Source organism: Paenibacillus sp. GQ49, assembly GCF_059759055.1.
The window spans coordinates 1-57671 of record NZ_JCAXEL010000029.1; the positions used below are offsets into that span (position 1 = coordinate 1).

At 47.1% G+C, this 57671-nt stretch carries 57 protein-coding genes and 1 riboswitch (1 of these 58 running past the window's edge); of the genes, 54 read left to right on the forward strand and 3 right to left on the reverse strand.

Annotation, left to right across the window (positions count from 1 at the left end):
- Window positions 1-172 precede the first annotated feature (172 nt).
- Entirely contained in the window at window positions 173-613 is a 441-nt protein-coding gene (locus AC6CIF_RS29670; protein WP_237178557.1) for a hypothetical protein, read from the forward strand.
- Window positions 614-1252: 639 nt separating this feature from the next.
- Here AC6CIF_RS29670 and AC6CIF_RS29675 read toward each other — a convergent pair.
- Entirely contained in the window at window positions 1253-1777 is a 525-nt protein-coding gene (locus AC6CIF_RS29675) for a hypothetical protein (protein WP_076216777.1), read from the reverse strand.
- A gap of 501 nt (window positions 1778-2278) precedes the next feature.
- On the opposite strand from AC6CIF_RS29675, the gene AC6CIF_RS29680 reads away from it, so the two are divergent.
- From AC6CIF_RS29680 to rsmI, 12 genes are all read left to right on the forward strand, one after another.
- Window positions 2279-2464: a sigma factor G inhibitor Gin gene (locus AC6CIF_RS29680; RefSeq protein ID WP_017691396.1), complete on the forward strand. Its 186-nt coding sequence runs from the start codon at window positions 2279-2281 to the stop codon at window positions 2462-2464.
- Between the two features lie 258 nt (window positions 2465-2722).
- Complete coding sequence (locus AC6CIF_RS29685) at window positions 2723-4549, forward strand: aminotransferase class I/II-fold pyridoxal phosphate-dependent enzyme (RefSeq protein ID WP_498202548.1); 1827 nt, start codon at window positions 2723-2725, stop codon at window positions 4547-4549.
- Between the two features lie 586 nt (window positions 4550-5135).
- Window positions 5136-5486: a CidA/LrgA family protein gene (locus AC6CIF_RS29690; RefSeq protein ID WP_338707446.1), complete on the forward strand. Its 351-nt coding sequence runs from the start codon at window positions 5136-5138 to the stop codon at window positions 5484-5486.
- Window positions 5456-6148, forward strand: coding sequence for an LrgB family protein (locus AC6CIF_RS29695; protein WP_498202549.1), 693 nt, complete (start codon window positions 5456-5458; stop codon window positions 6146-6148). Before AC6CIF_RS29690 ends, AC6CIF_RS29695 begins: the two co-directional genes overlap by 31 nt.
- A gap of 217 nt (window positions 6149-6365) precedes the next feature.
- The gene (tmk, locus tag AC6CIF_RS29700; RefSeq protein ID WP_221825861.1) at window positions 6366-7013 is read left to right on the forward strand and encodes a dTMP kinase; all 648 of its coding nucleotides are present in this window, start codon (window positions 6366-6368) and stop codon (window positions 7011-7013) included.
- A gap of 61 nt (window positions 7014-7074) precedes the next feature.
- Entirely contained in the window at window positions 7075-7404 is a 330-nt protein-coding gene (gene darA / locus AC6CIF_RS29705; protein ID WP_017691391.1) for a cyclic di-AMP receptor DarA, read from the forward strand.
- 343 nt (window positions 7405-7747) lie between these two features.
- On the forward strand, window positions 7748-8191 hold the full coding sequence (locus AC6CIF_RS29710; protein ID WP_076216772.1) for a YaaR family protein: 444 nt from the start codon (window positions 7748-7750) through the stop codon (window positions 8189-8191).
- A gap of 9 nt (window positions 8192-8200) precedes the next feature.
- On the forward strand, window positions 8201-9172 hold the full coding sequence (holB, locus tag AC6CIF_RS29715) for a DNA polymerase III subunit delta' (protein ID WP_253428866.1): 972 nt from the start codon (window positions 8201-8203) through the stop codon (window positions 9170-9172).
- A 117-nt stretch (window positions 9173-9289) separates the two neighbouring features.
- Window positions 9290-10090, forward strand: a complete 801-nt coding sequence (locus tag AC6CIF_RS29720) for a PSP1 domain-containing protein (RefSeq protein WP_053778939.1) — start codon at window positions 9290-9292, stop codon at window positions 10088-10090.
- A gap of 28 nt (window positions 10091-10118) precedes the next feature.
- Window positions 10119-10487 carry a DNA replication initiation control protein YabA gene (yabA, locus tag AC6CIF_RS29725; RefSeq protein ID WP_017691386.1) on the forward strand — a complete coding sequence of 123 codons (369 nt, stop codon included), beginning with the start codon at window positions 10119-10121 and terminating at the stop codon, window positions 10485-10487.
- Window positions 10488-10582: 95 nt separating this feature from the next.
- A complete protein-coding gene (locus AC6CIF_RS29730; RefSeq protein ID WP_076216770.1) occupies window positions 10583-11362 on the forward strand; it encodes a tRNA1(Val) (adenine(37)-N6)-methyltransferase in 780 nt (259 codons plus the stop codon).
- Window positions 11363-12250 carry a 16S rRNA (cytidine(1402)-2'-O)-methyltransferase gene (gene rsmI / locus AC6CIF_RS29735; protein WP_076216769.1) on the forward strand — a complete coding sequence of 296 codons (888 nt, stop codon included), beginning with the start codon at window positions 11363-11365 and terminating at the stop codon, window positions 12248-12250. It begins immediately after the preceding gene.
- A 278-nt stretch (window positions 12251-12528) separates the two neighbouring features.
- Here rsmI and AC6CIF_RS29740 read toward each other — a convergent pair whose 3' ends face one another.
- Window positions 12529-12783 (reverse strand): AbrB/MazE/SpoVT family DNA-binding domain-containing protein, encoded by a 255-nt coding sequence (locus AC6CIF_RS29740; protein ID WP_017691383.1) that lies wholly within the window; start codon window positions 12781-12783, stop codon window positions 12529-12531.
- 317 nt (window positions 12784-13100) lie between these two features.
- Between AC6CIF_RS29740 and AC6CIF_RS29745 the strand changes: the two genes are divergently transcribed.
- From AC6CIF_RS29745 to AC6CIF_RS29810, 14 genes are all read left to right on the forward strand, one after another.
- Complete coding sequence (locus tag AC6CIF_RS29745; protein ID WP_498202550.1) at window positions 13101-14378, forward strand: HD domain-containing protein; 1278 nt, start codon at window positions 13101-13103, stop codon at window positions 14376-14378.
- 332 nt (window positions 14379-14710) lie between these two features.
- The gene (locus tag AC6CIF_RS29750) at window positions 14711-15481 is read left to right on the forward strand and encodes a TatD family hydrolase (RefSeq protein ID WP_179087975.1); all 771 of its coding nucleotides are present in this window, start codon (window positions 14711-14713) and stop codon (window positions 15479-15481) included.
- A 241-nt stretch (window positions 15482-15722) separates the two neighbouring features.
- Window positions 15723-15976, forward strand: a riboswitch (cyclic di-AMP (ydaO/yuaA leader).
- A 273-nt stretch (window positions 15977-16249) separates the two neighbouring features.
- The gene (locus AC6CIF_RS29755; protein WP_498202551.1) at window positions 16250-17434 is read left to right on the forward strand and encodes a resuscitation-promoting factor; all 1185 of its coding nucleotides are present in this window, start codon (window positions 16250-16252) and stop codon (window positions 17432-17434) included.
- Between the two features lie 155 nt (window positions 17435-17589).
- Window positions 17590-18135, forward strand: a complete 546-nt coding sequence (rnmV, locus tag AC6CIF_RS29760) for a ribonuclease M5 (protein ID WP_017691379.1) — start codon at window positions 17590-17592, stop codon at window positions 18133-18135.
- Window positions 18136-18139: 4 nt separating this feature from the next.
- A complete protein-coding gene (gene rsmA / locus AC6CIF_RS29765; protein WP_100528122.1) occupies window positions 18140-19042 on the forward strand; it encodes a 16S rRNA (adenine(1518)-N(6)/adenine(1519)-N(6))-dimethyltransferase RsmA in 903 nt (300 codons plus the stop codon).
- A gap of 59 nt (window positions 19043-19101) precedes the next feature.
- On the forward strand, window positions 19102-19998 hold the full coding sequence (gene yabG, locus AC6CIF_RS29770) for a sporulation peptidase YabG (RefSeq protein ID WP_017691377.1): 897 nt from the start codon (window positions 19102-19104) through the stop codon (window positions 19996-19998).
- 153 nt (window positions 19999-20151) lie between these two features.
- On the forward strand, window positions 20152-20427 hold the full coding sequence (gene veg, locus AC6CIF_RS29775) for a biofilm formation stimulator Veg (RefSeq protein ID WP_017691376.1): 276 nt from the start codon (window positions 20152-20154) through the stop codon (window positions 20425-20427).
- A 250-nt stretch (window positions 20428-20677) separates the two neighbouring features.
- Window positions 20678-20854: a small, acid-soluble spore protein, alpha/beta type gene (locus tag AC6CIF_RS29780; RefSeq protein WP_017691375.1), complete on the forward strand. Its 177-nt coding sequence runs from the start codon at window positions 20678-20680 to the stop codon at window positions 20852-20854.
- A gap of 149 nt (window positions 20855-21003) precedes the next feature.
- Complete coding sequence (gene ispE, locus AC6CIF_RS29785; RefSeq protein ID WP_026081373.1) at window positions 21004-21858, forward strand: 4-(cytidine 5'-diphospho)-2-C-methyl-D-erythritol kinase; 855 nt, start codon at window positions 21004-21006, stop codon at window positions 21856-21858.
- A gap of 97 nt (window positions 21859-21955) precedes the next feature.
- The gene (purR, locus tag AC6CIF_RS29790) at window positions 21956-22783 is read left to right on the forward strand and encodes a pur operon repressor (protein WP_017691373.1); all 828 of its coding nucleotides are present in this window, start codon (window positions 21956-21958) and stop codon (window positions 22781-22783) included.
- A gap of 188 nt (window positions 22784-22971) precedes the next feature.
- On the forward strand, window positions 22972-23256 hold the full coding sequence (gene spoVG / locus AC6CIF_RS29795; protein ID WP_017691372.1) for a septation regulator SpoVG: 285 nt from the start codon (window positions 22972-22974) through the stop codon (window positions 23254-23256).
- An 83-nt stretch (window positions 23257-23339) separates the two neighbouring features.
- On the forward strand, window positions 23340-23534 hold the full coding sequence (locus tag AC6CIF_RS29800; protein WP_124118801.1) for a hypothetical protein: 195 nt from the start codon (window positions 23340-23342) through the stop codon (window positions 23532-23534).
- 77 nt (window positions 23535-23611) lie between these two features.
- The gene (gene glmU / locus AC6CIF_RS29805) at window positions 23612-25003 is read left to right on the forward strand and encodes a bifunctional UDP-N-acetylglucosamine diphosphorylase/glucosamine-1-phosphate N-acetyltransferase GlmU (protein WP_244988576.1); all 1392 of its coding nucleotides are present in this window, start codon (window positions 23612-23614) and stop codon (window positions 25001-25003) included.
- A 101-nt stretch (window positions 25004-25104) separates the two neighbouring features.
- Window positions 25105-26058, forward strand: coding sequence for a ribose-phosphate diphosphokinase (locus AC6CIF_RS29810; protein WP_017691370.1), 954 nt, complete (start codon window positions 25105-25107; stop codon window positions 26056-26058).
- Between the two features lie 290 nt (window positions 26059-26348).
- Here the strand turns inward: AC6CIF_RS29810 and AC6CIF_RS29815 are convergent, their stop codons facing one another.
- Window positions 26349-26549: a hypothetical protein gene (locus AC6CIF_RS29815; protein ID WP_024633712.1), complete on the reverse strand. Its 201-nt coding sequence runs from the start codon at window positions 26547-26549 to the stop codon at window positions 26349-26351.
- A gap of 139 nt (window positions 26550-26688) precedes the next feature.
- Between AC6CIF_RS29815 and pth the strand changes: the two genes are divergently transcribed.
- The 27 genes from pth to AC6CIF_RS29950 all read left to right on the forward strand — a co-directional run.
- Window positions 26689-27249 (forward strand): aminoacyl-tRNA hydrolase, encoded by a 561-nt coding sequence (pth, locus tag AC6CIF_RS29820; RefSeq protein ID WP_036606126.1) that lies wholly within the window; start codon window positions 26689-26691, stop codon window positions 27247-27249.
- A 97-nt stretch (window positions 27250-27346) separates the two neighbouring features.
- Window positions 27347-27577, forward strand: a complete 231-nt coding sequence (gene fin, locus AC6CIF_RS29825) for an anti-sigma-F factor Fin (RefSeq protein ID WP_017691368.1) — start codon at window positions 27347-27349, stop codon at window positions 27575-27577.
- Between the two features lie 272 nt (window positions 27578-27849).
- A complete protein-coding gene (gene mfd / locus AC6CIF_RS29830) occupies window positions 27850-31377 on the forward strand; it encodes a transcription-repair coupling factor (RefSeq protein WP_498202552.1) in 3528 nt (1175 codons plus the stop codon).
- Complete coding sequence (locus tag AC6CIF_RS29835) at window positions 31361-32521, forward strand: peptidylprolyl isomerase (protein ID WP_498202553.1); 1161 nt, start codon at window positions 31361-31363, stop codon at window positions 32519-32521. The genes mfd and AC6CIF_RS29835 overlap by 17 nt, the downstream gene beginning before the upstream one ends.
- A gap of 309 nt (window positions 32522-32830) precedes the next feature.
- Window positions 32831-33373, forward strand: coding sequence for a stage V sporulation protein T (gene spoVT, locus AC6CIF_RS29840; RefSeq protein ID WP_036606123.1), 543 nt, complete (start codon window positions 32831-32833; stop codon window positions 33371-33373).
- Between the two features lie 165 nt (window positions 33374-33538).
- On the forward strand, window positions 33539-35287 hold the full coding sequence (locus AC6CIF_RS29845) for a putative polysaccharide biosynthesis protein (RefSeq protein ID WP_498202554.1): 1749 nt from the start codon (window positions 33539-33541) through the stop codon (window positions 35285-35287).
- A 150-nt stretch (window positions 35288-35437) separates the two neighbouring features.
- On the forward strand, window positions 35438-36931 hold the full coding sequence (gene yabN / locus AC6CIF_RS29850) for a bifunctional methyltransferase/pyrophosphohydrolase YabN (RefSeq protein ID WP_498202555.1): 1494 nt from the start codon (window positions 35438-35440) through the stop codon (window positions 36929-36931).
- A 309-nt stretch (window positions 36932-37240) separates the two neighbouring features.
- On the forward strand, window positions 37241-37513 hold the full coding sequence (locus tag AC6CIF_RS29855; RefSeq protein WP_017691362.1) for an HU family DNA-binding protein: 273 nt from the start codon (window positions 37241-37243) through the stop codon (window positions 37511-37513).
- The gene (locus AC6CIF_RS29860; RefSeq protein ID WP_017691361.1) at window positions 37513-37791 is read left to right on the forward strand and encodes an RNA-binding S4 domain-containing protein; all 279 of its coding nucleotides are present in this window, start codon (window positions 37513-37515) and stop codon (window positions 37789-37791) included. Before AC6CIF_RS29855 ends, AC6CIF_RS29860 begins: the two co-directional genes overlap by 1 nt.
- A gap of 174 nt (window positions 37792-37965) precedes the next feature.
- The gene (gene yabP / locus AC6CIF_RS29865) at window positions 37966-38250 is read left to right on the forward strand and encodes a sporulation protein YabP (protein ID WP_036606119.1); all 285 of its coding nucleotides are present in this window, start codon (window positions 37966-37968) and stop codon (window positions 38248-38250) included.
- Window positions 38247-38816 carry a spore cortex biosynthesis protein YabQ gene (gene yabQ / locus AC6CIF_RS29870; protein ID WP_498202556.1) on the forward strand — a complete coding sequence of 190 codons (570 nt, stop codon included), beginning with the start codon at window positions 38247-38249 and terminating at the stop codon, window positions 38814-38816. Before yabP ends, yabQ begins: the two co-directional genes overlap by 4 nt.
- A gap of 11 nt (window positions 38817-38827) precedes the next feature.
- The gene (locus AC6CIF_RS29875) at window positions 38828-39163 is read left to right on the forward strand and encodes an FtsB family cell division protein (RefSeq protein ID WP_498202557.1); all 336 of its coding nucleotides are present in this window, start codon (window positions 38828-38830) and stop codon (window positions 39161-39163) included.
- A 198-nt stretch (window positions 39164-39361) separates the two neighbouring features.
- Window positions 39362-39892, forward strand: coding sequence for a S1 domain-containing RNA-binding protein (locus AC6CIF_RS29880; protein WP_017691357.1), 531 nt, complete (start codon window positions 39362-39364; stop codon window positions 39890-39892).
- Between the two features lie 473 nt (window positions 39893-40365).
- Entirely contained in the window at window positions 40366-42873 is a 2508-nt protein-coding gene (gene spoIIE / locus AC6CIF_RS29885) for a stage II sporulation protein E (RefSeq protein WP_498202558.1), read from the forward strand.
- A gap of 85 nt (window positions 42874-42958) precedes the next feature.
- The gene (locus AC6CIF_RS29890) at window positions 42959-43711 is read left to right on the forward strand and encodes a VWA domain-containing protein (protein WP_076216755.1); all 753 of its coding nucleotides are present in this window, start codon (window positions 42959-42961) and stop codon (window positions 43709-43711) included.
- Window positions 43695-44642: a serine/threonine protein kinase gene (locus AC6CIF_RS29895; protein WP_036668459.1), complete on the forward strand. Its 948-nt coding sequence runs from the start codon at window positions 43695-43697 to the stop codon at window positions 44640-44642. Before AC6CIF_RS29890 ends, AC6CIF_RS29895 begins: the two co-directional genes overlap by 17 nt.
- A 44-nt stretch (window positions 44643-44686) precedes the next feature.
- Window positions 44687-46126: a tRNA lysidine(34) synthetase TilS gene (gene tilS / locus AC6CIF_RS29900; protein ID WP_498202559.1), complete on the forward strand. Its 1440-nt coding sequence runs from the start codon at window positions 44687-44689 to the stop codon at window positions 46124-46126.
- Window positions 46127-46178: 52 nt separating this feature from the next.
- Window positions 46179-46718, forward strand: coding sequence for a hypoxanthine phosphoribosyltransferase (gene hpt / locus AC6CIF_RS29905; RefSeq protein WP_017691352.1), 540 nt, complete (start codon window positions 46179-46181; stop codon window positions 46716-46718).
- Window positions 46719-46818: 100 nt separating this feature from the next.
- Entirely contained in the window at window positions 46819-48864 is a 2046-nt protein-coding gene (ftsH, locus tag AC6CIF_RS29910; protein ID WP_036606115.1) for an ATP-dependent zinc metalloprotease FtsH, read from the forward strand.
- A 299-nt stretch (window positions 48865-49163) separates the two neighbouring features.
- A complete protein-coding gene (nadA, locus tag AC6CIF_RS29915) occupies window positions 49164-50102 on the forward strand; it encodes a quinolinate synthase NadA (protein ID WP_036606114.1) in 939 nt (312 codons plus the stop codon).
- A gap of 35 nt (window positions 50103-50137) precedes the next feature.
- The gene (gene nadB, locus AC6CIF_RS29920) at window positions 50138-51778 is read left to right on the forward strand and encodes an L-aspartate oxidase (RefSeq protein ID WP_498202560.1); all 1641 of its coding nucleotides are present in this window, start codon (window positions 50138-50140) and stop codon (window positions 51776-51778) included.
- Window positions 51775-52641 (forward strand): carboxylating nicotinate-nucleotide diphosphorylase, encoded by an 867-nt coding sequence (gene nadC / locus AC6CIF_RS29925; RefSeq protein WP_498202561.1) that lies wholly within the window; start codon window positions 51775-51777, stop codon window positions 52639-52641. Before nadB ends, nadC begins: the two co-directional genes overlap by 4 nt.
- Window positions 52642-52647: 6 nt before the next feature.
- A complete protein-coding gene (locus tag AC6CIF_RS29930) occupies window positions 52648-53418 on the forward strand; it encodes a type III pantothenate kinase (protein WP_026081372.1) in 771 nt (256 codons plus the stop codon).
- Between the two features lie 73 nt (window positions 53419-53491).
- The gene (gene hslO, locus AC6CIF_RS29935) at window positions 53492-54412 is read left to right on the forward strand and encodes an Hsp33 family molecular chaperone HslO (RefSeq protein ID WP_076216751.1); all 921 of its coding nucleotides are present in this window, start codon (window positions 53492-53494) and stop codon (window positions 54410-54412) included.
- 23 nt (window positions 54413-54435) lie between these two features.
- On the forward strand, window positions 54436-55386 hold the full coding sequence (locus AC6CIF_RS29940) for a peptidyl-prolyl cis-trans isomerase (protein WP_498202562.1): 951 nt from the start codon (window positions 54436-54438) through the stop codon (window positions 55384-55386).
- 345 nt (window positions 55387-55731) lie between these two features.
- Complete coding sequence (gene cysK, locus AC6CIF_RS29945; protein ID WP_169483011.1) at window positions 55732-56670, forward strand: cysteine synthase A; 939 nt, start codon at window positions 55732-55734, stop codon at window positions 56668-56670.
- A 139-nt stretch (window positions 56671-56809) separates the two neighbouring features.
- Window positions 56810-57671, forward strand: partial view of an anthranilate synthase component I family protein gene (locus AC6CIF_RS29950; protein ID WP_498202563.1) — the 5' portion only. 782 nt of this gene lie beyond the right edge of the window; only the first 862 of its 1644 coding nucleotides appear in the window; its start codon is at window positions 56810-56812; its stop codon lies beyond the right edge, outside the window.

Genomic DNA, 57671 nt, shown 5'->3' on the forward strand with positions numbered 1-57671 from the left:
TGTTTATAAGGATTAGATACGGTGAACGGAAGCTCTGACATGATCGATACTGGAAGGTAACATTTTTGTTACGGATAACAGCGGCAAAACCAGTATAATAGGACTATGTTAAATATGCTAAAAGTACCTGACCACAGAGCTGGAATGTGCAGCTGTGAAAAGGAGGGTGTGTGTGTTAAGTTGGCGGAGACTTGGACTACAATCATTTCTGTTGCTTTGTTTGACCGTTGTTCTGGCAGGATGCGGTGAAGCTACAGGATCTGTATGGACTTCATATGAAGGTGCGGTGAACGAGAAGAGTTTTCCGGTGCCTAAAGTAGCGAATAAATCTGACCAGTCTGAAAATAATTCGGATATGGATTATGTTCGATATACGCTGTCTGGTATTAGTGAGAGTACTAGCTTGCCTGAGGTATATCTAGACGAGATTAAAAGCTGGGGTTGGACAGAGAGGCAAGCCAAGGGTACATCCAATGAATCCAGTACCTTGCGTGTATTTGCAAAGGAAGGACATACTGTGCATTTAGCAGTACATGATGGTTCCTTTACACTAATGGTTCCTAGAAATGATGCTACTCAAACGACAGTTAAATCATTGGCTGAAGACGATTGAGCTGCTGTGTGTAAGGTTGTATATGATTAATTAACGCTGTGATGTTCCTTATAATATAGTAAAGCTCCCGTGTACTTGATCGGGGGCTTTTTGTTATTTGGCGAAGTGGGCTTTAGTAATGATGGGAGAACCCATCACGTATGGTGGATCAGAGGTCATAAAGGTACAGAAGGAATGGAGTAGTTTCTTTCGTACATGTGTAGGTGGTATGTGTGCTTGAAGCATAGGGGAGTGTAGAGCGCTAAAAGTAGAGGGGGAGAAAGGTATTGAGGTAATGAATAGCTGATGGAAAGCAGCTTGAGGGCATATAGAGCTGAGACTGAGTGAGAGATCGCTCAAGGTGTAAGTTCTACAAGATATCTGGGGTTATGAGGATATGGAGCAGCGGGAGGAAAAGAGGAGAAGAACGGAGTCACGAGTGGGGATAACTCATTTAACTATGCCCATGCTGTGGATAATGGATGAGAAGGGAACAAGAAATAAAGGTTATCCACAGTGGATAACCTTTATTTGAGCATATGAGGATGAGTCAACTGAACGATACACGATTATGTTTTTGCATCAGATTATTCGAAGGGCTCAGCGGTTATGTATTACAAGTAAGTAAGGCACATTGAGTATTGCATAAATGAGGGAGTGTTATTGCAGATAATATGAGACATCTTGTTCATTCAATTTGATGAGTCCATCTTTGCGCTCACGGGAGAGAACCATTACAACATACAAGCGAGGACCCAGCAACCACAAATGCCAGAAGATCAGCGAGAGGGTGAAAGACAATGGCGACCATATCAAACATACTGTAATGATACATAGTCCAATCCAGCTCATGTTAAGGTGTACCCGGACAAACATACGGAAGCTAAAATGCTGATCAGGGATATAACCTAACCAGGGCATACGCAGATTCCAGCGCCAGCGTTTGGCGTAAGAGGTACGGACCAGAAGTAATATGGTTCTGGCGATGACATAATGAATCCAGATGGTGATTGGACCTGCCAGTACAAAAAAGAAGAGGCCAGTCCAGGAGAATGCGAGTAGATTGAATAAGAGCATGATGACCGGCAGACACAGATAGCTGTAAATGACACTGCGGGCGATAGCCTTTTTTTTCAGAAGCCGGTATTGATAAAATGTTGCTTTATTCTCCGGTTCGGCGATCATACGATTATATATCCTCCTTGGATTCACGTTGTGTGGGGTAGGTATTTGTTTGCTTACACGAGTAAAAGGGAATGAATCATGCATGTATGTATGTATATATGAACCTTGTATCTCACGCCATGACAATTGTACAAGATATTGAGATTCGATGGAGCTTATCTCAGTATACTCTCGAATACATGGACTGTCAGGCTTTGATATCGTTATCATGTATTATATATCGGCTGGGATTCCAAGTTTTTTTAAGGAAATTGAATATAAGTTTGAGTCAGGTCAAGGGATACGTGATGTAGAGGTAAATGGCGTTGGCTTGTAGGATTACTGTATATACATAAGCAGGTGATGTTCTTGTAGGGAGAATGATTGTATTTTTCGGTACAGACACCCAAGAGGGGGTGGGCGAATATATATATTTTATAGAAAGAAAGCACTATGAAAATGTTTAAAATAATAGAAACTGTGCAATACTGATAGTAAACGTAAAACAAGGTGGGATGGTTCATGGAAGAACATGCCGAACACACATGTATTATCTGCGAGCAAAGAAAAAGAGAAGGCATTTTTATTGTATCTGAATTCATATGTGACACTTGTGAAGCAGAAATGGTTCATACCGACGCGCAGGATGCCAAGTACAATTATTTTATTCATCAAATGAAGCAAATTTGGGTACAAAAAAACGCATAATGAATGTTGCTAATAGAAGTAGAAGCGAAACATCACATTGTAACGATGCTGATGTGTATAGAGGCCCAATTGGGCCTTTTTCTGTTTTTAAGAGGAGAGAATGTCTTGTTTGCCATCTTGGGAAGGCGTATGCTGATATAATGGTATAGATCATTTGCAGTAATGCGTGTGGAGATAGGGAAAAAGGGTGTTCCTTGGATTAGGAAGCATTAAGAAGCGCATAGGACGCACATTATATATGTACAGGATGGTTATTTCATGGATCATAAAAATAAATCAAGTAGAGCCCCTTTATATGAAGCGTTGCTTGCGTATCGTGATTCGAAGCAGCGTTCTTTTCATGTGCCTGGGCATAAGAATGGACAAGCTTATCGACATTTGGTAGAACAAGCAGAAGCAGGGCAACCTCCAGTTAAAGATATCGTCAATGAGGAATACCCGCATAACAGAGAGATCCAGAATGATGGAGGAAAGAGTTTTAACCAGAAGGTAGAGCGTTTCAGTTCGGTGGATGAACATGGGGCTGATCTGGAGAGCGGGAAACATTTTGGTGACGAAGGGGTTCGTTCGGAAATAGAACTGACACCAGTGCGTTCATTTCTGGAGATGATGGAGATGGATGTTACGGAGATTACGGGCACCGACGATTTGCATCATCCAGAAGGTGTGATCCAGGAAGCGCAGGAGCTTGCGGCAGATTGTTTTGGTGCGGAGGAGAGTTTCTTCCTTGTGGGAGGCAGTACTGCAGGTAATCTGTCTTTATTGCTCACCGTGTGTGACGAGCCAAACAGTATTGTGCTGGTGCAACGGAATGTGCACAAATCCGTTATTCACGGGTTGATGCTGGCAGGCGCAAGAGCTGTATTTCTGGAGCCGTGGGTTGATCCTGCGTCTGGACTTGCGGTCATGCCGTCGGTGGAGACGGTTCAGGCTGCTGTCCAGTCCTACCCTGAGGCAAAGGGCGTATTAGTCACGTTGCCCAATTATTACGGCATGGGCGCAGATCTGACGCCCATAGCCGAGGTATGCCACGCCGCTGGCATGCCATTGCTCGTGGATGAAGCGCATGGCGCGCATTATGGGCAGCATCCGGAGCTGCCTGTCTCTGCACTGTCATGCGGAGCAGACGGTGTCGTGCAGTCGACACATAAGATGCTGACCGCCTTCACCATGGGTGCCATGCTGCACATTCAGGGACCGCGATTAAACCGGTCCCTGTTAAGGCAGCGTCTGGCCATGGTGCAAAGCTCAAGCCCATCATACCCGGTGATGGCTTCGCTTGATCTGGCGCGCCGGCTGCTGCAGGTGCAGGGCGCGAACACATTCACGGCGGGGCTCGCCGCCGTGAATGCCTTTAAGCGCGGCCTCGCGGAGCTGCCGCGCTTTCAGTTGCTGCAGCCTGCGCAGCCGCTGCAGCCAGAACCGCCAGCCGGAACAGCGAAGCCGGCTGGCATGTCCGTGTCCGCTGCGCAGCAGACACGGGAGGGCCTGACCGCGGCGGCGATGCCAGCTGCCGCGGGGTATACCGCTCAGGACCCATTCAAGGCCGTCATCTATGACGGCACAGGGGTGCTGAGCGGTTATGGGCTACAGCAGCAGCTGGAAGCACGCGGCTGTGTGCCTGAGATGAGCGACGAAAGGTACGTCGTCTTGCTCTTCAGCCTGGGCTCAACGGTGCAAGATGCCCAGCACCTGTTGCAGGCTTTACACCATATCAGCTCTGCCAATGGGCATGAGCAGGTCCAATCTAATGCAGAGTCATCTCATCAGCTTGCGAAAGGTTCGGCGAATTATATTTCCACGTGGAACAATTTACAAGAAAAAACTCGCTACTCGGAACCGATCTCCTTTACACTGCAACCGATTGTGGAGACGGATACGATCATTGTCCCGATAGAAGAAAGTGCGAGTTGTCGATCAGCCGAGATGGTTATTCCGTATCCTCCAGGGATTCCGCTTGTATATCCGGGTGAACGTATTAGTCTATCGATGTTGGCACGTATACAACTCCTGCGGGATGAGGGTGCAAAGTTTCATGGGGTATCAGATGCATCTTTACAGTCATTGAAGGTCATGAAGGATTGAAGGACGGATGAAAAACTGAATTGCATTCACCAATAGGTAGGCAATATGACCAATACGGATAAGCGATACCGGACCCTACACATGTGAGGGTCTCTTGGTCATTAATCTAGTTGCTAGGGTGTGTCTTCAAACTCAGGCATGCAATACGTTGAAGGATATAAGGGTCCAACAGCTTGAAGTCAGGGATTGCTGATCCTGACGAATTGTCCAGACGACTTTCCAAGGAACCGATGACGTCTTATTTAGCTTTCGAGTCCTCCTTTTATTTTGTAAGGAACCTGAGACACGTTATTAACCAAATTCACCTAACAAACACGCTGTAAACGGATGGTTATTCCAATATAGCGTGTTTCAGATTCCTTAGATTGCTGCGGGCGCTTCAAATCGCTGAATAAGACGTCACAGGGTCGTTAGCGCTCCCGCTCCGTGCCCTGCTCCAGACACGTTCAGTTTGAAGACACGCTCTAGTTCAACTTATACAGATAGACATAAGAAAGAAGGGAACACTCTGGGTATTCCGCTAAAAAAATATACAGGAATAGTCCTGCAAGTTTTGTTGATGTACGGTTTTTATTGGATTGGAAACTTGATTCAAGCTGTACTACATCTGCCGTTAACAGGAAGTATTGTGGGCATGCTGGTATTGTTTGTCGCCATTCAACTGGGATGGATCAAAATGAGCTGGGGAGAAGAAGGGTCGACGTGGCTTCAATCTCATCTGCAATTGTTGTTCATCCCGCCAACTGTGGGCATTATTAATCATTTTGATTTTTTTAGAGCGAACACCTTGTTATTGGTTCTGGGTTTGATCGTTAGCACATTAATCACATGTCTGATATCTGCCAAATTAAGTGAGTGGCTCATGACATGGAGATCGTCTCATTCAGGCAAAAAGGAGGCGATCACTTGTCAGCATTCATCCTCGGAATTGGAATGATCGCGCTAACCATCGCTGTATATATTCCAGCCACTCGTTTATATAAAAGGCTGAAATGGCCGATCCTTATGCCTGTACTCACAACGACTGCCATCCTGATTCTGATATTGGTGATTTCCGGTATAAAGCTGGATACATACATGCTGGGTGGCAAATGGATACAGGAGCTCTTGGGCCCAGCAGTTGTATCGCTCGCTTTTCCCTTGTCCAGACATCTGAATGTGCTGAAGCAAAATATCATTCCAATTGTGGGTGGAACAATCGGAGGCAGTATTACAGGTATCGCTACAGGCGCTTTAATCGCCATTCTGCTCGGCTATCCGCAAGAGATGGTCATCGCTTTATTGCCAAAATCAGTGACAACTCCTGTGGCTATTCAACTCGCTAATCAGGTTGGTGGGAATGCCTCATTCACATCGCTGTTTGTGATGATTGCAGGATTCTCAGGGATATTATTGGGGCCGATGCTCTTGAAATGGGCCAAAGTCCGCAGTAAACATGCCTATGGGATTGGACTGGGTTCAGCATCTCATGCCCTCGGCATGGCAAGGTCTTTCGAATATGGAGAGAATGCGGTAGCCCTCAGTTCAGTTTCCATGATTGTCAGTGCCATTGCCGGATCAATTATGCTTCCATTATGGGTATGGATCATCTACGGTTGAACGCTTTACTTTGTTGTTCATGTTGGAGTAACTGCTGACCTATAGTATGATAGAAAGAAACAAGCTTGTATGATCTTGGTGTTATTAATACGTACCGATATAGCTGTAGCTATACACCTCTGGGCGGGGGATATCATATCTTGTAGCAAGAGGGTCTAAGCATATTCAATTACAGCAGCAATAGATGCAATTATCGACATAGAAAGCAGGGAAGCATATGCAGGGCAGAGGTAAATTCATTACGCTGGAAGGGGGAGAGGGTTCCGGTAAAACAACGATGATCGGTAGAATAGGTTCTTATTTTGAAGAACGGGGTATACCTTACGTAGTTACGCGAGAGCCTGGTGGAATTGAGATTGCGGAGAAAATACGTTCAATTATACTGGACCCTCTTCATACGGCAATGGATGCTCGAACCGAAGCGCTATTGTATGCAGCTGCACGCAGCCAGCATCTGGCGGAGAAAGTAGAGCCTGCGCTGAGAGCTGGAAAAGCAGTCATCTGTGACCGATTTGTCGATAGCAGTCTGGTCTATCAAGGCTACGCCCGTGGACTCGGGATAGAGAATGTATGGGCTATTAATCGCTTTGCGATTGGTGATCTCATGCCGGATGTGACCTTATATTTGGACATTGAGCCTGAAGTGGGGCTTGGTCGGATCGATGCTCACGATGGCCGGGAAGTGAACCGTCTGGATCTGGAAAATCTGGAGTTTCATCGTAAAGTCCGAGAGGGTTACTTCCTATTAAAAGAGCAGTTCCCGGAACGGATCAGGGTTATCGATGCTTCCATGAAGCAGGAGGATGTCTTGGCAGCAATGATTTTGTCGCTGGAAACAGGGATTTTGAAGGATTTTGACGAGTAATTGTCTAATATATAGACAGGGCATTTGATAAAGGTGCTTATTCTAAAGGAGGTTATGCAGGATGAAACTGATTGTTGCGATTATACAGGATAAAGACAGCAACCGATTATCCAGCGCATTGGTCAAAGCAAACTTTCGGGCAACGAAGCTTGCCAGTACGGGCGGATTTTTGAAGGCAGGCAACACGACGTTTATGATCGGTGTCGATGATGGTCAAGTCGAATCCGTAATGAACGTCATTCGCAGCAGCTGTAAGGTTCGTGAACAGCTCGTGACTCCGGTCACACCGATGAGTGGAACAACCGACTCTTACCTGCCGCTACCTGTTGAAGTTCAAGTAGGCGGAGCTACTGTATTTGTTCTCCCAGTAGATCGCTTCGAACATTTCTAATTAAACCTATTGCATGGATCCCATGAGGGTCCTTCATGATCGATAGCATGTTGGAAACGATGGATGCAAGAAGAGTTAACAGAGTTCGTGCGTGCCAATTATGGAACGCCTTTCTTGATGAGAAGAATCAGCATACTCTTTCCGGATGAGTATTTTCCAGCTGGGGAATGGTTCATTTCGGAAAGAGGTTGACTACAAAGAACAAGTCCTTGATGGTGATGTGTATCTACCATTATATATAGAGTGTGATCAGCATATATAAAAGCCTCATTCACACGCACAGGCGCAACGCGCACTGTGCTGATGGGCGATTGGCTAACTATGATAGAAAGCGGGCGTATCCATGAAAATCAATCCTGGATTCAGACCGATTCAGAGCGGGATCAGTACTACTGATTCAGGTTCCAAACCGGTTCAATCCAAAAATTTCTCTGATATGATGAATCACCAGGGGGAACGGGCCTCACAAGCTGAACTGAATCGCCGGTTTAGTGAAATCCAGCTTCAGGGCGATCGCTTGGCACGTTCCATGACGATTCGTGAACTGAAGGCGTATAAGCAACTTGTTAAAAGGTTCCTGGAAGAGACCGTTCGTCGCGGTGTATCCATGAAAGAGACAAGGGGTTGGGATCGTCGTGGCAGAGGCAAGCGGTATAAGCTGATTGATGAAATTGACTCCGCTCTGTTATCCATGGCTGATGAACTATTGGATACAGAAGAAGGAAAAATCTCTCTATTACAACAAGTAGGCGAAATTCGGGGGATGCTTATTAATTTAAGCTTCTGAGGAGGAAGTATGTCCTTTCAACAGATTATGGGTCAACAAGCGGCCAAGCAAATGTTACAAAGCAGTTTGAGGCGTCAGGCGATAAGCCATGCGTATTTGTTTAGCGGTCCAGCTGGTAGCGGGCAACGGAAGACGGCAATTACCTTTGCCAAGGCAATATTCTGTACAGAGCTTGAAGATGACGCATGCGGGCAGTGTCTTGAATGCCGTAAGGTAGATCATGGTAACCATCCGGATCTAACCATGCTTGCGCCAGATGGAAACAACATTAAAATAGATCAAATCCGGGATCTGCAGCGTATTTTTTCATACCGATCCGAGGCAGGACATCCCAAAGTATATATTATAGAACAAGCTGAGAAAATGACGGTGCAGGCAGCAAACAGTTTGCTCAAATTTCTGGAAGAACCGCAGGTACCAGCAGTTGGCATCCTGATTACAGATAATGGACAGGCCATGTTGCCCACGATCCGCTCACGCTCCCAATTGGTACCGTTCAGTGCACTGAATCCGGAAGAGATGCTGCAATCTCTGATCGAGGAAGGGCACCCTGCCAATCTGGCTCGCTCTGCCGTCCATTTAGCGTCAGGATTGGAAGCATGTAGAGAAATTCTCCAGCAGAATTGGTTTGCAGAAATTAGAAACGTAATGTTACAATTAGGGAAGGAGTCCCTGGGTAGAGGAAGTACATCATTGATCTCTGCACAGCAGAAGCTTTTTAAAACCGGACTCTCTGAACATCTGGACATGTTGCTTAGTTTGTTCCATCTATGGTTTAGGGACATGCTGTATGTTCAGTACGATAGGCATGAACATATCGTTTTTATAGATCAGTTAGACATGTTATCTCAGTTGGCACATACCCGCAGCACAGAGCAGTGGGTCTCCTATATGGATATGGCCGCAGCATGCAGAAAAAAATTGCGTTTCAACGTCAATGGCCAGCTTTGTCTGGAGCAATTTTTGATCGGTTTGGCATAAGACTGGGAGAGGGCAGAGTTAGCTCCAATCATATGCAAACGGTTATAACTTCGGCCGGTTCCCTAAGAAGACGGGGCTTCAGACGAAGTGGGGTTGGCTTACAAGGGGGTTAATTTTTTGTACAGTGTAGTGGGTGTCCGTTTCAAAAAAGCGGGCAAAATTTATTACTTCGATCCCCTGGACCTTCCCATTGAGAAAGAAAACTGCGTTATCGTGGAGACAGCGCGGGGGGTAGAGTACGGTAAGGTTGTTGTTGGTAAGAAGGAAGTGGGCGAGTCCGATGTGGTGTTGCCGCTGAAGAAAGTCATCCGCGTTGCGGGCGAGACAGATGCCCGTGTGGTTGATGAGAACAAGCGTGCAGCCAAAGAAGCATTCGGTACTTGTTTAAATAAAATCAAAGACCATGGCCTCAAAATGAAGCTGGTCGATGTGGAATTTACGTTTGATCGCAATAAAATTATATTTTATTTTACAGCTGAAGGAAGAGTTGATTTCCGGGAGCTGGTCAAGGATCTGGCAAGCATATTCCGGACACGAATCGAGCTGAGACAGATTGGTGTACGTGATGAAGCGAAGATGCTTGGCGGAATCGGACCTTGCGGCCGTGTGTTGTGTTGTTCTTCCTGGCTGGGAGACTTTGAGCCGGTATCAATCAAGATGGCTAAAGATCAGAGCCTGTCACTGAATCCGACGAAAATTTCAGGGTTGTGCGGAAGACTCATGTGCTGTCTGAAATTTGAGCATGATAACTATGAAAGTGTGAGAGAAGAACTGCCAGCTGTAGGCAAATTGGTCGTCACCTCATTGGGTGAAGGAAAAGTTGTCGGAATTAATGCCGGTAGCCGCACAGTCCATGTTCAACTGTTCGACATCAGTAAAGTCAAAGAACTTCCGCTGGATGACGTCGTTATCAAGTAAACCATAAAGGTTGCTTCGGGGTGGAAACTTGGAAAAGAAAAATCTGTTTACGCACATTCATGAAATGGAAACCCAACTGGGTCAGTTGCACGGTGATTTAGGAGAGTTAAAAATGATTGTGAAGGAGCTGCTTGAGGATAATCAGCGGCTTACCATCGAGAATGAGCAGTTACGCAAACTGCTCAAACGTGAGGCTCCGGCAGATCTGCCGATCTCCTCAGCACTCGCTCCTGTAGCAAGACCAGCAGGTCCGGCTACAGGCGAGGATGTTGTGGGTGAAGGGTATGATAATCTGGCTCGGTTGTATCACGAAGGCTTCCACATCTGCAACGTCTATTATGGACATTTGCGGACGGAAGGCGATTGTCTGTTCTGCCTGTCTTTTTTGAATAAATGAAGTGACCGTAGGGATCCCCTACGGTTTTTTTTCAAGGTTATAAACCTAAACTAAACAAACATGAGATATAGAGTACCGGAGGATGAGCGTAACATATGAAAGCAAATGAAGTTGTGTTACATGAGTCAGAGCGGATTGATGATCTGCTCTCTCATGATCTGAGAATCATTCAAAGTGATGAAGTGTTTAGTTTTTCGATGGATGCCGTATTATTAGCCCGGTTTGCTTCCGTACCTAAACGGGGTCGTGTACTTGATTTGTGTACGGGTAACGGGGTGGTTCCCATACTGCTTACAACGCGTACGCAGGCCAGTCTGGAAGGGATCGAGATTCAGCCACGTTTGGCTGATATGGCGCGTCGAAGTGTGCAGTTGAATGAACTGGACGAGTCGATTATGATTCGTGAAGGTGATTTGCGAGAATTGGTGAAAGAAACAGGACATGCTGTATACGATGCAATAACGGTTAATCCTCCATACATGCCTTTGAATGGTAGTGATCTTAAAATGAACACACATCAGGCTATGGCACGTCATGAGATCGGATGTACGCTGGAAGAAGTGATCCAGGCTTGCAGTCGACTTGTACGTAATGGTGGCAAAGTATCGATGGTTCATCGTCCACAGCGGCTTGCAGAGATTATCTCGCTCATGCGCGAATATAAGCTGGAACCAAAACGGATTCGGATGGTACATCCCCGTGCTCATCTGGAAGCCAACATGGTTTTAATTGAAGGAATGAAAGATGGTAAACCAGAAGTTAGGATGCTTCCTCCACTCATTGTCTACAATGAAGAGGGGACATACTGCGAAGAGATTATGGATATTTACTATGGTCAGCAACATGCTGAGCGTACAACGAAAGGAGGACTTTAGATGACTTTGCATATTCAGAAAAGCTATGTGGAGCAGCCTGAAGGATCAGGCAAGCTATATCTGGTTGGAACACCCATTGGTAATCTGGAGGATATGACATTCCGGGCGATCAAGACATTGCAGAGTTGTGACATCATTGCGGCAGAAGATACACGTCAGACCCGAAAGCTGCTTACCCATTTTGAAATTACACCTTCGATGCTGTTTAGTTATCATGAACATAATAAGGGAGCAAGTGGCCCTGAATTGATACGCTATATAATAGAAGGAAAAAATTTGGCACTCGTCAGTGATGCCGGTTTGCCAGCTATTTCGGACCCTGGTTCTGACCTTGTACAGCTTGCACTGGAAGCCGGAATAACGGTCATTCCCATCCCGGGGCCCAACGCTGCGTTGTCTGCTCTGATCGTGTCCGGATTACCGACGGAGCGTTTTACATTCGGCGGTTTTTTGCCGCGGGAGAAAAAGGACATGCGAAAAGTGCTGGAGGCTTTTGACGAATCCAATGGGACTTTGTTATTTTATGAATCGCCTCACCGTATTCGGAAAACATTAGTCCACCTCGAAGAGATTCTGGGTGATCGTTCGATTGTCCTGGCTCGTGAACTAACCAAGCGTCATGAGGAATTCGCAAGGGGCACCGTGAAGGAATGTATAGACTGGCTTGAAGAACATCCGCCTCTTGGCGAGTACTGTTTGCTGGTAGAAGGCATTAAGGAAGAGGAGCGTAAGGCTGAGCGCGAAGCATGGTGGCAACTCATGTCACTCGCGGATCATGTCAGCCATTATGAGGGTGAAGGACATAACCGCAAAGATGCAATGAAAAAAACGGCTACTGATCGCGGCCTGACGAAGCGTGATGTATATAATGCATTAATCGAGCAGTAATCTAATCAAATACCTTCTGTTGTGGGGAACATAACCTGAAAAGAAGCTTATATCCAACCTTAGTGGAATATTAAAAAGAGCAGAGTGTCTAAAAAAAATCCGAACAAATTTCATCGTTCTTTCCCAGTTCGCATGTGACAGAATCATTTTGGGTAATGGAACCCATAACATGGAAAAAAAATACCTTCCGCGGTGGGGTTCACACCGGGAAGGTCATTAAGGAATATTAAAAAGGTTAGAAATAACAATTTAGATAAGTCCAGTATACCTGGTTTTTCTTATTTTGCTACAGGTGCAGGGATTTCGGAAATACATTCGTTACAAACAATTTTACCTTTGAAGTAAGTAACGTTCTCTGCATTACCACAGAAGATACAAGCAGGCTCGTATTTTTTCAACATGATGCGCTCGCCGTCAACGTAGATTTCCAGAGCATCTTTTTCACCAATACCGAGCGTACGGCGCAATTCAATTGGAATAACTACCCGTCCCAGTTCGTCCACTTTTCTTACAATACCTGTTGATTTCATCATTATAATCAGTGCTCCTCTCAGCTAACTATCTTTGTCATTATTCGACATTATTTTATGTTTTATGATACTCATCATACCAACGATTCCCAAATCAGTCAACCTTAAAATTAGCTTAAAATTAAGGCTGTTTTTCACAAGGTTACTGGTGGTAAGGGATTGGAAGCCATTTTTCGCATTTAAACCTCAATGTCAGCTTTGTCAATTTGGAAAACGACAAAACTACTTCATTCGACAAAATTCGTCATATGGTGTCGAATCTCAGGTGAATCGCAGAGCTCAAAGCGTTAATATAAAAGAAATTAAAGGAGTGAGTCGACATGGAACAACGTTTAACGGAAGAGAAAGTATTCAAAGATCCGGTACATAATTATATCCACGTGCAAGATCCAGTTATATGGCAGTTAATTAACACCCCGGAATTTCAGCGTTTACGCCGGATTCGTCAGCTGGGTACTTCTTACCTTACCTTTCACGGAGCAGAGCATAGTCGGTTCTCACATTCACTAGGTGTTTATGAGATCACCCGCAAGATCATCTCTCAATTTGAAAGAAGTCATTATTCGGATTGGCCGAAGGAAGAAAAGATTGTAGCTCTGTGTGCAGCTTTACTTCATGATCTCGGGCATGGGCCATTCTCTCACTCCATTGAGGAAGCTTTTGACATGAATCACGAAGATTGGACTTGTCGCATTATTAAAGGTGATACCGAAGTAGGGGCGATCTTAAGACGGTATGCTCCTGATTTTCCTGAGAAAGTCGCGTCTGTCATTCAAAAAACGTATGAAAAGCCGATTGTGGTGAACTTGGTGACCAGTCCGCTTGATGCAGATCGAATGGATTATTTGCTCAGGGATGCCTATTTTACAGGTGTAAATTACGGCACGATTGACCTTGATCGTATCCTTCGGATGCTGCGTCCTTATCATGGGCGAATTGTAGTCAAGGAGTCAGGCATGCATGCTGTGGAGGATTACCTAATGTCTCGGTATCAGATGTATTGGCAGATTTACTTCCATCCGGTAACTCGTAGTTCTGAAATTATATTGCGGCAAATATTCAAGCGAGCGAAAACACTCCTACAGCATGGTTTTCAATTTCGCTTCATGATTGATCCACTCCCTCAACTATTTGAAGGAGAATTATCCGTAGATGAATATTTGCAGTTGGATGAAGCATTAATTCAGACGGCATTTACGCAGTGGCGCAAGGAGGACGATACTGTTCTGAGTGAGTTATGCGAACGTTTTATGGATCGCAAGTTATATAAGTATGTAGAGCTTGAACAGGTCGACTTGACAATGATGGAAGAGATTCGGGAAGCTTTTGTACAGGCAGGTCTCGATCCCGAATATGATCTTGAAATTGATTTTCCTTCGGATAATCCGTATGATGTGTTTCGTCCGGATGAATCCACAGATAAGCAGATTCTTCTTCTGGATCGACAGGACAATTTACGTGAGTTGTCAGAAGTATCTGACATTGTCCGTTCCATCAGTGGGCTTCACCGAGGGAAACATCATTTGTATTACCCGCAAAACAAGGTGGATGCGATTATTCACGAATTACCGTCACATATACGCCCCTATTTCTTGTAATCGTGTGGGTATAATCCAATGAAGAATTTCGATATCAAAACACTTTCTAAAAGAGCTATTTTTCATGATACAGTAATCTGCTTTAATGGGGAGTATATGTAGATCGACATAATTTTGTAAATGCAAGCAGGCAGAATGAGCACAATCAACAATATATAGATCAGAATATCCGTATATCTTCTATATATTGTAGTTGTGAAGAAACAAACGTAATGATGTAATACACAGATTACCCAAAATGTTTTATGTATGAGTCATTGAATTATTGAATTTTACAAATTGAATTTTCAGAAGAAGATAGTCGTTATTTCGACATGAAGGGAGATACAGACATGATGCTGTTCGACACACATACACATCTGGATGCACCACAATTCGACGAGGACCGCGAGGACATGATTCAGCGTGCTGTGGATGCAGGAGTTGGTCGCATGATCAACATTGGCTTTAACCGGGAGACGATTCCAACCACAATGAAACTCGCCGAAACATATGACTTTATATATGCAGCTGTAGGGTGGCATCCCGTAGATGCGATCACAATGCAGGAGGGCGATTTGGAGTGGATTGCATCTTTATGCAAGCATGAAAAAGTGGTTGCGATCGGTGAGATTGGGTTGGATTATCACTGGGATACTTCACCGAAAGAAATACAGCATCGCGTATTACGACAACAAATTGCTTTGGCGCGTGAAGTGAACATGCCAATTGTCATCCATAATCGGGATGCACATGAGGATATCATAAGAATTTTGCGTGAAGAGAAGGCGGGGGAAGTTGGTGGTGTGATGCACTCGTTCTCGGGCAGCTGGGAAACAGCAAAAAGTTGTCTCGATATGGGCTTCCATCTCTCCTTCGGAGGACCGATCACATTCAAAAATGCAAAGCAGCCCAAAGAGGTGCTGGAGAAGGTTCCTATGGACCGGTTTTTCATTGAAACAGATGCTCCATATTTGACACCTCACCCTTATCGTGGGAAGCGAAATGAGACAGCGCATGTACGTCTGGTTGCAGAGGCAGCTGCGGAAATTAAAGGCATTTCGGTGGAGGAAATTGCTGCAATAACAACCAAAAATGCCATGGAACGATTTGGGATTCGTTAAAAAAACGAGCAAATGAGGTGAAAAAGGCAGGTAAGCGGAGGTAATTTGCCCTTTGATCCAAATAAATCAAGAATATTACAATATTTTAACCAAATATTCAGAAAAACGTACTTGATCAACGCTTTACAACATGCATCAAAACAGGATATCATCTTTTCAGTGAATTGTTGTGCGGAAAATTGGACAGATGTTCGGGGGATGAACAAAGGGACACTTTCCGATGAAACAACATTACTTTCATGAATCAGTCTCGCTGAGTCTCCGTTATCGGAGAGCGGGGGAACCAATAGGGCTTAAACATCGGTGTATTTGGCCGATGCGCAACGTTCGCTGACCCAAAAGCAGCGAAGAGAACTGCGAAGCCGTATTTGATTTCTTCTTTGGGTCTCGGGGTGAATTCAAGGGCGTCCGCCATGAGCGGGTGACCCAAGATAGGGCGGCTCTCTTTCGCCCGAACCCGACAGCTAACCTCGCAAGCGGAAAAAGAGAGGCAACCTCGTGCATGAATTTCCGATATTCAAAATCATTCGGAAGCCACGAAAGAGTTCCTCTTACACTCTTTCTTTGGCTTTTTTGTTTTTGAATAAAAGAAATATTGTCATCATACGGTAGGTATTCAGGAGGATGACATCATGTTGCGAAGATTGATTCATGGTGCAGAACCGGATTATGTTGGTCCAATCTGTGTTCTGTAGAAAATTTGGTATAGTCACGTCAAAGACATCATGCATTACTTTAGACGACGAGGCTATGAAGGAGGACGGAGAAGTGGGCACATTCCAACCAGAAGAGACCCATGAGTCACGATCATCCAGTAAGTCTTTCGCGTTGCGGTGGAAGCATGAGAACATGCGTCAAATGGCATTGATCGCGATTTTCTCAATTGCGCTTACAATCATGATCTTGTTAGTCGTTTACGGTCAGGCCGGGAAACAAATTTCACTGGTTATTGACGGCAAAGCTCAGGTGGTAGAGACTCGTACAGGAATGCTTCAGGAAATGCTGGAGGAGCAGTCGATCACAGTCAGCCCTCACGATAAGGTATCCATGTCCATGAACGGGGCGATTACAGATGGAGACCGAATCGTTATTGAGCGGGCCGTTCCAGTTAACATTACGGCAGACGGAGACACCAAGACTCTGTATACAACCGATTCATCGGTAGAAGATGCAATTCAAAAATCAGGTATTCAAGTTGAAAGTAATGATAAAGTGTATCCGGCGCTTGGAACTGCGATCAAAGCGGATATGAAGATCCGTGTAGTGCGCGTAACAAAGCGTACAGTGAATGTAGAGCAACCGATTGCTTACAAAGTCATTAAAACGGCTGACCCTAGCTTGTACAAAGGGGATAACCGTGTCGTTGTAAACGGCAAAGAAGGCAAACTTGTGCAGCATATCGAAAAGGTATTTCAGGATGGAGAACTGGTCTCCAAAAAAATGGTCGGCAAATCTGTCGCGAATAATCGTGTAGATAAAGTGATCGCTGTCGGCACCAAAGCAAAACCGGTCGTGAAGGAACCTGAGATTCAGACCGTATCGGCTCAAACGTCAACAACCAAAAAGGCTACAACAACGAACTCGAAGAAAACATCTGCCTCGGGCAGCAAAGTAATTACCGTATCCGGGACTTCTTTTAAATACTCCAAAGTACTTAAAAATGTATCCATGACTGCCTACTCTTCCGAAGAGCCTGGCATTGGTACTAAAACGGCTTCTGGTACTCGTGTAACAGAAGGACGCACCATTGCGGTTGATCCCAAAGTCATTCCAATTGGCTGGTGGGTATATATCGAAGGTCTGGGATTCCGTCGTGCGGAAGATACAGGCGGTGCTATTAAAGGCAACAAAATTGATGTATATTATGACAGTGTGAAGCATGCCCTGAATTTTGGACGTAAGAAAGGCAAGACGGTCTACGTGATCGGTCCAGTGAAGCCGGAAGCGAACTAAAATCGTTTTACTTTGAAATGGGAATGCTATAAAATAGTTGCATGAATGATTCATGCGGAATATGCGGCGGAGGAGTCTGAATTCAGTCTCCCCCGCCGTTTGGCAGAGAAGAGGATATTCCTCTTCTTTTTGCGTTAGAAAGGAAGAAATGGAACATGATAAAAGAAGTCATTGTGGTGGAAGGCCGTGACGATACGGTAGCTATCCGTCGGGCCGTTGAAGCCGATACCATAGAAACAGGTGGATCAGCCATCAACCAACGCATTCTGAAGCGGATTGCGCTTGCTCAGGAGAGACGGGGAGTCATTGTACTGACCGATCCGGATCATGCTGGCGAACGCATTCGTAAAATTATTGCGAACAAGGTGCCAGGCTGCAAACATGCCTTCATTCCGGAAGCCGATGCAACGCGCAAAGGGGACATTGGGGTGGAGAATGCCTCACCAGAGGCGATCCGTCATGCTCTGGCGCGTGTACATACTTCATACGAAGGTGCTCCGAGCCTGATTGATTGGGAGGACCTGATCGCGGCAGGACTTATTGTGCATCCGCAGGCTGCTGCACGTCGCATGGAGATGGGCAATCTGCTGGGCATCGGTTATTGTAACGGGAAGCAGTTCCACAAACGTCTCAGTGTATTTCAGATTACAAGGGAAGAGTTCTCTACAGCATTAGCGCAAATTGAACGTGAAGGATTGTGAGCATATGAAGAACATGGAAGAGACGATTGAAATTGCAACGCCAAAGCGTACGAAAGAGATTATTCAAAGACACGGATTCTCATTCAAGAAAAGTCTGGGTCAGAACTTTCTGATCGATCAAAATATACTGAACAAAATCGTTAATGCGGCCGATCTGGACGAGTCCAAGGGCGCACTGGAGATCGGGCCTGGTATTGGAGCCCTCACGGAGCGACTGGCTCGGGTAGCCGGTCCCGTCACAGCCGTAGAGATTGACCAGCGCTTGATCCCAATCCTGGGAGAAGTGATGCAGCCTTATTCAAATGTACGTGTTCATCATGGCGATGTGTTAAAGCTTGATCTGGCTGAGTTGTTTAATACGGATTTTGCATCCGTGGACAAAGTCAGTGTTGTGGCTAACCTGCCTTATTATGTAACGACTCCAATCATGATGAAACTTCTGGAAGAGAAACTGCCGGTAGACAGCATTGTTGTCATGATCCAAAAAGAAGTGGCTGAACGCATGGCTGCTGCACCGGGATCAAAAGACTACGGTAGTCTGAGCATCGCAGTTCAGTACTACAGTATGCCGGAACTTGTGTGTATTGTGCCTCCTACGGTCTTCATTCCGCAACCTAATGTGGAATCAGCTGTCATTAAGCTGAAGGTGCGTGAGCAGCCACCAGTGGAGATTCCGGATGAAGCACACTACTTCGAAGTGGTACAGGCTTCTTTTGCCCAGCGGAGAAAAACAATCTCAAACAACTTGAAGGCACGTTTCTTCACAAAGGAGAACCGGGAACAGGCAGACATTCTGCTGGAGCAGGCAGGTATTCAACCGTCCCGGCGTGGAGAGACATTGAGTCTGCAAGAGTATGCCACACTCAGCACCGTAATGTGGGAAGCAGGGGTACGTGCAGCGCTGTAAAATTTGAATGAACCAAACCGGGTCTTTGCCCATACGATGGGGTAGAGGTGATTACGTTGATGAATATCGGAGACTTGGTCGTTCGGAAGTCATACGGCGGCGATGTGACTTTTCGGGTGGAAGGCCTCCAGTTGGATGCTGCGGTCATTAAAGGGACTGAGTTCCGGCTGATTGCCGATTCCCCGGTGGACGATTTGATACAGGTTCCCTACGAACCACAAAGCGCCAAGACCAGACAGGCGCATATTAAAGCACATCAGACCCTGTCCCGTCTGCAGCAGAATCGTATGGAACAGGCTGAGCGGAATCGGGAAGGTCTGGTACAGGATTGGTCTGCCCAGCAGGAACCGGCTTATTTTGAAATGCCTGGAAAGGTACTTCATCTGGATGGAGATCCGAACTATTTGAAAAAAAGTATGGATCTCTATGAGCAACTTCGTGTGCCCGCAGAGGGACAATATGTCCATGAATCGGCAATGGCAGATACCTTATACCGCTTATTACCCAAAGTACGTCCGGATATCGTAGTTATTACGGGTCATGATGGGGTGCTAAAGACACGTCAGCCCTATGACTTATATAGTCTTGGTAGCTACAAGAACTCGCAAAATTTTGTGTCGGCCATTCAGGTGGCCAGACAATATGAACGCCATTTGGATGCACTCACTATTGTGGCAGGGGCCTGTCAGTCCCATTTTGAGGCACTGCTGCGCGCTGGAGCGAACTTTGCCAGTTCTCCAGGCAGAATTCTCATTCATGCACTTGATCCGGTCTATGTGGCAGCTAAGGCCTCCTTTACCTCTGTGCGCGATACGGTCAACATGAGTGATGTTCTGCACAATACCATCAGTGGTAGCCAGGGTGTGGGTGGTGTCGAGACACGGGGGAGTTACCGGGTAGGTCTGCCTGGGCTGAATGATTTATCTACGCTAAAAGTGAACCCGTCGGCAGTCTGATGTAGGCCATTTAAAGTCCCAATTTGGGGCTTTTTTTGTTTGCAAAAAAATTCATTGACAACAACTTTTTGATGCTGATATAATAATTAGTTTTGATTTGACAATGACTGTAAAATCCGGTATAATGGACAAGAAAAGAGGTGGTCGTCGACAATGGCTAAAAACACGCTGTTGGATATCAAACGCAATCTCGATGCACATATTGGTCAGAAAATTATGCTGCGGGCTAATGGTGGCCGCCGTAAGACCATTGAGCGTACGGGTGTATTGGAAGAAACGTACCCTTCTGTTTTTATTGTTAAGCTTGATGAGGAGCAAGAAACCTTCAAGCGAGTTTCTTATAGTTATGCGGATATACTTACGGAGTCGGTGGAAGTCATGGTTTATGACCCGGGCAGCCAGACGCATAGCTCCTATATGGAGACGTAAGTATCGATTTACAGGCGATTCGCCCCACAAGGCGGATCGCTTTTTTGTTTTCTTTAAACACCAATTCTCCCTCTAACGTAACCCATACATACTCAGGAATGAGCGAGGAACGGTCGCGGCATACTATATGGACAGGTGAAGGGACAGTTTCTTAAGCAATGCAGGAAACTGAATTTGGCCTGATGGCAAGATGTCCAAAACGTGAACGAACTCATCACATTATGAAGGATACTTTGGAGGAGGATGGTTCATGAGTCGCAGAAGAAGAAGTGTCATGTCAGAGGATCTGAAGAATGAGCTCGCGAAAGACCTGGGCTTCTATGATACTGTGCAACAGGAAGGTTGGGGCGGAATTAAAGCCAAGGATGCAGGAAACATGGTGAAAAGAGCCATTCAACTTGCTGAGCAGGCTGCGCGCAAATCTTAATCCGGTTCAAGCAGACTGAAAAGCGGGGAAATCCGTCAGGAATAACCCCGCTTTTTCCCCTTAGATGTGGAATACAAATGACTTGACAGCCCCATTTTGATATAATATGTTAAGTTGTCTTAGGGAAAAGGTGAGGACGGGTGAACGCCTTGAAAATTTACGAAAAAGCGCCTGCTAAAATTAATTTGATGCTGGACGTTTTACATAAAAGAAGCGATGGATTCCATGAAGTTGAAATGATCATGACCATGGTCGATCTGGCTGATCGACTGGAAATGTCGGAGCTGCCGCGAGATACTATTTTCATCTCCAGTCAGGCAGGTTATATCCCGCTCGACGAGAAGAATCTGGCTTTCCAGGCAGCCAGACTCATTAAGGAGCGCTATAACGTGCGTACGGGCGTCCATATTCATCTGGATAAAAAGATTCCAGTTGCAGCCGGACTTGCCGGCGGCAGCAGTGATGCAGCAGCAGCGCTGCGTGGATTGAACCGTCTGTGGCGGTTGAATATACCGGATCACGAACTGCAGGAGCTTGGAGCTGAACTTGGGTCAGATGTTCCATTCTGTATCACAGGAGGGACTGCACTCGCTACAGGCCGTGGTGAGAAGTTGACTCCCATTCCTAATCCGCCGCAATGCTGGGTAATTCTGGCCAAGCCTCCGATTAATGTGTCTACAGCCGATGTGTACGGAAGGTTCCGCAGTGACAAGATTGTTCGTCATCCGAGTGCAGCTAAAATGGAGCAGGCTATTCGCAATCAATCATTTACGGAAGTCTGTGACCAGATGGGCAATGTGCTTGAAGATGTAACGTTGAAGCTGTATCCGGAAGTTCAGCATCTGAAGGATGCCATGATTCGATTGGGTGCAGACGGCGTGTTAATGTCTGGTAGCGGTCCAACGGTATTTGGTCTGGTTTCCAAAGAATCGAAGGTTGCCCGGATATACAATGGTCTACGTGGGTTCTGTAAAGAAGTGTACGCTGTACGTATGTTAACGTAAAATTCGCTTTTATAATGTACAAACACGTATAAAGGTGTTATATTCTTAAATAATTATTCGGATTTGGATGTTTCCGTGATCGTGAGGATGGATCTCTGTGAAGAAGTTAAAACGAAGCGCAAGGCTGGTTGAAATGACGCAATACTTATTGTCCAGACCGCATACGGTTATTCCGTTGACCACATTTGCCGAACGTTATGGAGCCGCAAAGTCTTCAATTAGTGAAGATTTGGCGATTATCAAGGAAGTGTTCGAAGAAGGTGGGTCAGGAGAACTGCATACACTGGCTGGAGCAGCCGGGGGAGTAAGATGGATTCCGAAGGTATCCCGAGAACTGGCACTGGCATTCGCGGAGCGGCTCTCGACCCAGCTCGCGCAACCTGATCGGATCTTGCCTGGAGAATACCTGTACATGTCCGACTTGCTTGGTCAGCCCGCATTGATGAATGAAGCCGGCAAGATTTTTGCAACGGCCTTTGGCAATATGAATATTGATGTGGTTATGACGGTAGAAACCAAAGGAATTCCACTGGCTTATGCGACCGGAGCCCAGCTCAACCTGCCTGTCGTGCTCGTACGCAGGGACCATCAGGCTACAGAAGGATCGGCCGTAAGTATCAATTATGTATCCGGGTCCCATAAAAGTCTGCATACCATGTCTCTCTCTCGTAGGGCGATGCGTGAGCATTCCAGAGTACTTATTGTGGATGACTTCATGAAGGCCGGGGGTACGGTGCAAGGGATGATCGATCTTTTGGCCGAGTTTAATGCTACAGTTGCCGGGGTAGGGGTACTGGTGGAATCTGGTTCTGTAGATTCAGAAGAACGCCTGTTAACAGATTACGTATCTCTGGCGAAACTGACAGCGGTTGATGCCAAGAGCAGACAGATTTCCGTCAAGCCTGGCAACTATTTTGACCTGTAGAAAGATGACGAATGTTATGTCGTTAAAAGGTCTTTTCCATCGACCTGGCATGAACGTTGTCGAATTGTGTATTAAATAAAAAAATTCCTGAAATTAGGAAATTTTTGTGGTTATAAAAAGAAGGAGTTCGTATATGCTGTGTGGAATTATACACCAAGTTCTGATGGAAAAAGGTGGTGAACACACACATGCAAATTACGGATGTCAGACTCCGCCGTGTTAACTCGGAGGGGAGAATGAAGGCTATCGCATCCATTACCATCGATAACGAATTCGTCGTTCATGACATTCGTGTCATTGATGGTAACAACGGAATGTTTGTTGCTATGCCGAGCAAACGTACTCCTGATGGAGAGTTCCGTGATATCGCCCACCCGATCTCTTCCGGTACGCGTGAGAAGATTCAGGCAGCAGTTTTGACTGAATACGATCGTGCGGCAACTGAGGAAGAAGTCATTGAAGAAGGTGCCTGAGAACATTATTGGGGTTCGAAGGAAAAGAGAGCCATGTCTTATGGCTCTCTTTTCTTTTTGACCGGAATAAGATATATTCAGTATTGAGTTTATTAGCAGAGAACAAAAAGCGCATCGTGCGCTTGGTGGCAGGGCGGCATCTTAGGAATCATTGGGATTCGGTTAAGCTCGCAGGTACACGGCGTATACATATAGGTCACGATTCGTTGGTGTCCGCGTTGTTACGTGTGATTACAGAGACAGCAGGCGATGAACAGGACCGGCTTGAAGCCGGCTGAACGATACTCATTGGATATAGATCAGCAATGCATTTCAATGGGATTTTCAGAACAGGAGGTCGTTAATTTTGAAACGAATGGCAATCGTTCTTGCCGCAGGGCAAGGGAAACGAATGAAATCAAAATTGTACAAAGTACTGCATCCCGTATGCGGTAAACCTATGGTTGGACATGTGCTGGATGCAGCACTCAGCGCAGGCGTTGAACGCAGTGTAGTTGTAGTCGGTCATGGTGCCGAAGCGGTGCAGTCATTTTTGGGTTCCAGAGCAGAGTATGCACTTCAGGCGGAACAATTGGGTACAGGTCATGCAGTGAAGCAGGTTAAATCCTTGCTTGGCGGTGAAACTGGATCTACAATTGTGGTCTGTGGAGATACACCACTTGTGACCAGTGAGACGTTGGAAGGTCTGATGAAGCTGCATGAGAGCAGCGGAGCAGCAGCGACAGTTCTTACGGCTCAGTTGGACAATCCCAAAGGATATGGCCGCGTTATTCGCGGAGAAGATGGATCTGTACAACGGATTGTGGAACAGAAGGATTGCACGGAGCAGGAAGATGCTGTGAATGAGATTAACACGGGCACATACTGTTTCGATAATGCAAAATTGTTCGCTGCCCTGGAAAAAGTGACGAACCAGAACGCTCAGGGAGAGTATTATCTCACAGACGTAGTTGGCATTTTTCGCAATGATGGAGAAGTGGTTGAGGCTTACATGTCAGATGACATTGCAGAATCCATCGGGGTTAACGATCGACTTGCACTTTCGCAAGCCGAAGCCTTCATGCGTGAACGTCTTGCCGTACGCCATATGTTGAACGGTGTGACAATCATTGATCCGTCATCGACATATATCGGAGCGGATGTTACGATTGGAGCAGATACAGTTTTGTATCCGGGGACGATCCTCAAAGGCACAACTTCCATCGGTGAAGCATGTCATATTGGTCCTCAGGCAGATGTGGAAGACAGCGTTATTCAGGACGGAGTTACGATTAAACATTCGGTAGTATCCAATGCCGAGGTTGGTTCTGATGCAACGGTAGGTCCATTTGCTAATTTGCGTCCAGGGACCAAACTGGGTCGCAACGTAAAAATTGGTGACTTTGTTGAAGTGAAAAATGCTACAATTGATGAAGGTTCCAAAGTATCTCATCTCAGCTATATTGGAGATGCCAAAGTAGGGAAAAACGTAAATGTTGGATGCGGGGCAATAACTGTCAATTATGATGGTTATAATAAAGCTGTGACAACGATTGAAGATGATGCTTTTGTAGGCAGCAACGTCAATCTGATTGCACCGATTACGGTAGGAAAAGGCGCTTATGTGGTTGCTGGCTCCACCGTTACCCATTCCGTTCCCGAGAATGATCTGGCCATTGCTCGTCCACGTCAGGAGAATAAACCTGGTTATGCGGAGAAGATTCGCGGACGTGCCAAAGCCAAGAAACAAAATGCCAAACCCCAATAAGGGGTTTTGATAACAAGATTGCCTCCCGAAGATCCGGGAGGTGCCGACATGTCGCAGACGCTTATTGATTCCAATGAACCAGCACGGAGGGTTTTTATTTTATGACTTATTTTGATTCGAAATTAAAAATATTTACTTGCAATTCTAACCCCAAGCTTGCCCATCAAATTGCTGATTATATCGGGATCCCTATGGGTGAATCTCACACAACCAGCTTTAGTGATGGCGAGATTCAAGTGAAACTCTCCGAGAGTGTTCGGGGCTGTCACGTTTACATCGTGCAGTCAACTTGCTTGCCGGTTAATGATAACCTGATGGAAATGCTCGTTATGATTGATGCACTCAAACGGGCATCTGCCAAGACGATTAACGTCGTTATTCCTTACTATGGCTATGCAAGACAGGATCGCAAGGCACGTTCACGTGACCCGATTACAGCGAAACTGGTTGCTAACCTGATTGAAAAAGCGGGTGCAACCCGTGTCATCGCGATGGACTTGCATGCAATGCAGATCCAGGGATTCTTCGACATTCCGGTCGACCATTTGCTCGGAGTGCCAATTCTGGCTCAATATTTCCGGTCGAAACAGATCGAAAATCCGGTTGTTGTGTCGCCTGACCACGGTGGCGTAGTGCGCGCACGTAAACTGGCTGACTTCCTGAATGCACCCCTGGCGATTATCGATAAACGTCGCCCTGAGCCAAATGTGAGCGAAGTGATGAACATTATCGGTAACATCGAAGGTAAAACAGCCATCCTGATCGATGACATTATTGACACGGCGGGAACGATTGTACTGGGAGCGAATGCTCTGATGGAAGGCGGCGTAAAAGAAGTATACGCGTGCTGTACTCACCCGGTATTGTCCGGACCTGCGATGGAACGTTTGGAGAATGCACCATTGAAGGAAGTCATCGTAACGGATACCATTCCAATTACGCATGCTAATCCGACAAGCAAACTCAAAGTGTTGTCTGTAGCGCCTTTGCTCGGAGAAGCGATTATCCGGGTTCATGAGGAATTGTCAATCAGCAAGCTGTTTGAAATTGAATAAGGATGTCTGCATAAAGTAGTAGAGGGGTTACGTTTTCCGGTTCAATGGAAAATGTAACCCCTGTCGGCGTGCCGTTTTATTAATAGTGAAACAGACGCTGGTCAGTCCATATAATTTGAACTACTAATTTACACAATAACGGAGAGGGCAGAAAAGATCTGAAGAAGTGAAGTTAAAAGCTTTCTGAAAGAAAGCTACTTCGGAAGCATATGCTTCGACTTAACAGCGATCGGAAGATGTTTCTGCACGCGCAGTGATCCAGTGTAAAATGGTTCGTTCATCTTATATGGTTAATACCCGGGGCGGGAGATAAATCGGAAACGACGCCGATGAAAAAGCGTATCGGCAATTTCGACGAATTGATTATCGAAACGTGTGATTAGACCAATCTCAATATGGGTGTCGCGGTCGTATACCTGTACAGGTACGTGATATTCGAGATGATAGATAAAATCGCTGTGTTGAGTCAGTTGTCCATTGTCTTCGCGCAAAACCCGCTCACCTTCCTGGGTCGATAAAATATTTACTGTGAACACTACAGTAAATCGATCTTTACTTTCTTGATATTATATGAAATATAAGATTCGAAGTCTATGCCTCACCTCAGGCTAATCCGAAGGAGGGAACAAGATGAAGTGGATTGTCGGACTTGGAAATCCAGGCTCGAACTATGCCAAAACCCGTCATAATATCGGTTTTATGGCACTGGATCGGTTGGCTGATCGTCATAATATCTCCATTACACAGAATAAATGTAAAGCGCTGATTGGAGAAGGCAATATTGGCGGTGTGAAAACTGTACTGATCAAACCAATGACCTATATGAACTTGTCTGGTGAATCGGTTCGAGCATATATGGATTTTTATAAAGTTAGTCTTGAAGATCTGATTGTTGTGTACGACGACATGGATACAGAGATTGGCAAAGTCAGATTGCGTTACCAAGGTAGTGCAGGCGGACACAATGGAATCAAGTCCATAATTCAGCATACCGGTACACAGCAGTTTAACCGCGTACGCATGGGAATATCCCGGCCTGAACCAGGACATGCCATTGTTGATTATGTACTGTCGACATTCATGAAGAAAGAAAAGGAAGCCCTGGATCAGACCATTGAGCAAACGTGTGATGCTCTGGAGCATAGCTTGACTCATACGTTTGAACAAACAATGGCGAAGTTTAACGGTTAATTTTGTAAAACATACTGGTAAAATGATCATAAAGACGGGTTCGATTTAGCCATACTGGACATACTGGATGTATAAACCATGTTCAGGAGGCATAAACATGTCAGTGAATTACGTATGTAGGCATTGCCGTACCTTTATTGGACGAATCGATTCTGCCCGGATAACGGAAGTAGAGCTCGGCTTTCATTTCTTGACCCCCGACGAGCGGAGGGATATAATAGCGTATAATTCCGGTGGTGACATTACCGTTCGGATTACATGTGATTACTGTAAGGAAGCCCTGGAGCACAATCCGGAGCTTAGCCTGCTCGCGAGTCCGCTTCAGTAGACATCGCCTGTACAGGATCGAATGACAGTTGAGGGCGGTTGCGTAATAACGCTCCACCTTTTATAGCCTTGGCAGCCTGCTGAGGCTTCTTTTCAGTTGGCATGAAAGCCATGACTAGCTCGAAATCAGGCTCAGCCGCATCAACAGATGTGGCAATGTTGCGAGTAATCCGATATGATGAAACAGGACAAAAAGGAATTTGTATCCATTTTAATAGTGATGTTACGCGTATGCGTGAGATAATCAAGTAAGTTATAAGAGAGGTGCCCCTTTTGTTACAAGCACTTATACAGGCTTTTTCCAAAGATCCGGACTTCGGGTCCATTACAGCCGGAATCAAGTCCGGCATGAAGGAACAATTGGTTTCGGGTCTATCCGGCTCGGCGCGTCAGATTATGCTGGCTGCTCTGCATCAGGAAATGAACCGACCATTGCTCGTAGTAACGCACAATATGTTTTCAGCTCAAAAAATTGCAGAAGATTTACAGGAAGCGCTTTCACCTGATCAGGTGTTGATCTATCCTGCCAACGAACTTGTCGCTGCTGAAGCTGCTGTTTCCAGCCCGGAAACATTGGGTCAGCGTATTGATGTGTTGGTCCGCTGCGCCCAGGGATTCAGGGGCGTTGTTGTTATTCCTTTTTCCGGGGTAAGACGTTATGTTCCGCTTCCGGAAGTGATGGCCAATGCTCGAATTTTGATTAAACAGGGCAACACACTTCAACTGGACTCCTTCTTGCTGGAGATGGTAAAGCTCGGATATGAGCGTGTGGAACGCGTGGAATCTCGTGGTGAGATGAGTGTACGCGGAGGTATCATCGACTTCTATCCGGTTACTTCATCGATCGCATATCGGGTGGAGTTATTTGATGATGAGATCGACTCCATTCGGACATTTGATCCAGCGGATCAGCGTTCAATTGAACGGATTGAAGAAATTACGGTTTTACCATGCAAGGAGTTAATTGCAGATCGTGAACGTATGGAAAAGGCTGCCGATGCGGCTGCTCTTTTGCTCGAACAACAGCTGGAGAAAATGACGGACCGGCAGGCGAAGCTGCGTCTTCGTGAGGAAATTCACCGGGAGATTGAGCTTTTGCGGGAGCACGTATATTTCTCTGAAATGTATAAATATATCTCTCCGCTCTATCCGGAGAACCAAACGATCTACGACTATATGCCGGAAGATACCCTGCTGGTTCTTGATGAGCCTGCGAGACTATCGGAGACATCAAAACAGCTCGACCGTGATGAATCGGAGTGGAACCTGCATTTGATGCAAAACGGAAAAACACTTCCGGATCTCCCATTATCCGCAGACGGTGATGAACTGTTGTATGAGCGTCCATTCCAGACGCTGTTTATGTCGATCTTTTTGCGTCAGGTTCCACATACCCAACCACAAAACATTCTGAACTTCATCAGTCGTGGCATGCAGGATTTCCATGGACAGATGAATGTACTGAAGGCAGAGATGGAGCGCTGGCAGAAGGCCGGAGTCCAAGTACTCATGCTGGCGAACGGTGAGGAGCGACTCGAGCGGATGCGCCGGGTACTGATGGACTATGATATTCCAGAGCCAGAGATGATGATCGGTAACTTGCAAACGGGATTTGAAATGCCGTCCATTCATTTGGCTGTTGTGACCGAAGGCGAGATGTTCTCGCAAAAACAGCGTAAAGTACGCAAACCAATTCGGAATGTAGACAATGCTGAACGGATCAAATCCTATAGCGAGCTAAAAGTGGGCGATTATGTCGTTCATCAGAACCACGGGATTGGTAAGTACCTTGGGATCGGCACCCTCGAGGTTGGCGGTATTCATAAGGACTACATGCATATTCTCTATGCGGGTGGAGACAAACTGTCTGTACCTATTGAACAGATCGATCTGATTCAGAAATATGTTGGTTCCGAAGAAAAAGAACCGAAAATATACAAGCTGGGCGGCAATGAGTGGACACGGGTTAAAAATAAAGTCCGCACATCCGTACAGGATATTGCTGATGATCTAATTAAGCTGTATGCAGAGCGTCAGACCTCCAAAGGGTTTGGATTCGACAAGGATTCTGCGGAGCAGCAGGAGTTTGAGGACATGTTCCCTTACGATGAGACACGTGATCAGGTGCGTGCGATCGAAGAAATCAAAAAGGACATGGAACAAAACCGTCCAATGGATCGTTTATTGTGTGGGGATGTTGGTTACGGCAAAACCGAGGTGGCTATTCGGGCTGCATTTAAAGCAGCTATTGAAGGCAAACAGGTGGCTGTACTCGTGCCAACAACCATTTTGGCACAGCAGCATTTTGAGACGTTCCGTGAGCGCTTCTCCGGTTATCCGTTCAACATTCATGTGCTTAGCCGGTTCCGCTCCCGTAAAGAGCAGAATGAAACAGCCAAAGGCATCAAGGCAGGCACAGTGGATATTGTCATAGGGACGCATCGATTGCTGTCGCAGGATCTGGTGTTCAAGGACCTGGGACTGCTCATTGTTGATGAAGAACAGCGCTTCGGTGTAACCCATAAGGAAAAACTGAAGAAGCTGAAAACCAATGTGGACGTGCTGACGCTGACGGCAACGCCGATACCGCGTACGCTTCATATGTCCATGCTGGGTGTGCGTGATTTGTCCGTTATCGAGACTCCACCAGAGAATCGTTTCCCGGTGCAGACCTATGTGGTTGAACACAGCCAGGCGCTTGTTCGTGAAGCGATTGAGCGTGAGCTTGCCCGTGGTGGGCAAGTGTATTACCTCTACAACCGTGTTCAGGGAATTCAGGAGATGGCTGCCGAAATTTCTGAACTTGTGCCTGAAGCCAAAGTTGGTGTGGGACATGGTCAGATGTCGGAAACAGAGCTGGAGAAAACGATTCTGGACTTCCTGGACGGTGAATATGACGTGCTTGTGAGCACAAGTATCATCGAGACCGGGGTAGATATTCCGAACGTAAACACACTGATCGTACATGATGCGGATAAAATGGGACTCTCCCAGCTGTATCAGCTGCGCGGACGTGTGGGGCGTTCCAACCGTATTGCGTATGCCTATTTTACGTACCAACGGGATAAAGTGCTTACTGAAGTTGCTGAGAAACGTCTGCAATCAATCAAAGAATTCACCGAACTGGGCTCGGGATTCAAAATCGCCATGCGGGACTTGTCGATTCGTGGTGCGGGAAATCTGCTAGGAGCGGAGCAGCATGGTTTCATCGCTTCCGTCGGGTTTGATCTGTATTCCCAGATGCTTGCGGAGGAGATCAACAAACGCAAAGTTACGATGCTTGGCGAGGAGCCGGTACCTTCAGACCAGTGGAACACAACCCTGGATCTCAGTATCGATGCCTACTTGCCGTCCGATTATATCTATGACAGTATTCAGAAGATTGAGATCTACAAAAAAGTGGCGGTCATTGCATCCTTCGACGATGCGATGGAGTTGGAAGACGAATTGGTTGACCGATTCGGTGATCTTCCGGAAGCCGTCATTAACTTACTGGCTGTTGCGCGGATGAAAGTATACGGCAAAATCTACGGTATTGAGTCCATTTCCCAACGCGGTGAGGACATTACCGTGAAGTTCTATGAAGGGCGTGAACATGCCTTTGAACTCTCGAAAATCGCGCACATTGGAAATCAGTTCGAAAGACGTGTACAATTTGAACAAGGACCCCATATGCTGATTCACGCTAAAGGCAAGGGGCTTGGGGATAAGCAACTGATGGAGCTGGTAGAGAAAATTCTGGAGTCCATGAAAACTGCTTTTAAATCAAAGGGGGAACTAAAGGATGTTACCAAAGTATAAAAAAGTAGGAAAAGTACTGTCTGTGAGCATGGTCGCAGTACTATCCTTATCACTGCTTGCTGCATGTGGCAAGAAGGAAGAAGCAAAAACACCTGAATCGACGGATACAAGTGCTGTAGTCGCTACGTATGATGGTGGTACCATTACAGCCAATGAATTCGACATGGAGCAACGTGTCATGAAATTCCTCTATCCGGAGTATGCACAAATGATGGATATGGACGATTTCAAAGAGTATCTGGTGAAACAGGAAGTTGCTTATGAATATCTGAGTGGCAAAGCAAGCGAAGATGCCAAAACAGCAGGTACCAAAGCGGCAACTGAGCAATTCGATAAAATGAAAGCTTCTGTTCAGGCAGATCAATGGACAGAAATGCTCAAAGCTCAGAACCTGACAGACGATAACATTAAAGACTACATGACTCGGATCATGACAGTAATCAAAGATAAAGAAACAGGCGTTACGGACGATGCAATCAAGGCTGAGTTTGAGAAAAACAAAGATCAGTTCACAACGGCTTCCGTTCGTCACGTGCTGATTAACTTCACAGATCCAAAAACGCAAAAAGAGCGTAAAAAAGAAGACGCACTTAAAATTGCAAAAGAAGTAAAAACCAAGTTGGATGGCGGAGCTGATTTTGCTGAAATTGCAAAAAAATATTCAGAAGATCCAGGTTCTGCTGAAAAGGGTGGACTGTATGAAAATACACCTGTAGGCAGCTGGGTAGAGGCATTTAAGGAAGCTGCAAAAACGTTGCCTCTGAACAAAATCAGTGATCCAGTAGAGACAGAGTACGGTTACCACGTCATGAAAGTGGAAGCTCGTACAGAAGCTGACTTTGCCAAATTGACGGCTGAACAAAAAGAAAGTCTGAAGAGCCAATTGGCTGCAGCTGAGATCGATACGTTCATGCAAAATGAATTGGACAAGATCGTAAAAGAAGTTAAGTTGCCAAAAACAGAAAAAGCTGAAGAAGGCACAACTGAAGGTACGACTGAAGGTACTACGGGTACAGGAACTGAAGGAGAGAAAACAACCGAACCAAAAACGGATGACTCCACAGGTACGGATACCAAGACTGACCAAGGTACGACTGGAACAGACAAAGATGCAACTACAGATGAAGGTACAAGCAGCAAGTAAGCTGGTAAAATTGCTGTGTTAGCATACGTTCAAGGTTAAATTCGCCGTAAATATGGACAACCATACAGAGAAGCAAGGGGAGGACTTAGGACCTCCTTCTTGCTTCTTCTTGTATATATTCAAGTCGTATGGGTACATGGTCGCCTTCTTCGAAAGTTACACAACTATATTCTCCGAAGCATGTATAAGGAAATGGGAACAGATGAATACTATGGTCAAGATATCACACTAAACGTTCTGGGACTTTCCTCTACCCATTAAGGAACAGTAGTTGAAAAATCTTCTCGAGAAAGTGGGGCAACATGTGAAATGAAAGCTACTGGTATTGTCCGCCGTATAGATGACCTTGGTCGTGTGGTCATTCCAAAAGAAATCCGCCGTACGTTACGTATTCGTGAAGGTGATCCACTGGAAATTTTCGTGGATCGTGATGGAGAAGTTATCCTAAAAAAATATTCGCCAATTGGCGAACTTGGTGATTTTGCCAAAGAATATGCAGAATCCCTGTATGAGAGTACAGGACATGTAACAATGATTTCTGACCGGGATACCATTATCACGGTGGCAGGCGGCTCCAAGAAAGAATATTTGGACAAGCAGGTGGGTCAACTGTTGGAAGGTTGTATGGAAAACAGAAAGACCATTTTGGAAACAAACAACGGTTCTTATGAGCTTAGCAAAGATCATGACGAGACGTTATCCTCTTTTGTTATTGCGCCGATTATTTCAGGTGGTGACCCCATCGGAACGGTTATCCTGTTCAATAAGGATGAATCGGTGAAGATGTCTCAGATGGAAGTGAAGATGTCTGAGACAGCTGCTGGTTTCCTTGGCAAGCAAATGGAACAATAGACCGCAGATCAACTCCTGGTGCCCTGTCTTGGGCATACGGGAGTTTTTGCATTTTAAGGGACAACGAAGTTAATCCTGATGATTGTGATGGGGAGGGTTAGTCTGTGTGCCTTCAGGCAGTTATAATAACAAGGTATGCTTAAAAGGATTACTCGGGAGGGACTTATGAAACAGCCGTCTACAGGCTCAAGGCTGCTACAGGGTGCATTTATACTTGGGCTTGCTGCCATTATCTCTAAAATCATTGGTGCTTTTCAGAAGATTCCGCTGCAGAATCTGGGGGGAGACGGTGTATTTGGCATCTACAATACGGTGTATCCGTTATATATGCTCATTATCACGCTTGCTGCTGCAGGGCTGCCGCTGGCCGTATCCAAATTCGTAGCAGAACAGAACGCACTCGGAAGACCAGACGAAAGCAGAAGAATTATTCGACTATCTTCCCTACTGCTCGGGGGAATTGGAATTATAATGGCGCTCTTGATGTATGCAGGCGCGCCGCTGATCGCTGACATGATTGGCAACCGTCATGTGGTTCCATCGATTCGTGCAGCTTCATGGGCTTTGTTGTTTGTACCGGTGATGACAGGGCTGCGTGGATATTTTCAGGGATTACAGCAGATGGTTCCAACAGCGGTATCACAAGTGGTGGAGCAGACGATACGTGTCACCGTCATGATTGTTCTGCTTCTGTGGTTGATGAGACGGGACGCTTCGCTTGAGACTATTGCCGCTGGCGCCATGATGGGCTCTGTCGCTGGTGGAATGGTTGGGCTGTTAACCATGTTAGGGTACATGGTCCGTCATCGGCGGAAAGGCAAGGAAGAGCGAATCGGGCAATTGGATTCGGAATGGAGCAGTAAAGGCGGGGAGGTTGGATCAGATCGTCATGAGCGTCAGGAGCATAGGCCGGTTACGCCGCAGAAGAAAACGGTGAGTGCTATTAATCCCGCTCTGGGAGAACGGTCACGATCCAACGGAGAATGGATCAGGACGTTGCTCATGTATGCCATTCCTGTCTGTCTCGGGTCGCTGGCCGTACCTCTGATGAATCTGGTGGACACCTTCACCGTACCCCGGTTGCTGCGGGGAGAAGGACTGGATGAGCTTCAGTCGATGGTTTCCTTCGGCATCTACAACCGTGGATTGCCGCTGGTTCAACTGGTGACGATGCTTGCCACGTCACTATCTGTGCTGTTTATTCCGGCGATGGCGGAAGCCCGGTTAAAGGGCGGGCCAGAAGCCGTCCGGCAGCAAGCAGGCCTCGCGCTGCGCTGGTTCTGGTTGATCGGCCTGGCGGCATCCGCGGGTCTCGCGGTGCTGGCGGAGCCGATTAACCGCATGCTTTACGGAGATGCCGCAGGCACCGAAGCACTGCGGTACATGGCGCTGACGGCTGCGGGCAGCACCGTCAGCATAATTGCGGCGGCGCTGCTGCAAGGCCTCGGCGCCGTGCGCGCACCCGCGTTCAGCATGCTGGCCGCCGCAGGCGTCAAGGCGCTGCTGAACGTCATGCTTGTGCCGGCGCTGGGCATCAGCGGCGCGGCGCTGGCAGGCGCAGTCGCCTACATGCTGGCGGCTGGCCTGAATGTGGCGCTGCTGGCGCGACTTGTCGCCCTGCGCCCTGCCCCTGGCGCCGTCCTGGCGAAGCCGGCGCTGGTGATCGCCGCCATGAGTCTGGCGGCGGTAGGCACGGCCTGGGCCGCCGAAGCGGTACTCGGCGGCATGGGTATCGCGGCCGACCGCCGGCTGGCCGCGATGGGCGTGAGCCTGCTGGGCATTGCCGCAGGCTCGGCCGTGTTCTTGCTGGCGGCGGCCCGGACAGGGTTACTGACCGCCGCGGAGCTGGCGGCTGTGCCCAAGTTGGGGCCTCGCCTTGCCAAGCTGCTGCGCAGACTGCGTGTACTGCGCTAGCTCCATGCTCACGGTGCTTCTATACCCAGCACAGCTAATATGCAATTATAGGATATCGAATGATTCTGGTATAATACGTGTAATTAGTCCTGTTCAGGCACGATGAATCAGTGAGCTTGCAACAGGATAGTCCGGATGGAGGTTTACGTAATGAGTGCAGCTTTAACCGTAGTGGGTCTTGGATCTGGAGATGCAGACCAACTGACCGTAGGTATTATCAAAAAAATGAAACATGCAGCTACGCTGTATGTACGCACCCTGGATCATCCCGTATTGAATGATCTGAAGCAAGAGGGACTAGAGATGACATCATTTGATGGCATCTATGAGGCGAAATCCTCCTTCCCCGAGGTGTATGATGAGATCGCGAATCAACTGATAGAGGCCGCTCGCAAGGGTGAGGCCGGAACGGAGATTGTGTATGCCGTACCCGGTCATCCGATGGTAGCAGAAGCAAGTGTACGCCTGCTCAAAGAACGTTGTCCGCAGATGGGTATCTCATTGCGTGTTATGGGCGGAGAGAGCTTCCTGGACGAAGCCTTTATACGGCTTGGATTCGACCCGATTGAAGGGTTTCAACTCCTGGATGCCAGCAGCCTGAACACGGAATTGGTACAACCACAGCTACATACATTGATTGGGCAAGTCTACGATGTCTTCACTGCTTCGGATGTGAAGCTATGCCTGATGGAGGTTTACCCGGATGATTATCCGGTATTTGTTGGTCACGCGTTGGGTGTACAGGGCCAGGAGGTCATTCACAAGATTCCATTGCACGAACTGGACCGGATCGAAGGGTATGGTAACCTGTCACTAATCTATGTGCCGAAGAACACCGATGATGCCCTGCGTCGCAGATCCTTTGCGCGTTTGCATGAGATCGTCAATATTCTTCGCAGTCCGGGTGGCTGTCCATGGGATCAGGAGCAGACACATCAGTCCATTCGCAAAAACCTGATTGAAGAGACCTATGAGGTCATTGAGACGATCGATGAGGATGACCCCGACCATATGAAAGAAGAGCTGGGTGATCTGCTGCTGCAGATTTTATTGCACTCCCAGATGGAAGAAGAAGTGGGCACATTTAATGTGTATGATGTCATCGAGGGTTTGAATGATAAGCTGATCTTCCGCCATCCACATGTGTTTGGAGATAATCAGGCAGAAGATGCGAATGAAGCTCTTCAGAACTGGGAACAGATGAAAGCAGAGGAGAAGAAGCGCAAAGGCCAGGATCAGCAGAAGGTTTCCGTGCTGGATGGTATACCGCGTGACTTGCCTGCATTGATGAAGGGATACAAGTTACAGAAGAAAGCAGCCAAAGTAGGCTTTGACTGGGATGATGTTGAAGGTGTGTTTGCCAAGATCGAGGAAGAACTGGCGGAGTTGAAAGAAGCGGTGCAACAAGGCCAGTCTGCGGAAGAACGGAAGCTTGAACTGGGGGATTTATTATTCGCAGCCGCGAACGTTGCAAGATTCATCGATACGGACCCGGAAGAGGCACTCGCTGCGACCAACCGCAAGTTCGTTGGGCGGTTCCATTTTATCGAGGAGCGTTTGCGTGAACAAGGAAGAACACCAGCAGATAGCAATGTAGAAGAGATGGAGCAATTGTGGCAGGATGCGAAGAAGGCAGGATTATAACGGGTTCAATTTTCTGGGAAAAGCTAGATAACTTTATTCCATTCATGCTATGCAGTGTGTTATGATAATACGAACATGTGTTCATCTGTGTAAACTGGTGTTGGTGTTTAGCGACAGATGGTTTCGGGTACTGGTCTTAGACTGTTGCCTGCGGACCCTCGACAAAAAGCTAAAAAAAGTCGCGGACCAAGGCAGGATTTCAGATACCAAGCCAGAATACATGTGTAGTGACCTAACGCGAATCAGCGGCAATCGATGTATTGTCAGGAATCGCAGATACTTTTTTTTCAATTTGGGAGGCTTTTAAAAATGAACAAAACAGATCTGATTAACAACATTTCAACCAAAAGTGGTTTGACTAAAAAAGACGTTGAGTCCGTATTGAACGGCTTTTTGGGAGAAATTACAGATGCACTTGCCAGCGGAGACAAAGTACAATTGATCGGCTTTGGCACTTTTGAGACCCGCAAACGTTCCGGTCGTACCGGACGTAACCCACAAACAGGGAATGAGATCGTGATTCCTGAGTCCACTGTTCCTGCATTCAAAGCAGGCAACAAACTTAAAGAAGCCGTAAAATAATGCGTCTTGATAAATTCCTGAAGGTCTCCCGGCTAATCAAACGCCGCACTGTGGCCAAGGACGTCTCTGAACAGGGACGTGTTCTGGTGAACGGACGTGAAGCTAAGCCCAGCGCCGCTGTCAAAGTGGGCGATGAGCTGACGGTTCAGTTCGGTCAGAAACTGGTCACTGTGAGGGTGGAACGAATTGCCGAGAGTACCAAGAAGGATGAGGCGAGCAGCCTCTACACCTTGGTGAAGGAAGAGCCGATCGCCAAGGATAACGGAATGAACTGGTAACAGTACATCTGGTATTAAATATTCATTCAATGCAAGTTGAATCGAAACGTCCTCCTGTAACAGGGAAGGGCGTTTTTGTTTTTTTACTGGATGCCGGTTTATTTGTTCAACAACGCTGGTTCTATTCCAACCTCCACATCCATAAGCTAGGTGTAAGAAGGAGGGGTACATGCCATGGTTGAGCACGGTAAGGCCAAACAGCATCATCTGAGCATGCAGAATCGGAAACTGCTGGATCTGACGGGTGTCTCCAACGTGGAGAGCTTCGACAGTGAGGAATTTTTGCTGCAGACTGAACTTGGGCATCTGACCATCCGGGGGCACAATTTACATATCAAAAACCTGAGCCTGGAGGAAGGTCTGTTATCCATTGAAGGCACAGTCAGTTCGCTCCAATATCTGGACCCCGGTTCCCAGTCCAAAAATGGTAAAGGCCTGTTTGGCAAGATGTTCCGATGAGTCCGGAAACTCAATGGATCACATTGATGTGGATGCTTACCTCGGGGGTCGTGATGGGAATGGCCTATGACAGTTACCGGGTACTGTCCGGACAGCTGCGGTTTCCGAGATGGAGTATTCACACGCTCGATCTGTTGTACTGGGTTGCTTCCGCGCTGTTCGTTTTTCGGATGCTATACGCCGGAAACCACGGACAGTTGCGGTTTTATGTCTTTTTGGGGCTGATTATAGGGGTTTGCTTCTATTTTTGGCTTTTAAGTGTTACAACCCAGCGTTTTGTGGTAATGTTAATTAAACTCGCAAGAACGCTGATTCATTGGTGTGGACATATCCTTAACATCCTAATCGTTATGCCGGCTAAAGGAATTTATAAGTTAATTCGCGTATTATTCGGTTTTGTAATTGCGATACTATTATTCCTGGGCAGGCTGGTGCTGCAGTGTTTGGTACCTTTCGGCAAGTTGTTCCGCTGGATGTTTAGGCCGCTCCTGAAACATTGGGTAACGCCACGCTTCATGATCCGTGTGGGTACAAGAATTGCAGCGATATGGAAACGCTGGTTTTAAGGAGGTCCGTAATGGGTAAAACACCTGTGGGCAGATCAAAGGTTCCAACTAACCAAGGAAAATCTGCCGGTGCAAAAAGGCGCCTCATGCTTTGGATGACGTTTATGATTGTATTTGTAATATGGGCAGGATATACATTCCTTGTGCAGACTGCACAAATTTCGGACAAGAGTTCTCATCTGGCCACTCAGCAAGCTTCAAAGGAAGATACATTGAAGAAGCTGGAACAGTTGAAGTACGAAGTCAGCCGGTTGAATGACCCTGAATACATAGGACAGCTGGCACGGAAAAAAGGATATTATCTTCCTGAGGAAACGCCGATCCAGGTTGAAGAGTCAGGGAACTGATGGAATTCGGTCCATTACCGAGCTAGGTTTGTTATCCGTGTGTCTGAAGCCGTTAAACCGGAAAAAATAGGCTCTCTGATGGGGTAGTGTTCAGTTGACCTTGGTTTACGGCATAAGGTATAATTACATTAGCGCAGCATTGATTTTGGCATTCAAAAAATCGGGTTGTATATTTTTAAGGGAGGATCATTTTATTCTATGGCAATTGAAGTGGGCACCAAGTTAGAGGGCAAGGTGACAGGAATCACGCATTTTGGAGCATTTGTGGATCTGTCAGGAGGTGTCACGGGTCTCGTTCACATCTCGGAAATCGCCGACAATTACGTCAAAGATGTCAACGACCACCTGAAGCTGAATGACCTCGTTACAGTCAAGGTTATCAACGTTGACAAGGATGGCAAGATCGGACTTTCCATTAAGCAAGCTGTTGACAAACCGGTTGAGCAACAAACCCAATCTAGACCCCCGAGAGCTCCTAGACCGGAACGCAGTGGAGGAGATCGCGAACGATTCAGCGGCGGAGGCCCAAGTGGTGGCCAAGGTCGTGGTGGTGGCGGCGGTGGATTTAACCGTGGTGACCGCGGAGGCCGTTCTTTCAAGCCCGCAGCAGGCAAACCTTCATTTGAGGATAAAATGTCACGCTTCCTGAAAGATAGTGAAGAGCGGATCTCTTCGCTTAAGAAGAACACAGAAGGCAAACGCGGAGGCCGTGGGGCCAAGCGTGTGTAATCTGTCACAACCTGATCTAAACATATAAGTAAAACCGTTAGCCCATGGGCTAGCGGTTTTTTTGCGTTTCTATCACAGATAAGGAGTTGAATAGCTTTTTTTGTAAGGTGGAGCTCCATATCCCCGGTTTTTCTGCACGGCAAAATGAAACCATAAGAACATTTGTCGTCTACCATTTTTTACCGACAGGTTTCCGTGGCATTCCACAGTTATCCTGCTCAAATGATGGCGAGACCAAACCATCTTCGGTTCAAAATCAGACATTCCAATTGTCGGAATCAAGTAGGAGAAGGAATGAAACCACAATAAGGCCGGGGGTTTCGCTCCACCGCGCCAGGCTTGTTTCTTTTGTCGTAAACTTTTTGGACCCTGCCCACCTATTCTGACAAACTACGTCTTCTAATCTATCTATAATCAGAACCATCGAGAACGAAACACGAAAATTCAAATTAATCGAATGGGGTGCCTTGAGGATGATGGAAAAGTGGAATGTCATTCAATTTCCGGGAATGAAAGCAGGTAAAGGAGGTACGGAAGCTCGGGAGGAGCTGTCGGTACGTCTGAAACAATGGCTTGGCTCCCGCAAGGCTGTCCAGATGGTTGCTTCCCGCAAATGGGTACTGCTGCTTACGTTTATGGGGTTCCTGCTCGGTAAGGCAATGATCCTGAATGAGTTATCTCCCTTTGCCATTGCTTACTTCGCCGTAATTGCTTTCATGCGCAGGGATTACATCATTCCGGTAGGCGCTGCACTTCTCGCAGGCAGTCTCTTTGCACCGTTTCCGGTACCACTCATTGTTGCATCGGAGATCGCCATCTTTTATCTGCTCTTCCGTGGACTGGAATCTTATGATCGTGCTGAATTATCTTATGCACCAACGATGGTGTTTACGACTACATTTATGGTCAAATTATTCGCGGTTGTGATCGGGCCATCCTTCAGCTGGTACGCGATGTTGATGCTCACGATGGATTCCGTACTAAGTTTCGTGCTCACCCTTGTTTTTATACAAGCCATACCGATCTTCACCTACCGCAAAAAAAAGTTCAGCCTAAAGAACGAGGAGATCCTCTGCCTGATCATATTGCTCGCTTCCGTTATGACGGGAGCCGTAGGGTGGACCATTCAGTCCTTATCCGTCGAGCATATGCTCTCCCGTTATCTCATATTAATCTTTGCGCTGGTGGGCGGAGCCCCCCTCGGAGCCTCAGTTGGGGTCATTACCGGCTTGATTCTGAGTTTGGCTGACATGTCAGCGGTATATCAGATGAGCCTGCTTGCTTTTGCCGGGATGCTGGCGGGTATGCTTCGAGAGGGTAAACGTGCGGCAGTTGCACTGGGTATGCTGCTGGGTTCATCCATTCTATCCATATATCTGGGCGGACCGGGAGACGTTATGAACTCGTTATGGGAGACGTGTGCAGCTATCGTACTATTCATGTTGACACCTAAAAGCCTGATGACGGCGATATCCAAGTATGTGCCAGGTACGCAGGATCATACGAAATCCCAGCATGAGTATGCCAAACGGATACGGGATATCACGGCAGAACGGGTAACCCGGTTCTCACAGGTATTCCATCAATTGTCACGTAGCTTTGATCAGATGTCCGGTGCAGGGGAGCAGGTACAGAAAGAAGGTGGAATGGACCATTTCATGAATGCGGTTGCCGAGGGCACATGTGCAAGCTGCTTCAAGCGTACACAATGCTGGGATGCAAAGTTTATTCAAACCTACAAATATATGACGGACGTGATGAGTACGATTGAAGGAAACCCGGAGATCTCAGGCAAGCAGATTCCAGTCGACTGGAACAGGGTGTGTGCGAAACCGGAAGAGGTCCTTGAAGTCATGCGTGCCCAGTATGGACTGCATCAACATAACATGCAATGGAAGCGTCAAATTATCGATAGCCGGCAGCTGGTTGCAGAGCAATTGTCCGGTGTATCTCAGGTTATGGAGGACCTGGCCAAAGAAATTCAGCGGGAAAGTGATGAGATGGTACAGCAGGAGGAGCAGATTCGGGACGCACTGGAGTCACTGGGCTTGTCCATTCACTCCATTGAGATCATCAATCTGGAAGCGGGCAATGTAGAGATTGAGATTGTACATGCATATACACGTGGATTCGATGAGTGCCGGAAAATGATTGCTCCGCTGATCTCGGATGTACTGGACGAGCATATTGCCGTCTTGCATGAGACCATGACCGATCCTCGTCAGGGACTGGCAACTGTCACGTTTGGTTCGGCCAAAACGTTCGAGGTAACCACGGGTGTTGCTGCCGCCGCAAAAGGGGGAGATGTGATGTCAGGCGACAGCTTCAGTACGGTTGAGTTAGGCAATGGTACATTCGCGGTGGCGCTCAGTGATGGAATGGGCAATGGAGAACGGGCACGCATGGAGAGCAGCGCGGCGCTGAACATACTGGAACAGTTGCTACAGTCCGGCATGGACGAGAAACTGGCGATCAAATCCGTGAACTCCGTTCTGATGCTGCGCTCCCCTGAAGAGATGTATGCAACAGTGGATATGGCGCTGATCGATGAATATACGGCAGAGACCACGTTTATGAAAATCGGATCGACGCCAAGTTTTATCAAACGAGGACAGGAGGTTATTCAGGTTTCAGCCAGCAATTTGCCAATCGGTATTATTAAAGATATTGAAGTGGATCTGGTGACGGTACAGCTTCAGCCGGGGGATATCCTCATTATGATGACGGATGGCATCTATGATGCACCGGGGTATGCGGTGAACAAAGAGTTATGGATGAAACGGCTCATTCAAGAGATTGATACAGAGGATCCGCAAGATTTGGCCGATTGCCTGCTTGAAAGTGTCATAAGATATCAGCAGCATGAGATATTGGATGATATGACCGTTGTTGTTGGAAAAGTAGAGCATTTCCGCCCTGAATGGGCCACACTGCGTGTGCCTGGCATCAACCGGATGGAGCGTCCACGGACCGTCAGTTAATTGCATATTCTTCTGTTTGAAGTCTCTTCATTCTGGCAATGCTAGTCATAGAGTTGGAGAGTAACGAATAACGGAGGGATATCGGATGAAGCAAATCTTATTGATCACCGACGGTTGTTCCAATGTGGGACCAAGTCCAGTGCTGGCAGCGGCCGAAGCACAGGAAGAGGGGATTACGGTTAATGTGGTTGGCGTGATTGATTATGGAACCATTGGTGAGTTGGGCAGCCGGGAGATTGAGGATATTGCCAGAGCCGGAGGTGGAATCAGCCAAATTGTAGGTACACGGCAGCTTGCCCATACGATGCAGATGATGACAAGGAAAACGGTGGTTCAGACCATTCAGCAGGCGGTTAATAGAGAGTTAACACAAATTTTGGGAGAGAAGGAGCCCAAAACGGTAACGGATCTGGAGCCTTCACAACGCGCCCGGGTCGTGGAAGTGATGGATGATATGGCTGAAACTACAGCGTTACAGGTGATATTGCTGATTGACGTCAGTGCCAGCATGAAACCCAAATTGGCTGCGGTAGAAGAAGGCATTCGTGATTTAATGTTAAGTTTGCAGGCACGTATAGGTCAGAGCAAGCTTTCCGTATTTCATTTTCCGGGACGACACAGTGGAGAAGATGCGGTAATGGATATTGACTGGACAACGGATCCAGGCCGTGTTCGGTCCTTGTTTGGAAGGTTGCAGATGAAGGGTGCAACGCCGACAGGTCCTGCAATTCAGAAGGTGATTGATTTTTACCGTTATGGTACACTGGAGAAACAGCAGGAAATAGAAGGGAACTATCGCATTGAAAGAGAAGGGATGCTCGGTGACAACGTTGTCTGACGCCTCTTTCCCGCCAGGAACAGTGGTTACAGGGAAATGGAATCGCAGTCGTTACACGATTCGGAAACTACTGGGCAAAGGAGCTAATGGCATCGTTTTTCTTGTCCAACGGGGTGAAAATGGTAAACACTACGCGCTAAAAATGGGATTTGATCCGGTTGATCTGCAATCGGAAGTTAATGTACTCAAATCCTTTCAACTACAGCGTAATCATGAGGCCCTTCGGCAGAGCGGAATTCCTTCCTATCTTAAAGATGTGGATGATTATGCCGTTCGTGGCCGGGATATTCCCTTTTATGTGATGCGTTACGTTAGAGGTGAGGCACTTCATCACTTCATTCGGCGTCAGGGAACAGACTGGACACTTCTGGTGGGACTTAGACTCTTGCAGAAGCTGGCACAATTGCATCAGGCGGGATGGGTGTTTGGTGATCTCAAACCTCAGAATGTGTTGGTATCCGACTATGGGCAGGTGGAATTGATCGACTACGGCGGAGTTACGTCGATTGGTCGAAGCGTCAAACAGTTCACCGAATGGTATGATCGAGGCTTCTGGAATGCAGGCAGCCGTACGGCAGATGGTACCTATGATGTATTTGCATTTGCATTATTATTGATTCATGTACTTGAAGCAGACGCGCTCAAGGCACTGGCGGCCGAAGGATTACCGCAACTGCGAAGTGTGAATCAGCTCGTAGCGCTGGTGGAGCGCAGTGAGCGACTGGGTCCTTTTCGCAATTGGACGACTCAGGCATTACGAGGTCAGTTTCGTGATGCAGGTCATGCGGCACAAGGGTGGAAGGAAATGATGGCACGCCCCACGCCTCTCCGCCGTCGTTCCAAAAGTACAACACCGCGCTGGCTTAAGAACGCATTCGCTGTATCTGTGATATTACTTATTGGAGTGCTCATCTATGCACTACTTTTCTGATCTGTGAGAGTGCATATACATAACGCAAGGAATGAGGAACAGGTATGGAGGCTTTACGCTGGAACATGCTGGTGAAGAACGTGCTGGATGCAGCGGAAGAGCATCAGTTATGGGTTCCCGAGGATCGGATTGTCGTCGCAGTATCGGGCGGGCCGGACTCGGTAGCTTTTTTGCATATCATGCACGAGATCAGCAAGCGGCATATGCCACTTGAATTGATCTGTGCCCACGTGCATCATGGCTTCCGGAGTGAATCTGATGATGAAGCGGAGAAAATGATGGAACTGGCACAGCAGCTTGGTATTACATTTGAATGGACCAAGGCCGATGTACCTTCATATATGGAGCTGACGGGTCAAGGACCACAGGAAGCAGCCCGCAACAAGCGATATGCCTTTTTGCACGAAGTGGCTTCCAAATATAATGCGGCAAGCATCGCTTTGGCACATCATGCGGATGATCAGGCGGAGACGGTCATGCTTCATTTGCTTCGTGGAACCGGCTTGTCGGGACTCTCAGGAATGAAGTTTAAAAGACGAGAAAAAAATGTGGAACTTATTCGTCCATGCCTTCGTATAAACAAGACAGACCTTGTAGAAGCTTGTAATACCCAGGGTTTTATGTATTTCAATGATGAGAGCAACGCCCTGCGTAAATATCGGCGTAATGCCATTCGCTTGGATGTGCTTCCTTTTTTGGGGCAGTATAATGGACAACTCACGCCGTCATTGAATCGGCTTGCCGAAATTGTGGGTGATGAAGACGATTTCATGGAGCAGAGTGCATATGACACATACAGGTGTCTAGTGCAGGTGAACGGCGGAAGGCAAACCTTTGAGGTGCCTTCCTTCTTGAAGTTACATGTCGCTTTACAACGAAGGTTGATTAAACTAATATTGAATTATCTGCCTTTGGACAGTGATTTTGTCGACTTTACCCGTATAGAAACCATTCGACACAAGGTCATGGAGACCCATGTGACGACCTGGAGCCTGGATATAGGACAGACACTCGCCTGCACTCGGGAGTATAATCTGATTTCTTTTGGCATACGGACGGACGTACAGGATCAATCTTACGAGTATCGTCTTGCGCAATGGAGTGGAACTTATGAGCTTTCACTCACCCCAATTAACCGGTATATTCGGTTGATGACGGTGAGTCCCGAGGACTATCATGTACCGGAATCGGCGGATCAAGCCGCGTTTGATGCGGATCAACTGCTTATGCCGCTGGTTGTGCGTTCACGGTTACCTGGAGATACCATGAAAGTGATGGGATTAAACGGAAGCAAAAAGGTGAAAAATATTTTCATCGATGAGAAAATCCCCCCATCTGTCCGTCCACGTATTCCTGTGGTATGTGATGGAGCAGGTCATATCATCTGGTTACCGGGTGTTCGACGGTCCAATGTGGCTCCTGTCAGGGAGGGCACTTCCGCAATCCTGTACATGACTGTAGGCGATTCAGCGATTCAGGGGTAGTGGTTATGGTTCAGGTAAGGCTTTCATAGTATAACTTAGGAGGTTCGCACAGTTGCAGAACGACATTCAGGAAGTATTGATCAGTGAAGAAGAAATTCAGAGTAAAGTCAAGGAATTAGGCGCAACACTAAGTGCCGAATATGCAAATCGCAATCCTTTGGTCATTTGTGTGCTCAAGGGTGCGTTTATATTTATGGCTGATTTGGTTAAAAACATAACGGTACCTGTTGAAATGGATTTTATGGCAGTATCCAGTTACGGCGCTTCCACCAAGTCATCAGGTGTTGTCAAAATCATTAAGGATCTGGATGTATCCGTTGAAGGACGGGAAGTTCTGATTGTCGAAGATATTATCGACAGCGGACTTACACTCAGCTATCTGATTGAACTGCTAGAAAACCGCGGTGCCGAGTCGGTGCGAGTGGTTACGCTGTTCGACAAGCCTTCAGGCCGTAAAGTTGAGTTGGAAGCTCATTACACAGGCTTTGACATTCCTGACGCGTTCATCGTTGGTTACGGTTTGGATTTTGCGGAGAAGTACCGGAACCTGCCCTATATCGGGATTTTGAAGCCGGAAGTCTATAGTAGCTAATATCCTGCCCGACCCAAGCCTTGAGCTGTTCTTGGCTTCTGTTGAGAAGCCATGTCGGGCTATGTTAAAATAATTAAAGTGTCTCGAGAGGAGGTAGGGGATGAATCGGTTCATCCGGAATTCTGGTTTTTATTTGATTCTTTTTTTAGTTGTGGTGGGGATAGTCCAGTTCGTCAGCAATGGCGGCGAAGCCACCGATAATCCTAGATATGATCAGTTGCGTGCAGCGATCAAAGCCAACAATGTCTCTGAATTGACGGTTCAATTCAACGGTCAAACGTATCTCGTGACCGGTCAATACAAGAAGGCACCTGATGGCGCCAAATCAGAAAATTTCTCAACGTATATTCCTCCTACGGATGAGGCAATTAGTGAGCTTGTAGCTGCAAGTGAAACTAACAATTTCCAATATCATCAGGAGCCAATGAAAGGTGACAGCATCTGGTTGACGTTGCTGACTTCCTTTATTCCTTTGATCATTATGTTCCTGCTGTTCTTCTTCCTGTTTAATCAGGCTCAAGGCGGCGGCGGTAAAGTAATGAACTTTGGTAAAAGCCGTGCTCGTCTCTACAACGAAGAGAAGAAGCGGGTTACATTTGAAGATGTTGCGGGTGCTGACGAAGAGAAACAGGAACTTGTTGAGGTTGTAGACTTCCTCAAGGACCCTCGTAAATTCGCAGCAGTAGGTGCGCGGATTCCTAAGGGCGTATTGCTCGTAGGGCCTCCAGGTACCGGTAAAACATTGCTCGCTCGTGCCGTAGCCGGTGAAGCGGGTGTACCATTCTTCACAATTTCAGGTTCCGACTTCGTGGAAATGTTTGTCGGTGTCGGTGCATCACGTGTACGTGATTTGTTTGAAAATGCGAAGAAAAATGCCCCATGTATCATCTTTATCGATGAGATTGATGCTGTAGGACGTCAGCGTGGTGCTGGTCTCGGTGGTGGTCACGATGAACGTGAACAGACACTCAACCAGTTGCTCGTTGAGATGGACGGATTCGGAGTTAACGAAGGTATTATCATCATAGCTGCAACGAACCGTGCAGATATTTTGGACCCTGCCTTGCTGCGTCCTGGACGTTTTGACCGTCAAATTACGGTTGACCGCCCTGATGTAAGAGGTCGTGAAGCTGTCCTGAAAGTACATTCCCGTAATAAACCACTGACCAAAGATGTGAAGATGGATATTATCGCGAAGCGTACAACAGGTTTCTCTGGTGCGGATTTGGAGAATCTCTTGAACGAAGCGGCATTGCTTGCAGCGCGTCGTAACCGTAAAGATATTTCCATGAAGGAAGTTGACGAAGCGATTGACCGTGTCATCGTTGGTACGGAGAAGAAAAGCCGTGTCATCAGTGATCGCGAGAAACGAATCGTTGCTTATCACGAAGCAGGTCATACCATTGTAGGATACTTCCTCGAACATGCTGATATGGTACATAAAGTGACCATTATTCCGCGCGGACGTGCGGGTGGATATGTAATCATGTTGCCAAAAGAAGACCGTATGCTGGTTACCAAGCAGGAATTGCTGGATAAAGTAACCGGACTTCTCGGGGGTCGTGTAGCTGAAGAATTGTTCATCGGAGAAATTGGTACTGGTGCATACAGTGACTTCCAGCAAGCGACAGGTATTGTTCGCAGCATGGTTATGGAATACGGTATGAGTGAGAAATTGGGACCTATGCAATTCGGAAGTTCACAAGGACAGGTATTCCTTGGTCGGGATATCGGTCATGAACAGAATTACTCGGATTCCATTGCTTACGAGATTGATCAGGAAATGCAACGCTTTATCAATGATTGTTATGAGAAGTGTAAGGACTTGCTTGTTAAACATTCAAAAGAGATGCACCTGATCGCTCAAACTTTGCTTGAGGTTGAGACTTTGGAAATGGATCAGATCAAGCAATTGATCGAAACAGGTTCTTTGACTCCAAAAGCAGAGAATGACAATGATGGTGAAGGCACACCAACTGAAGGCGGAGAGCCAATCATCGACACCATCGGTGATGTGCGTGTTCGTATTCAAGGTAAAGATGAAACGCCTGAGCCACCAGCCGGAGATATTCCAAACGAAGCTCCGAATCTGGAAAAGGGTAATAACAATAACCCGGATGATGGCGGAACGAAGCCAACGTCTTAATGCATAATACATCTGGCTATGATAGCAGGTGAAATCAAGAGAGCCCTCGAGGCTCTCTTTTTTTATCCATTATTTTAAAAGAGGATAGATAAAGATAAACGGGAGTTAGATGGCGAACCAGTTAGCAAACAGGTGGTTACAGCGCTGTCCCGGGCCTTTTTCATTTATTGACAGAGTCGTGAACGTTGTGTAAATTAGTTGTTAAACCGCTTGTGATTCGTTTCTCAAGCGAAGATAACGACTTAGGTTAGCCCACGAAACAGCGCATGACGCTGTCCCGATAAAGGAGAGGATCACAGGTGGAAGCTCTGGCTTTAGAGCGCAAGGCTGAGATGAACCGCGAGCTGCGTGAGCGGCTTATGGTGTTGAAAAAGGAACGTAATGCCATTATTCTTGCCCATTATTATCAACGTGACGAAGTACAGGAGGTTGCCGACTTCCGTGGAGATTCATTTCTGTTAGCCCAGAAGGCAGCACAGACAGATGCGGATGTGATCGTTTTCTGTGGTGTTCATTTTATGGGTGAAAGCGCTAAAATTCTTGCGCCAAATAAAACAGTTATTATCCCGGACGAACGTGCGGGCTGCCCAATGGCAGATATGGTGAATGTGGATGGACTACGCAAATTGAAAGCACAACATCCTAATGCCAAGGTGGTTACGTATATCAATTCCTCGGCTGAGATCAAAGCAGAGACTGACATCTGTTGTACATCAGCGAACGCAGTCCGGGTTATTCAATCGGTGGATTCCGACGAAATTATCTGGGTACCGGATAAAAACCTGGGACATTATGTGCAGCAGCATACAGACAAGAAAATGATTATATGGGAAGGTTACTGCAACACTCACGATATGCTTACAGTCAAAGATGTGGTGGAGATGAGAGCCAAGCATCCCAATGCGGAGTTTGTTGTCCATCCAGAGTGTCGCCCTGAGGTTGTAGAAATGGGTGATTTTGTAGGCAGCACAACAGCTATTCTGGAGTATTGCAAAAATTCATCAGCGAAGGAATTTATCGTAGGTACCGAAGATGGTACAGGATATCAGCTTCGTCTGGATAGTCCGGATAAACAGTTCCACTTTGCTACCAAGTTCCTCGTATGTCCCAACATGAAGGTGAACAACTTGAAGAAACTGGTGAAATGCCTGGAAACGATGAAGCCGCAAATCTACGTGCCACCGGCCGTTGCCGACAAAGCCAGAGAATCGCTAGAGCGCATGTTGTTGGTAAAGTAGGATGCGCTACTCTTGCTCCAAGACAGGTGAATAACATGATACCGCAATATTTAGTTGATTTTGATCTGTCTGCGCTACCCATGGTAGAGACGGATGTACTGGTTATAGGCTCAGGGATTGCTGGTTTGTTTACTGCCATTAAGGCAAGCGAACAACAACGTGTATTAATGATCACAAAGAAGTCATTACTTGAAAGTAACACCAGATATGCGCAGGGAGGCATCGCTGCGGTTATTGCTGAGGATGATTCGCCTGCTTACCACTTGCAGGACACACTTGTAGCAGGAGCGGGTTTATGCCGCTCCGAAGCGGTAGAGGTACTGGTGAATGAGGGTCCGGACGGAGTGAAGGAACTGATTCGTTTGGGTACTTTATTTGATCTGGAGAACGGCGAGTTGGCGTTGACGCAGGAAGGTGCGCATAGCCACCGCCGTATTTTGCATGCCAACGGAGATGCAACGGGATATGAGATTGTACGTGCGCTTGCTGTTGAAGTGAATGAACATCCTGGGATTGAAGTATGGGATGAGCATTTTGTTGTTGACCTGATTACAGATCGAGATCGAGGGGGATGCATTGGCGCTCTGGTTCAGAAGGATGACGGATCGCAAGTGTTTGTAAAGGCACAGGCAACTGTTCTTTGCTCTGGTGGAGCAGGGCAGCTGTACCGATACACGACGAATCCGGATGTAGCTACTGCCGATGGTGTAGCCATGGCCTATCGGGCTGGGGCTATTGTTCGTGACATGGAATTTATCCAATTTCACCCCACCTCTCTTTGTTACCCGGGAGCCCCGCGTTTCCTGGTGTCAGAAGCCGTACGCGGCGAAGGGGCATATTTGCGCAATGTGAAGGGCGAGCGCTTCATGGATCGTTATCATGCCCAGCTTGAACTGGCCCCACGCGATATTGTGGCAAGAGCGATTGTTAGTGAGATGGAGTCCACCAACAGTACCTTTGTGTATCTGGACATTACGCATGAACAGCCAGAGATGATCAAGCATCGGTTCCCTACCATATATGAGACTTGTATGCGTTATGGATTGGATATGACAACCGACTGGATTCCCGTTGCACCTGCTGCCCATTACATGATGGGGGGAGTGAAAACGGATCTTAGTGGAGAGAGCAGTATCTCCCGTTTATTTGCTTGTGGAGAGGTATCTTCTACAGGAGTGCATGGAGCTAACCGCCTGGCAAGCAACTCATTATCAGAAGCGATTGTATTTGGGCGGAGAATTGTTGATCGTATTCAATCTCTCCCTCCACTTGGCTTATTACAAGCAAGAGGGGTTGCGCCTTCATCTGAGGGCATGAATAACAAGATCAACAAGATCACGGAAGAGCAAAAGCCAGTATCCGAACGACGCTTACGACTACAGAAAATGATGGTTCGTCAGGTAGGCTTGCGTCGGAATGGTGAGGACCTGCAGAAGGCTATGGACAAGCTGCAACAGGAATTGCAATTTTTTGATCAGACACTCACGCATAAAGAAGAGCTAGAGTATGCCAACCTTCTGACCTGTGCCTGGTTAGTTACCAGCGGAGCATTACACCGCGAGGAGAGTCGGGGGGCTCACTATCGTGAGGATTTCCCGGCGCGTGATGATATCGTGTGGCAGAAGCATAGTCTGCAGCAGCGAGAACAAGCGATTGTGGAGGAATTGATGTCATGATACTGAATGGATATAATGAAGGGCTTATCGAATCAATCAAAAACTGGCTTCGTGAAGATGTTGGTGCAGGTGACATTACAACAAGTGTGACGATCCCGGCAGGTAACCAATCCAAGGCCATTATACACGCCAAAGACAATGGTATTATTGCAGGCATGACCGTAGCTAAACTTGTATTTCAGGTCGTTGATCCTGATCTTGTATTTACACCGAAGGTAACAGACGGAGACCAGGTCACCCATGGCACGATTTTGGCCGAGGTAGAGGGAAGTACACATTCACTGCTTACGGGGGAACGACTGGCACTTAACTTGCTGCAACGTATGTCCGGAATAGCTACGCTTACGCGTGCCTACGTGGATGTGCTGGATGGTCTTGAGACCAGGCTCGTGGATACACGTAAGACAACGCCGGGCCACCGATTACTTGAGAAATATGCAGTGCGCGTGGGTGGCGGAGCGAATCATCGATTTGGACTGTACGATGCCGTTATGATTAAGGATAACCACATCAAGGGTGCAGGCGGAATCACTGAGGCGGTACAGCGTGCGCGAACCGTTATCCCACATACGATGACGATTGAAGTGGAGACTGAAAATCTGGAGCAGGTGAGAGAAGCCTTGCAAGCCGGGGCAGATATCATTATGCTGGATAACATGCATCCAGAGCGGATGCGTGAAGCGGTTGAACTTATTCGTGAACAGGCTCCTCATGTGAAGGTTGAAGCATCCGGTAACGTTTCTCTTCAGACCATTCGTGGTATTGCAGAGAGTGGTGTGGATGTAATTTCGGTTGGCAGGTTAACCTATTCCTTTGAGAGCCTGGATATTAGTCTGGATTTAAATGAAAAGAAAGAGGGGTGAACCTCTTTGATTCTAGTTGTAGACGTGGGGAACAGCAATATGGTGCTCGGCGTATATCAAGGCCGGGAATTGCTGCACCACTTTCGTCTGAGTACATCACGTCAGTCAACAGTGGATGAATACGGCGTATTGATTTATAATTTATTTCATATGTCCGGCATCAGGGCAAGTGACATCGAAGGTGTCATCATCTCATCTGTGGTTCCGCCACTGGTGAATGTAATCGAAGCGATGTGTGAGAAGTATGTAGGCAAAAAAGCTTTGCTCGTTGGGCCTGGTATCAAAACTGGCTTGAACCTGCGATACGAGAACCCTCGTGAAGTGGGTGCAGATCGTATTGTTAATGCAGTGGCAGCCGTTGAGAAGTATGGCGGCCCTCTCGTCGTGGTCGATTTCGGTACCGCAACGACCTTTGACTGTATTGACGAGAAAGGTCACTACCTGGGGGGAGCCATTGTACCTGGCATTCAGATTGCTACTGAAGCGCTCTATGAGCGGGCATCCAAGTTGCCTCGTATAGAGCTGGAGAAACCTAAAAAGGTCATTGGCCGTAATACTATTCATGCCATGCAAGCGGGTATTATATTTGGCTATGCAGGCCAGGTAGATGGTATTGTAGAACGTATTCGCGAGGAGATGGGAGCGAAGCCCCGAGTTATCGCGACGGGTGGTCTCGCTACACTTATCGCAGAAGAAACCCGTAGTATAGAGGAAGTTGATCCGCTGCTTACGCTTGAAGGGCTGCGTATTATATATGAGCGGAACCGGGAAAGGTGAGCATAGTGACGGCATACAGCGGGCTGAAATTACAGCTTAAGTGTTGTGCCGTTTTTTCTGTGTTAATACTATTATGGCGATACGCCAAAGGAGGCTGAATGACTTGGAAAACAACAACAAGCATGACCGGTTAATTCGTGGTACAGCAATGAATGGAAAGGTAAGAGCCTTTGCTATCCAGACTACGGAACTGGTTGAGGAACTACGCAGAAGACACGATACGTTTCCCACGGCTACAGCTGCCATGGGGCGTACGGTTACAACAGCAGCCATTATGGGTGCAATGCTCAAAGGTGAAGAGAAGTTAACGGTACAAGTCAATGGTGATGGGCCCATTGGACAGATTGTAGCTGATGCCAATGCGAAAGGCGAAGTACGAGGATATGTTTCTAATCCGCATGTACATTTGCCAAGCAATAGTGTGGGTAAACTGGACGTTGCAGGCGCGGTTGGAACGGAAGGTTTCATCAACATAACGAAGGATTTGGGACTGAAAGAACCATATCGTGGCAGTGTGCCTATTGTTTCAGGAGAACTGGGCGAAGACTTCACGTACTACTTTGCGCAATCGGAGCAAACACCTTCTGCTGTAGGCGTTGGTGTGCTCGTTGATACGGATAATTCCGTTATTGTCTCAGGTGGATTCATTATGCAGCTGTTGCCGGGATTGACAGATCCAGAGATCACGGCGATCGAAAACGCCATTAGTACGTTGCCGCCAGTGACGACGTTGCTGGAGCAGGGGCTTGAATTGGAAGAGTTGCTTCGCCGATTGTTGCCAGATGTACAAGTGATGGAAGGATTGGATATACATTTTAGCTGTGAGTGTTCACGTGAGCGAGTAGAGAAGACTCTTATCAGCCTGGGCCAAACGGAGATGGAGCAATTAATTGAAGAAGAGGGCCAGGCTGAAGTGGTCTGCCAATTCTGTAATGAAGCCTATGACTTTAACAAAGAACAACTTGAGACCATCCTAGAGCAAGCCAAGAACTGATCTATGCGGGGACGGGATGCGGAATGACAAGACAGGAAAAAGGGTTGTGGACGGCTGTAATTGTCTTGACGTTAGGTATGCTGGTCATGGGTAGTGTGATGGCTATGCATGGTCTCAGACAGGGCAAAGACGAGGCAGATGCATCCCATGATACCAATACGGAAGAAGGAAGCACCGTAGCGACGATCAACGGAGAAGTCATCACGGACAAAGAGTGGACCGATGCGCTGAAAAGACGCTATGGCAGCGAGTTATTACTCCAGATGTTAAACCGTAAAGCAGTATATGCCGAAGCAATTGAACGCAAGCTGATCGTCACTCCCCAAGAGATTGCAAGGGAACTTGCCGCCGCGATGGATGGGTACGATTCAGAGAAATCATATTTTGACGAGATGAAGTCTCAATTGGGCCTGTCGAAACAGGAACTTGAATTGGAAGCCGGCTACAGGCTGCTGCTTGAGAAAATCGCAACGATCGGTATACAGATCAAGGATGCAGATATTGAGCATTACTGGACTGAACACCGTGAGGATTACGTTTCCCCCGAGAAATATGACTTGTCCATCATCGTAGTGAAGGAAGAAGAGGAAGCTGATTCCTTACTGGATGCGTTGGAGAAGGGGGAAGACTTTGAAGAAGCTGCTCGCAAACAATCGACAGACAGCTTCTCTCGTGATGCTGGTGGGAGGCTGGGATGGATTGAGCGGAATGATCCATTCCAGTCAGAAGAAATCCTTCAACTTGCTGCCGGGCTGGATGTAGGCGATATTGCCGGACCGGTTCGAGTGGAAGAAGGTTATGTTATTATCAGACTTAATGATAAAGAAGAACGCCAGGTGCAGTCGGCCGAAGAGGTCCGTGAGGAGATTCGAATGCAACTGGCTCTGAGTCAGGCTGATCCGTTGCCGCAGGTAGAGCAAATGCTGCGTAACAAGTATGAAGCCGTCATCCTGTCCGAGATTCCTGCCTCCTGAATTCAATGGAGAAGATTGTATAGTACTGCTGCATCTTGATAAAAATACTCTGTCTGCGGTCTTAGGGCCAAAGGCAGAGTATTTTTTTTGAGTACTCATATTGACAATAAGGGTTAACGTTGATAAGATGAAAATAATAAATACCTACTCGTTTACTCGGATATAAAAAATTTATTTATGAACAAAGAAACTTTCGGAAACCTCCGCCCTGTCTAGAAATCTTAGCAGTAAGGGATAGGATCAACAGGATTTCCGCAGTTCTTCTATAACAGCTAGAGGCTATCGGCCGCACAGTATAGGTTAACAGGACTCAAGTTTTATTCATCCACTAAGGAGGGCATTCATATGGCTAAAGTAGTTAATAACGTAACAGAACTCATCGGAGGTACTCCGCTTGTTCGTCTGAACCGTATCGTACCTGAAGGCAGTGCTGAAGTATTCGTGAAGCTGGAGTACCAGAATCCAGGTTCAAGCGTGAAAGACCGTATCGCAATTAGCATTGTGGAAGAAGCGGAAAAAGAAGGCAAGCTGAAACCGGGTGATACCATTATTGAAGCAACAAGTGGTAACACGGGAATTGGACTCGCGATGGTGGCTGCAGCCAAAGGCTACAAGTCCGTTATTGTAATGCCTGAGACGATGAGCTTGGAGCGTCGTAACTTGCTTCGTGCGTATGGTGCTGAGCTTGTGCTTACACCTGGAGCTGAAGGTATGAATGGTGCTGTTAAAAAAGCCGAAGAACTGCTCAAGGAAAATCCTTCCTATTTTATGGCTGAGCAATTTAAAAATAAAGCCAACGTGAAGATCCACCGTGAAACGACTGGCCCTGAGATTGTGGACGCGATCCAATCTGTGGGCGGTACGTTGGATGCTTTCGTTGCGGGAATTGGTACAGGCGGAACAATTACAGGTACAGGCGAAGTGCTGAAAGAAGCTTTCGCTGGTATTAAAATTGTTGCGGTTGAGCCAGCAGCTTCGCCAATTCTGGCGGGCGGCAAACCAGGACCACATAAGATCCAGGGGATTGGTGCCAACTTTATCCCTGAGATTCTGGATCAGGAAATCTATGATGAGATCATTCACATTGAGAATGATGATGCATTCGAGACGGCTCGTCAGGTAGCGAAGGAAGAGGGCATTCTGTCTGGTATTTCTTCCGGTGCGGCGATCCGTGCAGGTCTTCAGGTTGCGAAACAGTTGGGTGAAGGCAAGCGCGTTGTCGTAATCGTGCCAAGTAATGGCGAACGTTACCTCAGCACACCTCTTTACAACTTCGAAGGCTAAGTCTACAAATGACAAACCAATCCTCCTTGCCCGTATGACGGGTATGGAGGATTTTTGGCGTAATGCTTTTAAAAGGGGCGGCGCTTTAGTATACTATCAGACAATAGAACTAGCGACAGATGGAGGGCGGCACACCGCAATGACACACCTGATGACAACATACGCCGACTGGATGGAGTGGGCTGAACAAGGCTGGACCATGATGCCCTATATTACGAAGTCGGATGAGGGACCGTATCATGGCGGTTTACCGTTATCGTGGGAGGCAGCCTGGGAGCAGGCGTCACCATACGCAATTGTGCTGGAGAATGGCAAAGGCGGGAGATATACATTTCTGGGGTTAGACCCCGTATCCGTTATTTCCGGTAAAGGTCAAGAAGCGGTTATTCTTGATGTGACGCAAGGAACCACCTCGACGGACAGCGGCAAGCCGCTTGATGTATTGAAGAGATGGACTGCCCCGTATAGCGCACCCAAGGTTAATGGGGCTCCGGACTTTGGGGGTGGATACGCGGGTTATCTCAGCTACGATGTAGCAAGATCATTGGAGAAGCTTCCAGTCTTGGCTGAAGATAACCCGGCTCTACCGGATTATTGGTGGATGCGTTTTGAAGAAATATGGGCGTATGACCATGAGCAGCAGGCGCTTTTCTGCATGGTTCATCTGGCTATAGAGCCTAACGGGAACGAAACGGATATCCGTAGCCTATATGCAACGGCTGAAGCACGAGCGACAGCGATGCAGAAACGTTGGCTTCATATTATGGGGGCTGCACAGGCCGAGGAACAACAGCAGACACTGGAGCGCCGCAACAAGCAGGTCAATCGTACACCGCAGCCTGAAGATGCGGAAAGGGAATCCGAAGGGTGGGAAACCTCCTTTCCACAGGATGACTTTGAACAGGCTGTACGCACAGTACAGGAATATATCAGGCAAGGCGATGTGTTCCAGGTGAATCTGTCCTTGAGACAGGAGAAGCGACTTCATTCGAGCGCTGAGC

Coding starts and splice junctions, on each gene's coding strand:
- AC6CIF_RS29860 (WP_017691361.1), top strand. CDS start 37,513: ATGCGTCTTGATAAATTCCTGAAGGTCTCCCGGCTAATCAAACGCCGC.
- nadC (WP_498202561.1), top strand. CDS start 51,775: ATGATACTGAATGGATATAATGAAGGGCTTATCGAATCAATCAAAAAC.
- nadB (WP_498202560.1), top strand. CDS start 50,138: ATGATACCGCAATATTTAGTTGATTTTGATCTGTCTGCGCTACCCATG.
- AC6CIF_RS29780 (WP_017691375.1), top strand. CDS start 20,678: ATGAGTCGCAGAAGAAGAAGTGTCATGTCAGAGGATCTGAAGAATGAG.
- veg (WP_017691376.1), top strand. CDS start 20,152: ATGGCTAAAAACACGCTGTTGGATATCAAACGCAATCTCGATGCACAT.
- spoIIE (WP_498202558.1), top strand. CDS start 40,366: ATGATGGAAAAGTGGAATGTCATTCAATTTCCGGGAATGAAAGCAGGT.
- ftsH (WP_036606115.1), top strand. CDS start 46,819: ATGAATCGGTTCATCCGGAATTCTGGTTTTTATTTGATTCTTTTTTTA.
- AC6CIF_RS29855 (WP_017691362.1), top strand. CDS start 37,241: ATGAACAAAACAGATCTGATTAACAACATTTCAACCAAAAGTGGTTTG.
- rnmV (WP_017691379.1), top strand. CDS start 17,590: ATGATAAAAGAAGTCATTGTGGTGGAAGGCCGTGACGATACGGTAGCT.
- yabG (WP_017691377.1), top strand. CDS start 19,102: ATGAATATCGGAGACTTGGTCGTTCGGAAGTCATACGGCGGCGATGTG.
- AC6CIF_RS29835 (WP_498202553.1), top strand. CDS start 31,361: ATGTTACCAAAGTATAAAAAAGTAGGAAAAGTACTGTCTGTGAGCATG.
- yabN (WP_498202555.1), top strand. CDS start 35,438: ATGAGTGCAGCTTTAACCGTAGTGGGTCTTGGATCTGGAGATGCAGAC.
- AC6CIF_RS29680 (WP_017691396.1), top strand. CDS start 2,279: ATGGAAGAACATGCCGAACACACATGTATTATCTGCGAGCAAAGAAAA.
- rsmA (WP_100528122.1), top strand. CDS start 18,140: ATGAAGAACATGGAAGAGACGATTGAAATTGCAACGCCAAAGCGTACG.
- AC6CIF_RS29810 (WP_017691370.1), top strand. CDS start 25,105: ATGACTTATTTTGATTCGAAATTAAAAATATTTACTTGCAATTCTAAC.
- rsmI (WP_076216769.1), top strand. CDS start 11,363: ATGACTTTGCATATTCAGAAAAGCTATGTGGAGCAGCCTGAAGGATCA.
- hslO (WP_076216751.1), top strand. CDS start 53,492: ATGGCGATACGCCAAAGGAGGCTGAATGACTTGGAAAACAACAACAAG.
- AC6CIF_RS29685 (WP_498202548.1), top strand. CDS start 2,723: ATGGATCATAAAAATAAATCAAGTAGAGCCCCTTTATATGAAGCGTTG.
- AC6CIF_RS29675 (WP_076216777.1), bottom strand. CDS start 1,777: ATGATCGCCGAACCGGAGAATAAAGCAACATTTTATCAATACCGGCTT.
- AC6CIF_RS29880 (WP_017691357.1), top strand. CDS start 39,362: ATGGCAATTGAAGTGGGCACCAAGTTAGAGGGCAAGGTGACAGGAATC.
- AC6CIF_RS29940 (WP_498202562.1), top strand. CDS start 54,436: ATGACAAGACAGGAAAAAGGGTTGTGGACGGCTGTAATTGTCTTGACG.
- AC6CIF_RS29890 (WP_076216755.1), top strand. CDS start 42,959: ATGAAGCAAATCTTATTGATCACCGACGGTTGTTCCAATGTGGGACCA.
- cysK (WP_169483011.1), top strand. CDS start 55,732: ATGGCTAAAGTAGTTAATAACGTAACAGAACTCATCGGAGGTACTCCG.
- pth (WP_036606126.1), top strand. CDS start 26,689: ATGAAGTGGATTGTCGGACTTGGAAATCCAGGCTCGAACTATGCCAAA.
- holB (WP_253428866.1), top strand. CDS start 8,201: ATGTCCTTTCAACAGATTATGGGTCAACAAGCGGCCAAGCAAATGTTA.
- AC6CIF_RS29875 (WP_498202557.1), top strand. CDS start 38,828: ATGGGTAAAACACCTGTGGGCAGATCAAAGGTTCCAACTAACCAAGGA.
- AC6CIF_RS29710 (WP_076216772.1), top strand. CDS start 7,748: ATGAAAATCAATCCTGGATTCAGACCGATTCAGAGCGGGATCAGTACT.
- glmU (WP_244988576.1), top strand. CDS start 23,612: ATGGCAATCGTTCTTGCCGCAGGGCAAGGGAAACGAATGAAATCAAAA.
- yabP (WP_036606119.1), top strand. CDS start 37,966: ATGGTTGAGCACGGTAAGGCCAAACAGCATCATCTGAGCATGCAGAAT.
- tilS (WP_498202559.1), top strand. CDS start 44,687: ATGGAGGCTTTACGCTGGAACATGCTGGTGAAGAACGTGCTGGATGCA.
- AC6CIF_RS29740 (WP_017691383.1), bottom strand. CDS start 12,783: ATGATGAAATCAACAGGTATTGTAAGAAAAGTGGACGAACTGGGACGG.
- AC6CIF_RS29750 (WP_179087975.1), top strand. CDS start 14,711: ATGATGCTGTTCGACACACATACACATCTGGATGCACCACAATTCGAC.
- tmk (WP_221825861.1), top strand. CDS start 6,366: ATGCAGGGCAGAGGTAAATTCATTACGCTGGAAGGGGGAGAGGGTTCC.
- darA (WP_017691391.1), top strand. CDS start 7,075: ATGAAACTGATTGTTGCGATTATACAGGATAAAGACAGCAACCGATTA.
- fin (WP_017691368.1), top strand. CDS start 27,347: ATGTCAGTGAATTACGTATGTAGGCATTGCCGTACCTTTATTGGACGA.
- yabQ (WP_498202556.1), top strand. CDS start 38,247: ATGAGTCCGGAAACTCAATGGATCACATTGATGTGGATGCTTACCTCG.
- spoVT (WP_036606123.1), top strand. CDS start 32,831: ATGAAAGCTACTGGTATTGTCCGCCGTATAGATGACCTTGGTCGTGTG.
- AC6CIF_RS29845 (WP_498202554.1), top strand. CDS start 33,539: ATGAAACAGCCGTCTACAGGCTCAAGGCTGCTACAGGGTGCATTTATA.
- spoVG (WP_017691372.1), top strand. CDS start 22,972: ATGCAAATTACGGATGTCAGACTCCGCCGTGTTAACTCGGAGGGGAGA.
- AC6CIF_RS29730 (WP_076216770.1), top strand. CDS start 10,583: ATGAAAGCAAATGAAGTTGTGTTACATGAGTCAGAGCGGATTGATGAT.
- AC6CIF_RS29745 (WP_498202550.1), top strand. CDS start 13,101: ATGGAACAACGTTTAACGGAAGAGAAAGTATTCAAAGATCCGGTACAT.